Here is a 48,590-nt window from a genome sequence, read left to right on the forward strand (position 1 = left end):
ACTCAATCATATAATCCGCAATCTGCCTTCTCAGCTCCTTGGTATTGACCAAATCAGCCTTGGTCCAACGCTTCAAGCCCATCAACATCACCTTCTGTTCATCACCCTTTGCAAAAGCAGCGATGGCCTCCTTGGCAGCAGTCTGAATTTTTTCCACCGCTTCAAACAAGTACACCTGTGTCATGGCAATCTGATGCTTGCAGGCTTCCTCACCCCTCATACTGACCAGTTTCTCGGTTCTCAGAATGGCAGATTCTGCCGCATAGATTTCAATCATCACATCCGCCAAATTCATCATCACTTCCTGCTCTGACTCAATCTTATCCTGTAAAGCCATGGCCGCCTTGCCACCTACCATCAGGAATACTTTCTTCAGTTTCTTGATTACATCTTTCTCAGAGGCAAACAATTCTGAGGTATCAATGCTCTCAAAGCTCGGTACGGAGGTCAACTCATTGCCTACAGCCATGGCCGGCTCAAACAAATTGATCTCTCCCTTCATGGCCCGCTTCAACAACATGCCCACCATCAACATCCTGTTGATCTCATTGGTGCCTTCATAAATCCTGGAAATCCTCGCATCTCTATAAGCCCTTTCCATTGGCGCATCCGCAGAATAACCCATACCACCATAAACCTGCACGCCCTGATCCACCACATAATCCAATACCTCAGAACCGTGCACCTTGGCAATGGCCGCCTCAATGGCAAACTGCTCCAAAGCTTTCAATTTGGCCTCGGCATCTTCCATTCCTTCCGCAGCCAAAGCAGCCATCCTGTCTTCAATGTCCTGACCGGCACGGTAACACAAGGCTTCACAGGCATAGGTCCTCACGGCCATCTCTGCCAGCTTTTGTTTGACCGCTCCAAAAGTATTGATGGATACGCCAAACTGCTTTCTTTCTCCAGCATACTTGATGGCATAGGAAGCTACCGTCCTGCAGCCACCCAATACACCAGCTCCCAATTTGATCCTACCAATGTTCAGGATATTTACCGCAATCTTGAAACCGTTCTGACGCTCAGAAAGTAAGTTCTCTACCGGTACCTTGCAATCATTGAAGAATACCTGACGGGTGGAAGAACCCTTGATCCCCATCTTCTTCTCTTCTTCGTTCATCGTGATACCACCAAACCCCTTTTCCACAATAAAAGCAGACAGGTTCTTGTCGTCATCAATCTTGGCAAAAACGATGAAGAGATCAGCAAAACCCGCATTGGAAATCCACATCTTCTGTCCATTGATGATGTAATGCTTCCCATCCTCAGTCAACACTGCCTTGGTCTTACCACTGTTGGCATCTGAACCAGCATCTGGCTCTGTCAAACAGTAGCAGGCTGCCCACTCACCGGTAGCCAATTTGGGTAAATACTTGGCCTTTTGCGCTTCATTGCCATAATACAAAATCGGCAAGGTACCGATTCCGGTATGGGCACCATAGGTAGTGGAGAAGGAACCGGCACCACCAATGATATCAGCGATCAACATGGAGGTATTGAAACTCATCCCCATTCCACCGAATTCCTCCGGCACAGAAATACCCAATAAACCCAATTCCCCTGCCTTTTTGAAAATGGAAGGTACCAATTCCGGATGCTTCATGCTGTCGATTTCCTCGATATTGGGATGGATCTCCGTATCGATAAAATCCTGACAGGCCTGCGCCATCATTTTTTGCTCTTCTGTGAACTCTTCAAAGATGAAGATGTCCTGGGCTTCTGTTTCCTTGATCAGGAACTCCCCGCCGTTGATTGATTTTTTTGCTACAGTTGACATATGGTATAATGTTTATTTTTTTAGAATCTAGAATCAAGAATCAAGAGTCAAGACGGTCTTGTCTCTTGGTTCTTGGTTCTTGTCTCTACTTTAACAGTTCAAATACTCCCGCAACGCCCTGTCCTCCGCCGACGCAGGCCGTAACCATGCCGTACCTCTTGTTCTGTCTGCGGAGCTCATTGAAGAGTTGGACGGAAAGTTTAGCGCCTGTACAACCCAGCGGATGGCCGAGTGCTACTGCACCACCGTTGACATTGACCTTGTCTATATCCATGTCCAAGGATTTGATGACCGCCAGTCCTTGGGCAGCGAAGGCCTCATTCAGTTCAATCAGGTCGATTTTATCCAAGGTCAGCCCCGCCTGCTTCAAAGCTTTTGGCACAGCCTCCTTAGGACCTATACCCATGATGCGCGGTTCTACACCTGCCACGGAATAGGACATCATTCTCGCGATAGGTTCCAGGTTCAATTGCTTTACCATTCTTTCTGACATTACCAGGACGAATGCAGCACCATCAGAAGTCTGAGAAGAGTTACCCGCTGTCACCTGACCGCCCATTTTAAAGGCTGGCTTCAGATTGGAAAGCCCTTCAATCGAGGTACCAGGTCTTGGCCCTTCATCTGTATCCACAATATATTTCCTGGTTTTTCTTTTGCCTTTTTCGTCGAGGTAAGTTTCTTCCACTTCTACAGGAACGATCTCATCCTTGAACTTGCCTTCTGCTATGGCTTTCAAGGCTCGGTCATGGGAACGCACCGAAAACTCATCCGCTTGCTCACGGGTGATTTCGTAGTCTTTGGCCAGTTCTTCTGCCGTCAATCCCATGCTTAGATAATAATCGGGGGTTTGGGAAGCAATTTTCCAGTTGAGGGCAGTCTTGTAACCCATCATAGGGAGCAATGACATGGATTCTGTACCACCGGCTATGATACAATCTGCCATTCCTGCTTTGATTTTTCCGACAGCCAGGGCGATAGCCTCCAGACCGGAACCACAGTAGCGGTTGATGATAAAGCCCGGGTTATCAATTCCCAAAGCCAATAGGGAAATCATTCTTCCCATCTGCATGCCCTGCTCCGCTTCGGGAATGGCATTGCCCACAATCAGGTCATCTACCAATTTTGCTTCCAGGCCAGGCGTACTTGCTACTAAGTGTTTGATGACATCTGCTGCCAGGTCATCCGGGCGGTAGAAGCGAAAGCCTCCTTTTTTGGCCTTTCCCACCGCTGATCTATATCCGTTTATGATGTATGCTTCCATTTCGTCTATGTTCTAATGCGTTTATTGTTAATATTGGTTTTTTCTATACTCCGAATGTATAAGAATCAAGAATCAAGAGCCAAGAATCAAGACTTGTAGCTAGTAAGGATTGGATTCAAGTGTTTGCATGAAACCGTGGATCATCCTTTGGACTTCAGAGAGATCTACCCCCAATTCATCAAAAGTTTTTTGATCCAAAAGACCAACCCTGTGAGCAATGATCGCTTGGGTTTCGAGTTCGAAGCTTTCACCTAAACTAATATCCAATGAGTTTAAAACAGCTTTAGAAGTATTTCTTGCTGTTCCTTCAGCAATATTGGAAGGAATAGAAACACTAGATCTTCTCATTTGAGAAGTCATGCCAAATTTTTCTTCATTCGGAAACTCATTCGTGACCTGGTAAACCTTTACAGCCAAATCCACGGACTTTTCCCAAACTTTCAAATTTTTAAAATTATGCTTCCTTCTCATCTCTTTTAATTTTTAGGTTAAACATCTTCTGTACTCAAATCCATCTTGATTCTTGCTTCTTGTCTCTTGTCTCTTGTCTCTAGTTTCTCGCTTCTCGTCTCTCGCTTCTAATTCCTCAACGGTTTTCCCTTAAACAAAATACTATGTATGCGCTCCAGCGTCTTTTTCTCACCGGTCAAGCTCAAGAAGGCCTCACGCTCAAGGTCGAGTAAGTACTGCTCACTTACTTCTGTAGGAGAAGAAAGGTCACCACCGGACATCACCCAGGCCAGTTTTCTGGCAATCTTGGCATCATGCTCTGAAATATACTTTCCATACAACATGCCGGTAATCCCTGCTTCAAACAAGGCCAGGGAAGATTTACCTAGGACTTTGACATCGGTCTGCTGTACCGGTTGTGTATAACCTGACTCATACAATGCAAGTACCTTGGCTTTGGCATCGGCCAAGACCCGCTTCCTATTCAAAGTGATGCTATCCTTAGCCTGTAAGTACCCCAAACCTCTGGCCTCAGCAGCAGACATGGACACTTTGGCCGTAGCAATGTTCATGAAATATTCCTGTAAGCGGTTCAATTCCACATCTCCGGATTTGATCTCATTGGAAAATCTCAGAGTCATTTCCTTGGTACCTCCTCCTGCTGGAATCAAGCCTACGCCAAATTCAACCAGCCCCATATACAGTTCTGCATGCGCTTGTATAGCATCGGCATGTAAAGAAAGTTCACAACCTCCTCCCAGAGCCATATTATGAGGTGCGACTACTACTGGAATGGAAGAGTACCTGGCACGCATCATGGTATTTTGGAAACCTGCAATCATCAGGTTGATCTCATCAAATTCCTGGTCACCGGCAAACATAAAGAGCATGGCAAGGTTGGCACCTGCCGAGAAATTGGCACCTTCGTTACCGATTACAAGGCCTTTGTAGGATTTTTCTGCCATGTTGATGGCGGTATTGATACCTTCGATCACTTCCTGGCCCAAAGCATTCATCTTGGTGTGGAATTCCAACCCAATGACATCATCGCCCATGTCATAAATACTGGCACCGGCATTGCCCCATATTTTCTTATCGGCTCCTTTAAGCGTATCCAATAGAATAAATTCATCTGTTCCAGGAATGGCCTTGTAGGATTTGGAGGGGATGTCATAATATTTTCTAACCCCACCATCGACTTTATAGAAGGAGCTATGGCCTGCTGCCAGCATTTCATGAACCCAAGCTGCTGCTTTTTCACCGGCAGCTTCCATTTTCTCGACGGTCTCTTTTACGCCGAGCACATCCCATGTTTCAAATGGACCTAATTCCCAGCCAAAGCCTGCGGATACTGCCTGATCAATTCTGTACAATTCGTCAGCAATTTCAGGTATGCGGTGGGATACATATTTAAATAAGTCATAGAAAGATGCCCTATAAAATTCTCCGGCTCGGTCATCAAAGTTCACCAGGAACTTGATCCGCTTTTTCAGATCATCAATTTCCTTGGAAGCTTCCAAAGCTTTGAATTTTGGCTTTTCAGCATCCTTGTATTCAAAAGTTTTAAGGTCCAATTCCTTTAATTCTTTGGAGCCATCCTTATGACGGATCATTTTGAAGTAACCCTGGCCGGTTTTGTCTCCCCACCATTTGTTGTCGTAAAGTACTTTGACAATATTGGGCAACTGGAATTTATCCCTTGATTCATCATGGGTAAGGGTCTTATACAAGTTATTAGCTACATTGACCGTGGTATCTAAACCCACCACATCCATGGTTCTAAAAGTGGCCGATTTGGCACGGCCAATCACTGTTCCGGTCAGTTTATCTACTTCGGAAACGCCCATGCCCATTTTCTCAATGGCATGCATACCTGAGATAATGGCATAGACCCCAATCCGGTTGGCGATAAAGGCAGGAGTATCTTTACACAATACTGTTTCTTTGCCCAAGTACCTGTCTCCATAATCCATCAGGAAATCCACAATTTCAGGCTTGGTTTTTGGACCTGGGATGATTTCAAGCAAGCGGAGGTATCTTGGTGGGTTGAAAAAGTGTGTACCTGCAAAATACGCTTGAAAATCTTCGGATCTGCCTTCACACATCAATTGCATGGGAATACCTGAAGTATTGGAAGTGATCAATGAACCTGGTTTTCGGTATTGTTCTACTTTATCAAAAAGGGATTTTTTAATATCCAATTTCTCCACGACCACTTCAATGACCCAATCATAATCTTTGATTTTTGGAAGATCATCATCAAAATTTCCTGTAGTTATCCTGGATACATGGGACGCATCATAAAGGGAAGCAGGCTTTGACTTCAAGGTATTCTGAAGGGCTGTATTCACCAATCTGTTACGTACCGATTTGTCCGAAAGGCTTAACCCTTTCTTTTGCTCGTCTTCATTCAGTTCGAAAGGAACGATATCAAGCAATAAAACCTGCACACCTATATTGGCAAAGTGGCAGGCAATTCTTGATCCCATTACACCCGAACCTAAAATGGCAACTTTCTTAATGGTTCTTTTCATATTTTTTTGGTTTTAGAGTCCGTACAATTGATTATCGTACGCATTGGGGTTTATAGTTTCTGATTGAAAATTTTCAATTACTTGATTGATCTTGTAAAAAACACCAAAAAAGGTTTCCAGCTCCTCCTCTGATACCAATTCTCTCACCGCCAAATTGAATTCTTTGATGGTCTGAACCGATATTTCTTTTTTCCTTTTTCCTTCCGGCGTCAGAAAAATCCGGACAGAGCGTTTGTCTACCGGATCCGGTTTTTTAAAGATCAAACCTTTCTCCTCCATATTCTTGAGCATCCTTGTCAAGCTTCTTGCTTCCAGTCCCATCAGAGGTGCAATCTTGGTGGCCGGGGTTCCTTCTTTAGAATTGATATTTATCAGTACGAATCCTATAGAAGTGGTAAAATCTTCCTGTGCCGCTTTCTGATTGTACATCCTGGAAATGGCATGCCAAGCGCTTTTGATATGGTAATCAACTGTGTCTTCACGCTTCATAGGCTTATCTTTCATACGTCCAAGTTACAAAAAAGATTGTATGCATGCATACTATTTTTAAAAAAAGTTATGCATGCATAAGAAATATTAAACAATCAAAGATGAAATAAAAAAAACTATATTCTGATTTTAATCAAAATATAGTTTTTAAAGATGTATAAGTATTGAAAATACCTATTTTATCAAAATAAGTTTCTAGATATATTAGCTATACAAGGCCTCAATTTCTTTGGAAAATTTACTGTGTATGACTTTACGTTTGAGCTTCATGGTTGGTGTCAATTCACCTGTTTCTACGCCCCATTGGCTATTAAGTACTTTAAACCGTTTGACCTGCTCCCATTTACCAAAATACTTGTTCAGATTATCAACTTCTTTTTGAAACTTTTCAATGATTTCTGGCTTCTCCAACATTTCTTCATCTGTAGTATAAGGAATATCTTTATGCTTACACCAATCCTGTAAACCGAGAATACTGGGAACAATCAAAGCTGCAGGATAATTTTTATTTTCACCTACAATAATGATCTGTTCTATTACGGGAGACTCTTTAAATTTATTCTCCATAGGTTGTGGAGCAATATACTTACCACCAGAGGTTTTAAACATCTCCTTCTTCCTATCTGTAATTTTAAGGTATTCTACCTCATGTAATTCACCAATATCACCAGTATGAAACCAGCCATCATTATCAATTACTTCAGCTGTTAGTTCAGGTTGTTTATAGTATCCCTGCATGACATTAGGACCTTTAACGAGAATTTCTCCATCTGCCGCTATTTTGACTTGGACATCTTTGACGATTTTTCCCACCATACCAATTCTGATATCATCTAAATTGCAAATGGAAGCAGAAACCACGGGAGAGGTTTCAGTCAAACCATACCCTTCACAAACTGGAATACCAGCAGACCAAAATACCCTGGCCAACCTGGGCTGTAAAGCAGAGGCTCCTGAATTAATTTGCATGATATTACCACCCAAAGCTTCTCTCCACTTACTGAATATGATTTTATTGGCCAATTTCAATTGGAAGTTGTACCATCCTCCTTGATCCTTGTTGGGTTCATATTTCAAACCTAAGTTGAGCGCCCAAAAAAACAGAGATTTTTTTACTCCGGTCAATTCATAGCCTTTGGATACAATTTTATCATAAACTTTTTCCAGAAGCCTAGGTACAGTATTGAATACATGGGGTTGTATTTCCTTCAGATTATCACCAATGGTCTCCATACTTTCAGCATAGTAAATGGATATGCCCATATAAAGAAAAGCAAAAGATCCTGTACGCTCATATATATGGCAGAGTGGTAAAAAACTCAATGCTTTTCCTTCTCCTGGAGGAGCTACTATCCTATCTTCAACGGCAAATAAATTGTGTATCACATTGGCATGGGTGAGCATAACTCCTTTTGGTCTACCTGTAGTACCAGAGGTATAAATGATGGTAAAAAGATCATTTGATTTGACAGCCTCCTTTTTGGCATCTAACTCTGCCAAATTACCCGCCTCTCCTTTCGCCATGAAGTCTTCCCAATATTCGCATCCATCTAGCTTATCAAAAGAAATAATTCGCACATCCATTTCTTTGGAGCCTTCACGGGCTTTCTCCATAATTTCTGCATCTCCAACAAAAATCTGTTTAACTTCAGCATGGTTGAAAATGTAATTATAATCCTCAGCAGAAATTGTTGGATACATGGGTACAGAAATCGCTCCTATTTGTTGCAAAGCCAAATCAATAAAATTCCATTCAGGCCTGTTATTAGATATAATGGCTACTTTGTCATCTTTTTTAATGCCAGTGGCTAAAAATGCCAAACTTAGGTTGTCTACAATTTTTTTTAGATCCCTGGAAGAATATGTTTTCCACTGTCCATCTAATTTTTGAGCTAATGCAACTTTCTTATCATAAGTCGCAATCTGATGATTGATGAGGTCAAATAGTCTGGTGATTTGCATATTATTTTGGGTTACACTTTTTGAAAATATGAAAAACCTTTCATTAAAACAAAATCGTTAGATTTTAGAATCCACAGACTTATATATATATTATTTTATTTATTTAAATAAAAACTATTAAAGTTATTATGCTGTGGATTTGTTGATAAAATAAATCCAAATTTTAACCCACAGCTTATTTCTAATTTAATCAATTGCTATCCACTATTTATTCACAATAATTGTGATCGCTTAGTATCTGTTTTTCTATGCTTTAAATATTTTTTGTATGAAGATGTTGGTAACATTTGATTTTCTAATTGTATACAATTATGCGTTGAAAAAATTGTTTGTCATTGTTGATAAATGGGTAGTTATTTTACACTGGTCAATAAAAATCCCAAGACCTTATGAGGTCTTGGGATAAGTTCTAAGTTATGCTCAAGTTATTGACAGATTTCCACAAAAAAATCATAGGTTATCGACATTATTTTTTTCCTGAATGGCTGTATTTTCCTTATTTATTCCCTGTGGTAAATATGGTTCTATGGTCAAATCCAATGACCAACCTCCTCTGATTGTTACATCTCTTGGGTTATCTGCTCCTTCATTTTCCATATAATATACAGGTTCAGCATACCTGTTTTGATGCATGTTTGAAGTATCCCATCTTCTGTTTTTGTTCCGATCTACGATAGCCCGTATGTAGTAAGTTCCAGGTTCAACATGGTTTAGAGTCACCTCATTCTTCTCTTCTAAATATCTTTCTTCTAATATTTCATCTCTTTTTGTAAGTATTTGGATGATTATTGGTAATTCATCTGTATTAACCTTTATATTAATTTGATCAGATAAGGATTCTTTATTTAATTTTCTAAATGATGTTTCGACTTTCTCTTTATTAAATATGCCTTCTACATCGGAAAATGTTGAATCTCCTACATATAATATAAAGGTCTCTTTACTAATGGTATCTGGTACTGTCCATGCAATATTTAAAACTGTTCTGTCTATACTGTCTTTAAAATAGATCCATTCTTTTTCTATTGGTATTATTGAAGCTGTATCATATCTTATATATAATGAATCATAATTGATGGCTTTAATGGGCTTGTTGAATGTTAGTTCTGCAATAAGTGCATCCAAAAAGTTCTTTTTCCCCCCTACTTTAAGTTCTAGTTCTTCTTTTCTCCTATCACTCTCTTCAAATTTTGCGTATATGACTGTATCCAGTGAGATTCCCGTTGAATCTTTTAAATTGAGGTTTATTGCGGTACTGTCATTTGTAAGTCTTGTATGGTAAAAACGAATGGTTTTATCATTTCTTCTGTAAAATATATTTTCGTTTAGTGCTTCATGGCCTATTTTGATATCCACTGGAAATTTACTCAGAACGACGTCATAATTTGTTCCTATTGTCGAAGCCCTATTAATTTTAAATTCTGATAAATCCGCTTTGTTTAAATAGAATTGTGCTCCCGATAAGTTTTCGTTGATATTTAACGTATCAATGATGAATGAATAAGCTTCTTGTTTTTCTTCTGCCTTTAATGAATTATTGGGGTCATGCCAGGCATATGCTTTGTATTTTCCTGCCTTGATGTTTGTCAATGTAAATCGACCTATCGAATCAGTTGATCCTATATAATAAGGAGGGGCTGTTAAAACATCTGTTGTATCGTTGAGTTCGTATAACCCCACGTAGATATCTTTTAATTTTGGGTCTCTTTGGTGGAACATATAATCTACCTTACCCGAAAATGTCAGGCTATCAATGTCTGGGCCTGTGGAAAATACCAACCTTAAATCAGGTGGTACATTACCTTCTGTGATATCCTTAATACTGTTCTGAAAGTTGAATACATAAGTGGTACTGTCTTCTAGATCTTGATTCATTTTTATGGTTACACGGTTTTTATTAGCCGTTACTTCCATTTCTTCTTTCTTAATCCTTGGTGTAATGATGATTTGCTTATTGGGATTCTCTAGCGCTATGTATTCATTGAATTCAATTTCAATGATATTGGTACGTACATCTGTTGATTCGTTATTGGGATTAATTGAAAGTAAGATAGGTGGTTCCTCGTCCTTTGGGCCACCCATAGGTGTACTCTGTTTTGCACAGGAATACAATGAAATAATTAAAATAAAGCTTAATATTTGTATTAAATATTTCATACTTTCTTTAAAATAAACAATATACTTGAATAATTGTCTTGGTTATTTTTAGCCCAAAGATTTGATTTTAGTCCTGTAATTAACCCATGGCTATATTGTTGGATTATATTTGATTTGACTTTTTGATATTTTTCTGATAATAAGGATACATAATAACTGTCAAATTTCATGGGAATGATTGCCTGTATTTTTAACCCAACTAGTTCAGCAAATTGTTGTATTGTTTCTGGGGTAAAATGATAAAGATGTCTTGGTACATCTAATCCTGCCCAATATGGTCCGTAATATTTGGCATCATAGGAATTAATATTTGGAACTGCTATCATTAAAGTTCCCCCATTTTTGAGCATTTTAGACAGCTGTTTACCAGTTTTCCTAAGCTCATGTATATGTTCTAAGACATGATATAGGCTGATACATTGGTATTGATCTTTTTTAAATAACTCGGAAATTGATTTTTTAACTTTGATTTTTTTATTCTTGGCTAATTTTCTGGCGGTCTGATCTGGTTCTATACCAGATACTGACCAACCATTTTTAGCCGCCGCTTCCAAAAAGTAACCTGTTCCGCATCCTATATCCAGTAAATTTCCTTTTTTTTCATTGTATTGATTTAGCCAAGATACTTTTTGCTTAATTGTTATTTTTCGTACTTGCTTATAAATAAAATTTGTGAGGTTATTTGATTGATCTTGGTGTGATATGTAATCTGTTGATTGATAATATTGTGCTATATGCTCTATATCCGGTCTTGGATTTGTAAAAATCAATTGGCAATTACTGCACTGGCAAAGCATAAATTTTTCTCCTGATATGGAATGGTCTACGACCTCCTGAAGATTAAGAAAAAGCCCACTTTTACAGAGTGGGCATTTGTTCAATCTTTCCATTGTATTCATTATCTTCCTAGATATACTGTCAATATGGACAAATCTGCTGGAGAAACGCCACTGATGCGTGAAGCTTGTCCTAATGTTTCTGGCTTTATCTTGTGAAGTTTCTGTTTTCCTTCTGCTGATAGTGCCGGAACAGACAAATAATCAAATGTGGTAGGTATTTTGAAGTTCTCCATACTGTTTAACTTTTCCACCATTTGTTGCTCCTTATCTATGTAGCTTTCGTATTTGATTTGTATTTCTGCTTGTTCTAGTACCTCTTTTGGGTATTTGGTTAAATAGGTTTTGATTTCTGAATCTAGGTTCATTATCTCTTTTAAGCCTAATTGTGGTCTTTTGAGTAGTTTTTCAATGGTGACTTTTTCCCTAATGGTAGCAGTCTCAAACTCCTCTAGTCCCATATTGATGTTTTCGGGAGATAATTTCTTTTGTTTTAGATCATTAATCAACTTGGATGTATCTGATTTCTTATCCAACATCTTCTCCATCCTTACATCATCTGCAAGCCCTATTTGATGTCCTAATTGCGTCAATCTCAAATCTGCATTGTCTTGTCTTAAAAGAAGACGGAATTCAGCTCTTGATGTAAACATCCTATAGGGTTCTTCTGTACCTTTATTGATCAAATCATCTATAAGAACACCTATATATGCATCTGATCTTTTTAAGATGAATGGCTCTGCTTCTTTAATTTTCAAAGCGGCATTGATGCCTGCCACAAGGCCCTGTGATGCTGCCTCTTCATATCCTGTAGTACCATTGATTTGACCAGCGAAGTAGAGGTTTCCAACCAAATGTGTTTCTAAGGTCAATTTCAATTGAGTGGGTGGAAAGAAATCATACTCTATAGCATACCCTGGACGGAACATTTTAGCATTTTCAAACCCAGGTATCTTGCGCATGGCTTTGTGTTGTACATCTTCTGGTAAGGAAGTAGAAAAGCCATTGACATAAATTTCAACAGTATTCCAGCCTTCTGGCTCGACAAAGATCTGATGTCTTTCCCTTTCAGCAAAACGGTTGATTTTATCTTCTATTGATGGGCAGTATCGAGGACCTAATCCCTGAATTCGCCCATTGAACATAGGTGATCTGTCAAATCCTGTCTCTAATGTTTCGTGAACACTTTTATTGGTATAAGTGATCCAGCAATTCCTCTGTTCTTGTAAGGGGCTTGTTTCATCTGAATAAGAGAATTTTTCCGGTTGGCTGTCTCCTTCTTGAACTTCCATTTTACTGTAGTCTAAGGAGCGTCCATCGACCCTTGGAGGAGTTCCAGTCTTCATTCTTCCTGCTTCAAAACCTAGGGATACCAATTGTTCTGTAATTCCTTTTGCTGCTGATTCTCCAGTTCTTCCCCCTCCGAATTGTTTTTCTCCTATATGTATAATACCGTTTAGAAATGTACCATTTGTAAGCACCACAGATTTTGCTTTAATTTCAAGTCCAATTCCTGTTTTTACGCCCACTACCCTATTTTCCTTTACTACAATCCCATTTACCATTTCTTGCCAGAAATCAACATTAGGTGTCCTTTCTAAAGCTAATCTCCATTCTTCAGCGAATCGCATCCTGTCATTTTGTGTTCTTGGTGACCACATAGCAGGACCTTTTGATCTATTGAGCATGCGAAACTGTATCATGGATTTATCAGAAATAATTCCTGACATACCTCCTAGTGCATCAATTTCTCTTACTATCTGTCCTTTAGCTACGCCTCCCATAGCTGGATTGCAGGACATTTGGGCAATCGTGTTCATGTTCATGGTGCATAAAAGGACTTTAGCACCCATTTTGGCAGCAGCATTGGCCGCCTCACAGCCAGCGTGACCTGCCCCTACTACGATTACATCATATTCTGGAAACATTCTTTTTCCTTTTAATAGGTGTTCCACGTGGAACACTTGATGATTAAATAAATGATTTGTTTTTGATTCTTGAGATGTTCCACGTGGAACATCAGGAAGAAAAGAGTCCAATGGACTTGTTTTCCATTTTTCTCATTTCAATTTGATCTTCTTGATTTTTATCCTTGTAGCCCATGAGATGTAGTAATCCATGGCTCATGACCCTGAGTAGTTCTTTTTCAAAATCAATTTTTTCTATCTCCGCATTTTCCCTTACGCGTTCTATACTGATGAAAATATCCCCTTCTATAGTTTTGCTATCTTCAGTATTATCAAATGTTATGATGTCAGTATATGTTTTATGGTTCAGGTATTCTACATTGATTTGATATAGGTATTCATCCGAACAGAATATGTAATTCAATTCTTTGATTTTCCTATTTTGGTCTGATGCAATTTTCCTCAACCAATTTTTGTATTTGTTTTTTCCCTTCAAAGGAAAGCGAATGTCTTCTTCAAAAAAGAGGATGGCCATATTACACGTAAAATGTTAATATTGCTTTTCTACCCTCATCTTCAAATTTGACGTCATCTGAAAGGTGTTTCATGATAAATATTCCCCTACCTCCTGCTTTTTCTAAATTTTCTGGTGCTGTAGGGTCATCTAAGTGGACATAATCAAACCCCTTGCCTTCATCGGTAATGATAAACTGAATTTCCTCATCATTAAGGTGTAATTCTAAGTTTACCTTTTTGCTACCATCCAATTTGTTACCGTGCACGATGGCATTGGTCACGCATTCTGTAACAGAAATCATAATATTTCCATAAATGTCATCATTGATGGCATATTTTTCCCTGGCATTATCAATGAAACTCTCTATGATTTTGATATTCTCAATTATAGAAGGGATTGAAATTTTAATAGAATTCATCAAGGTTTTATGGATAAATTAATGTTTGTATTTTCTTTTAATTATCTATTTCTATGAGAATAGGGCAATGATCTGAATGTTGTGCATCCGGTAAAATCACTGAATTGTTAATCCTATCTTTCATGCCTGATGTGGTCATATGATAGTCAATACGCCAACCTAAGTTTTTTCCTCTTGATCCTGCCCTATAGCTCCACCAAGTATAATGATGCGGATCTTGATTGAACATCCTAAAGCTGTCATCAAAGCCTGAACTGGTAAACTTATCCATCCATGCCCTTTCTTCCGGAAGAAATCCAGAAGAATTCTTATTGGATACTGGATTATGGATATCAATGTGTTTATGACAGATGTTATAATCCCCGCTGAGAATCAAATTAGGGTAGCCCTGAATCAAGTCCTGTGTATACCCGTAGATATCATCAAGAAATTGGTATTTAAAATCCTGTCTCACATCTCCGGTAGTTCCTGAAGGAAAATAAGCAGATACAAATGAAAAATCTTCATAGTCTGCCCTGATCATTCTACCTTCATCATCATATACGGATAAACCCATGCCATAGGCTATGTTTTTCGGTTTTACCTTACTCAATATCGCTACACCACTGTATCCTTTCTTAACAGCGGGAAACCAATAAATATGATATCCCATATCTTCAAATATGCGCGTATCAAATTGATTTTCCAAAGCTTTAACTTCCTGTAAACCAATAATATCAGGGTCCTCCTGCTTGAGCCATTCGGCAAAACCTTTGTTTAGTGCAGCCCTTATACCATTGACATTATAGGATACGATTTTCATTTAATTTTAGTGGTTTTATGCTACAATTTACTGATCCTTACTTAATTTCTACGTCAAATTCTTTCTCAAAATACTCCAATACCTGAATTTTGAGGAGTTTTTCTTGTTCTAAAATGTCAAAATGCGGAAGTTTTTTCATGAGTTTCCAATGGGGCCAGCCGTCCTGATCTATATAATCCAATTCATAAAAACCTGCATAGCTCAATACCTTACAAATCGCTATATGCATCAGGTCTTGTTTCTGCTCTTTGGAAAAGGTTTTGTTTCCTTGACCCAGTTCCTGCACGCCGATTAAAAACAGAACCCCATTCAGGTCACTGGGTTTTTTTCCGACCAATTCAGCAAGTCCCTGAAGTAACTTACTCCAGCGTTTCTCCAGGTCAAGATCTTTTTTATACATCCTGTCTTCCTTCTTTTTCCAATAATTCCCAATACTCTACAGCCCTTCTCAAATGGGGTATTACAATAGAACCCCCTATGATTGTTGCTATAGAAAATACTTCAAATACCTCTTCCTTGTTCAAACCTGCTTCATAAGATTTGCCCAAATGATATTTGATACAATCGTCACAACGCAGTACCATAGAACATGCCAAACCGATCATTTCCTTTGTTTTGACATCTACAGCGCCATCAGCATAGGTATTGGTGTCTAGGTTGAAAAACCTTTTGATCACTTTATTGTCAGAAGCCATGATTTTTTCATTCATTTCGCTCCTATAGGCATTGAATTCTTCTATTAAATTCATTAAATTTTAAGTTCTTAATTTAACCTGCAAATATAACAGGTATTTTACTGTCATTCAGTTCTAACAAGCCTTTTTGGAAATGCGTTTCCCTATTTTTGAAGATTTTTTATCCCTTGTTTTCCCAAAGACCTGCTGTCTTTGTAAAAGGAGCCTTTATGACTTCGAAATACAACTTTGTAAATGGTGCATTGCTTCCCTTCCCATTACCCATTACCACCTGCAGCCCCATCAAAATGATTTGCAAGTCAAGCTGATGGGCCTAACCCAAACGGGAAGGGTAATGGCTTTTCTAAGGTTTACCAAAAAAGGAGATAGCCAAAAGCTATTGCATCAGCTCAAATACAAAAACAAACCTGAAATAGGAGTTGAGCTTGGGAGAATTTATGGTTACTTACTGAAGGAACATGGGTTTCAACCTTTTTGGGACCAAATCACTCCTGTACCTCTGCACCCTTTGAAACAAAAACGTCGGGGATATAACCAAAGTGAACAATTTGCATTGGGTCTTAGTGAAGCCTTGGAAATTCCCGTAAGCATGGACTTAGAAAGGATACAGTTTACAGAAACACAAACCAAAAAATCCCGCCTGCAGCGCTTGGCCAATGTAGCTGATGTATTTCAAATCAAAAATGGTAAGCAAGTGCTAGGGAAAAAAATTCTATTGGTAGATGATGTGATGACCACCGGAGCCACTTTAGCCACTTGCGCCAATGTGCTTTGGTCAGCTCATGCCAGCAGTATAGATTTGGCCGTATTGGCTGCTGGAAGAAACTAATTTAGGGTTTAACCTGCTTGACTTTTTTTCACCTGAAATGCATAAAGGAAGGAAGAATCCACTTGAATTTCTTGCTTACCAGCTTCCACCAGCACCTCCTCCTCCAAAGGAACCCCCTCCAAATCCACCGAAACCACCTCCTCCAAATCCACCACCAAAGGATCCTTTTCCGGTTCGGAAATCCCCGTATTTTCCTTTACTCCCACCTTTGAGCATATTGGCCAACATGATGGTTGTCCAAATGTCAATTGATCCCCCTCTTCCTCCCATATGGTTATTGTTGTCCTTTTTGTTTTTGATCAAAGGAAGAATGATGAAAAGGAAGATAAACAAGAGAAAGAAAACCAATGCACCTCCATGATCCCCTGTATTCGTTACTTGTTTGGCTTTGTACTCCCCGGATGCCAATTTGAATATCATATCCGTGGATTTATCCAGACCGGTATAATAGTTTCCCATTTTGAAGTTGGGTACAATTAATTGGTCCACGATTCTTTTTGCCAATATATCCGGGATAACTCCCTCCATGCCATAGCCTGTGGCAATAAAAACCCTCCTGTCTTCCATGGCGGCAAGGATCAGAACGCCATTGTCCCTGTCTTTTTGGCCTATGCCCCAGCGGTCTCCCAATTGAAAAGCATAGTCACTGATTTCATAAGGCCCCAATGACCGGATCATTACAATCGTAACCTGAGAAGAAGTGGAGTCATTGTAGGCCACTAATTTCCTTTCCAACCGGTCCTTTTCACTGGCTGATAGCGTATTGGTGAAGTCATTGACCAATTTTGGCGGATTTGGTACTGGAGGAAAATCACCCTGCGCCCAAACAACTCCTGTCAATAAGAAAACGGATAAAAAGAGAATAATGGATTTGTTGTACATTTTATCAACCAAAAGAAATTTCATCAGGCAACTCGTTGGTATCGCCTTTTTCGTCATAAGGGAAATGGGATTGGAGCTGCTGCCCACAGAGATTTATACCTTTGCACAATCCTGTCGTGAATTTGGATTCTTTGAAATCTGCTATCATTTGATGCTTAATATTTTCCCAAAAACCCTCAGCAACAACAGCGTTGATACCACAGTCTCCTAAAACGGCGAATTGATGGTCTTCTACAGCCAAGTAAAACAGAACGGCGTTTCTTTCCCTGGTTTTATGCATTTTGAGGGTTTCAAAAACTTCAGCAGCCCTGTCCATCACATTCTGTCCGCAGTGGTTTTCTATGTGTACCTGTATTTCCCCGGAAGTAGCTTTTTCAGCTTCCTGAATGGCAGAAATGATTTTTTCCCGGTCTTGATCTGAAAACAATCGCTCTGGCATAGGCTTAAAATTGTACGGTGGGTGCAGTCTCTGCGCCTTGGGCTGCTTCGAAGTAGCCTTTCCTTTCAAATCCATACCAACCTGCAAAAACATTATTGGGGAAAGTTCTTATGTTGGCATTGTAAGACTGTACAGTTTGGTTAAAATTTCTCCTTGCCACTGCAATTCTATTTTCAGTCCCCTCCAATTGTGCTTGAAGTTCCAGGAAGCTTTGGTTGGCTTTCAGATCAGGATACCTTTCTACGGTAACAAGCAACCTGCTTAAGGCTCCGCTCAATTGGTCCTGAGCTTGTTGGTATTGGGAAAGTTTTTCTGGAGTCAATTCATCAACATTTAAATTGATAGAAGTGGCTTTGGCTCTTGCTTCTACAACTCCGGTTAATGTTTCTTGTTCAAAGTCAGCATAACCCCTTACCGTGTTGACCAAATTGGGAATTAGATCAGCCCTTCTTTGATATTGTGTTTCTACTTCTGCCCAAGTTCCGTTGATACTTTCTTCATTTTGGACGAGCATATTGTAAACGCCTACAGCTTTGACATAGACAAATAATCCAATCAATCCTATGACGAGAATGGGAATAAAAGCTTTTTTCATGTGTTTTAGGTTTTACTAAATTAAATTTTGCCAAATTTATCAACCTCAAAGGTAATCTTGATTGCCCAATTCCGGAGATTTTAGATTTTTCAGGTAAATTTTGAAAGTTGTGCCTTTTCCAACGCTACTTTCCACTTTGAGGTTGCCATCATGTGCCCTGATTTGTTCACGGACGAGGTAAAGCCCCAAACCTTTGCCTTCCACATGCGAATGAAACCTTTGATACAGTCCAAAAAGCCTATCACCATAGCGCTCTAAGTCTATTCCAATACCGTTATCTTCAAATTCCAAAACCACAAAATTATTTTTTAGGTAAGTGCTGATTTTGATTACCGGTGTCCTTTCGGGATGTTTGTATTTCAGCGCATTAGTGGTCAGGTTGATCAGAAAATTTTCCAAATGGGAATAAATATAATTTATGACAGGAACTTCTGAAAAATCCTGATGGATAATCGCTTTTGCATCCCTAAGTTGTTTGGATAGGCTTTTCTCCACATTTTTGGTAAGTTTTCCAAAATCAATTCGCTCTATTTTGGGTACTTTATTCTTTTTGATGGAAACGACTTCTATGAGGTCATCCAAAGTTCCGTTGAGAATCGAGGTAGAAATTTTTAAGTTCTCAATTACTTCTTTGTTCTCTGGATTTTGTGGGTTTTTATCATCATAAAGTTCCAATAAGGAGGTGATATTGACAATAGGTGCCCTTAAATTATGTGATGTGATATAGGCAAACCGCTGCAATTCTTCATTTTGGGATTTGAGATCACGAATGAGCTGCTCCCGTTCTTCCTCGGCCAGTTTGGTTTCTGTAATATTTTGTGTAACCAAAAGTATACGGTCAATTTCTCCGCTGTTATTTTCTAGAGGTACACCACTTTTAAGATAGTATTGTTCATTGATGAAAACTTCAAACATCACAGATTCTCCTAAGAGCACCTTGTCAAGGTATTTCCTCAATTCATTGGAAATGTAATCCCCATACTTGGAAAGATGAGGTGTACCGATGAGGTCTCTAGGATTGATCCCCATGTCTTTAAACTCTTTTCCTTCAGCGTATACATAGATCAGATTTTTGTCCAAAACCTCGACCGTGCCCTTTGGAAAATTCTCTGCGATACTTCTAAAGAGCATTTCTGAAGACACGAGTTTCTGTTCATAGTTGATCCGAACCATTTCAGCTCCAATTCTATCTGCTAGAATTTTGAGAAAACTTGATAGGTTCAGGTTATAAGGCCTTGCCTTTTCATCCATGAGGACAAGAATACCAAGTTTGACTTGGTTAATATCCGTAATGGGTACGCCCATATAGGTGGAAATATCCATTTTTTGTAAGCCTTCATCCTTGGGGTATAATGATTTGGCATTGGACAGGACGATATGTGGTTCGTTTTTTTCCAGGCAATCCAAACAAGGAGAGTTTTCCAGTTTATAGACGTAATTATCTCCCTTTTTCCCATTTTTATAGGAAGAAATGATTTTTGCTTGCTTTATTTTTGAATCAACTTCGGCAATAAAACAATGTGACATTTCCAGCTTATTGCTGAGAAATTTTGTCAGTTCATCAAAAAAAGCTTTCCCTCCAAGCCGTGAAGTTTTCTCGGTCAATTGGGAAATGATATTATGGATATATTGCTGATCACTGATATCCTCCAGAATGGCCTGGAATGTTTCTCCAGCATCAATGGTTTTGGAAGTCATTCTCAGGTGAAAAAGCTTATTGTTAAAATGGCTGACATAGGGTCCCTCATATCGTGCAAATCCTTCTTTTAGGCTTTGCTTGTAAGCCGACCTTATTGGGTTTTTTCCTAAAAAATCAAAAAGGTTTTTTCCTACTAGTAGGTTTTTGTCTTTAATATCAATTTTCTCTATAAAGCTTCTGTTGACTTCCAGAATTTTTCCTTCTTTATCGTATTGAAAAATGGGTAAAGGATTTTCTTCAAATAGTGTTTTATACCACTGCCAATTCTGTATGGATTCTAATTCTTTTTGCTTGGTGTATGTGAAATCTACAAAAATACCTGCCCAAATGGACTCATTATGATATTGTTTCAGCCGGTTGGAGGCACCATAAAGCCATTTCTCCTCTCCTTTGGGAGTAATAATCCTAAAGTAAGCTTCAAATTTTTTGTCTTCCAGGTAGGCTTCTCTATCAATCGTTAAAAGCCCATCTATATCTTCAGGATGTACCAAACTTGAAAAATTACTTTCATTGCTGATGATACTTTTTGGGTCCAATCCCAATAAGTTTTTGCAGCCTTCGCTGATATACAGAAAGTTGTGGCTCAAATCTGAATTGGTTTTCATCAAATACACCATACCGGGAACTACACCGGTCAGCTCGTCCAAAACAGACTTTTTTTGTAAGAGATCTTTTTCAATCTCTTTAAGGGCTGTGACATCTGAAATAACCCCTAACAGCAAGCCATTTTTCTCATCAGTCCGTCTAATTTCTTCTTCTAAAAATATATAATACCCACTTCTATGCAGAAACCGGTATGTAAATTTTCCCACCTTATTCAAATGGCTTTGATACAGATGTAAATCTTCCGGATGGACTAAATTCTCCCACTTTTTACCGCTTATGGTAGAAAAAAATGTATCGGGATAGCCGGTAATTTTTTCTGTAGCCCCACTCATAAGGAGTTTGTCATCCTTGGATTCGTATTCATAGAATATAAGATCAGGCAGTTCATCTACAAATTTGCTTTCGCCATGAACCGGAGAATAGGTCAATTCCAATAAGCAATACTGATCAGTTAAGGAGGTTTTTTGTAAGTATAAATGATTAGGAAAAATAGGTAGAGTTCCGGAGCCTTTCTTTTTGAAAAACTCCAGGAGAATATCTTCCTTTATAAATTCAAATTTTCTACAGATAAACTGAAGTACTTCTTGGCTGTTTTTTAACTCAGCCTCATGTTGGATTCCTGTATAAACCTCGTGTGAATGCTTATTTATCAACCAAGAAAATTTGATATTGCTATTCCATTCAATAGGAGATATCAACACATTGATAAGATAAGAGTGATCCTCCTGAGCTATCACATAACCTTCAATTTGGACACAGCGAAACAGGTTTCCATTCAAGATGATAGGACAAATGAACCGTTCTCCTGTTCCCAACGATGCAAAGAGGAATTCAAAAACTTTTTGGGGGAGGGTGGGGAACAAAGTATTGAAAAATGACTCTTCGTAGAATTTTTCGCCTTGTCCTATAAGATTCCGAACTTCAGAAGAAATATATAAGAGCTCAAAAGTTCCTTCTTGATATTTCTTCAGTGTTAAGAGTATATTTTGAAAACTAATGCTTGTATAACCTGGCATGAGTGGGGCATCCTAAATGAATAGATTTTTAAAAAACTTCTGATCTATTGACATCAAATATAACGATTCCTCCCTAATTTTTACCGATCCTATTGATAAGTTTGGTTCAATAGTCAATCCTCTTAAATCTGTCTTTTCAGTTCAAAATTGGTTTCGATGATTTCAAAATCCTCCGGGTCATCACTTCTGTATCTTCTCAGTTTAACCGATATTTTCCTTTCCTCCTCAGAACGGAAAAGTTTGATCATATCTGCCAATTCCCAAAAATCTACTGGAACCCTGTTGATTTCCAAAAATTCATCATTTTTTTGTATTCCTGCCAAGGCAGCCGGAGAGTCTTTTCTTAAGTTGCCCACAATAAACCTTTTCTCTTCTGTGGGTAGCATTTTTGGTGTTATACCACTCATATCGAATTCAAATGGATTATTAAAAGTATTGCCCCTTCTGAACATAAAGCGCTCCCTTTGGTAATCCAAAATGATTTTGGTTCTTCCTAAGAGTTCAGAGCCCAAACTTCCCTGTCTTCCGCTTTCTTTGATCACATAGCTGAATTCTGTTTCTTCTGGAAAAGAAGTAATGATGTTATTAAACTTCAGCCCACCAAACTTCAAAGACCTAACCCTTCCAACAAAACCAAATAAGTCACCGCCCAAAGATCGCCCTAAATCACTTTCTATGAACTGGGGAGGTAATTGTATTTTATCTGAGGTCTCCATATTCAGTAAAAGGCCATGATTGGCACCCAGATCTACTAATAATTTGGCATCTACATCCTCTCCAACCAACTGCCGTACTTTTCCATGAATATATGGCTTACTATTTTCAATTTTCATGGCAACTTTTCTGAAACCAATGGGTCGCCATTTTAATCTTCCTGATTCATAAAAAGTGATCAAGCTTTTATCGTAATCAATTCGGACAGGGTTGTATTTGAAAAACTCATAACCGATTACACCATAGACGGGTACACCAATTACCATCTCCAGTTCAAAAAAATCATCATCCAAAACCAAGATGGTTTGCAGTATGCCTTCAATATCCCCAAGGTCTAGATGATTGCTCGGAGAGACATTGGCCGTCAATACAGTGGTTCCATCAGCACCTACCAAATCCAATTTTCGGGTATAATTAAGTTCCAATTGATCCCCAATAGTTTTACTGAAAAGTATGTTGGTTTTTACCCCTGTATCTATTAGAAAATTAACAGGAGGACCTTCGTTGATGGAAACAGGTAAAATGATTAAATTATTGGAAGCGAGGAAGGGTATTTCAATTTTTTTTCCTGGTTCTTTCATATAAAAACCGGGTACCTGAGCCATGACTAATAGGCTTGGAAATAATATGAACAAACAGCTTAAGAGCAGTGAATTTTTGATCATGAAAGGTGAATAAGTCTGGTTTTGAGTATAATATAAGAATATTACGCTTCTTTTTCATCTTGTTATACCAGTAAGAAGGCTTTCTTGTTGGTCTTTTTCAGAAAAAAATTTAATTCTGTTAAAAATTTTCGTCTTTTAGATACTGTCCCTCGTACATATTTTTGAAAACTTGTAAAAATCCTGCATATTTAATTTTCGATAAGTGTAATTATGGCAGAAAAATCAGTTGTAGATAAAGCTAAAAAAATTTTTGAAAACTACCTTGCCCGCCAAGGAAGCCGAAAAACCCCAGAAAGGTTTTCGGTGATCGATGAACTGTACGCACTTCCCCAGGATGAACATATTGATGTTGAAGGTTTATTTTTACTGATGAGAAATAAAGGATATTCCATAAGCAGGGCCACCATTTATAATACATTGGACTTACTGGTGGAATGTGGATTGGCTGTGAAACATCAGTTTAAGGACAAAGTGGCTTTATACGAACAGGCTTTGACCTATAAGCATCACGATCACCATGTCTGTAACCAATGCAGAAAAATTAGAGAGTTTTCAGATGAAAGGTTAAATTTGATCAAAGAAGCGATGGGACGGGAGTTTCAGTCTGCCATCACCAGCCACTCTCTGGTCTTATATGGTGACTGTAAGATCCCCGACTGTGATAATTTCCGAATCATTTGATTCGGAATATTTTTTTATAGATAGGCTTGCGGTACAGGAACTGAAGGTAAAGCACAGGGTAGAGTAACAAGGTCAGCAACCTTAAAGGTGCTTCAAATTCAATTTCATCTACAATGATACTGTATTTACCTGCATTTACGATACGGTGCTTATGTTTCCAGGACTTAAGAAAGAAAGGTAGCTTAATGCCTTCATCAATGAAATAAAACTCATGTGCATCTGTCCGGTCTTCCGTGATGTCAGAAATCCATTGTTGTTTGAACAAAAGGAAATTCAATTCCAAAATTACCTGATCACCTTTAGAGGAACCATCGAAACGAAGGAGCTTGACAGGAGGAAAAGGTGGATTGAGCTTCAAAAATAGGGATTCATTGAAACCTGATTTGACAGTTAAATAATCTTGCTCTACCGGAGTTGAAATGGAGATACGCATAACTGATGATATAAAGCAATTCGTTCTATTTTTGTTTACAAAAAAGGCATATTCATCTATGAAAACTCAGTGAGGCAGGCACATAAATGCTTCTGCTTACTTATCCATGAAGTTACGGATATCCTTAACCAATTTTTCAAAATCCGGTCGGTGGTTGTACATCATATGCCCTCCCTCATAATAGGTCATTTTAACCCTTTCCATGGGAATATCATGACGGGCAAAGGTATATTCTGCATCAAGAAACGGTGTAATCAGATCATAATATCCATTGGCTACCATCACTTTTAGGTCTTTGTTTCTACGCATAGACTCCCCAAGAGTTCTGGCTACATTCACATAGGAAGGCTCCCAATAAGCACCTTCAGGCAGGGGTCTCCAGTTCCACTTAGCGCCTATGGCCCTATTGGAGGTCAAATATGGTCTGTCAACTTTCACTTTTAGGTTTCTGGTAAAATAATCGTTTAATGCTGCTGTGTATGCCGCATCAATACCGTAGCTGGAAGGATCTCCTAAAGTTGGCCGGTCAGCTGTCTGATCTCCTTCTTCCCCTAGGTATCTGCTATCTAAAGTCCCAATGGTTTTTCCTGCATCACGCAATAGTTCTTTTTTGAAACGTGAAGTCAGAATGCGGTTGTCTGACTTTAGGATGTAGGTCTTATCCAGACCGGTGAAGTAAGCAATTTTATCAGCCAAAGTATTTTTATCAGTCGTAGATAACTGATTGCCCATATAAAGCGCAGGTAAGTAACTTTGATAGGCAAATACCCTTGCCTCTTGTACAAAATCCTCTAAACTTTTGCCTTGTCCTGCTTTCCCATGGTACCATGCCGTGGCCGCCATGGTCGGAAAATAGGTAAAATAGGAAGCAATGTTATCATGAACAGAGGTACTGCCTTGATAATCCAAGGCTTGGGAAATCAAAATAAGTCCATTGAGCGCCATGGTCTGTCCCCCACCTTCAAGCGCTGCAGTTACGGCCGCCGCACGTGTGGTTCCGAAACTTTCACCGGCAATGTATTTAGGTGACTGCCAGCGTTGATTTTGAGTTATCCACAACCTTATAAACTGTGCAATTGACTTTGCATCTTCATTCAGACCCCAGAAATCCTCATTTTTACCTTTTCCAACTATAGTTGAAAAACCAGTTCCGATAGGATCTACGAACACCAGGTCTGTGATGTCCAGCAAGGCCAGTTCATTATCGACCATATCAAAAGGAGCAGCGCCATCATCTTCATTGGCTTCTGAATCTACTTTGACAATTTTTGGACCGAAAACCCCCATGTGTAACCAGACAGAGGCAGAGCCCGGGCCACCGTTGAAAATAAACATTACTGGCCTTTTGGCGGAATTAGGTTCTTCTTTAAGGTAAGCAGTAGACCATAATGCGGCAACGGTTTCTCCATCACCATTCTTAAGGTGGGTTTCTCCTGCTATTGCTTTGTATTTAATGCTTTTTCCATGGAAAACACCATCATGTAAAGTTTCAAAAACCAAAGGATCTTTGATTGGCTTTTTCTCTTCTTGTGCCAGAATACTTGTTGCCGTAACAAGCAATGCCAGTAAAGTTATCCAGGTATTTCTCATAATTTCTCCTTTAAACGTGGTCATATGTTATTGATTAAGCTTGAATTCGGTGTGTTAAAGATTTGCCTCTGCTTCAATTTCTACTAAATATCCCTTTCCTACCAGCTTTGCCTCTACCAAAGTATTAACAGGTTGAATTTCAGCAAATTTTTTTCCATGTGCTTTGGCCACTGCTTCCCAATCCTCAATACGGTGGACAAATATTCTTGTCCTTGTGACATCTTCCAATGTGCCGCCCAAAGAAACAATGGCAGCTTCTATTTTATCCAGTACAAAGTAAGCCTGAGCACCTGCATCATCTCCCCCGATCAGTTTATCCTTATGGGTAGCTGTGGTTCCGGATACGGAAATCCGATCACCCTTGCGAAGGGCACGGCAATAACCCGCCATAGGTTCCCAGGGTGTGCCACTGAATATTTTGGTACTGCCTTTAGGTCCATCAACGGCCTCATAGGGTTTGGGCATACTTTCCAAATGATGGCTTAAATCACCCGAGGCTGTCAAGAAAGGTGGTTTCCTGTATTCATCTCCACAATCACCCGGAATAGGACTCAATTCTTGCTGTGCATTGTGGATAACATTTTTGTCTTCCTCATCTAATTCAAAATCAAAAAGCTTCATGGTTTCTTCTACATGGGCACTTTCTCCTAATCTTGCACCAATGATGATGCCTCCGACATAATCTTGATCCAGAATATATTTTGTCGCCACATTGGCGATGGAGATATTGTGTTTTTTGGACACTTGATGGATCATTTCCAATAAATTTTGGAATTTATCCCAACCCCCAGCTGCATCAATAAAGCGTTTATATTTCATTTGGGACCAAGTAGCTTCGGTGGAAACTTGTGGTGCTACTTTTCCCAACCATTTATCAGAAAGAAATCCACCACATAGGGTGCCGAAGGCCAATACTTTCACCCCAAACTCCTGACAAACTGCAGCCATTTCTCCGCTTGCCCTTTGGTCAATCACAGAATGACAGACCTGATTGGAGACAATGGGAATGCCAGATGCACAGGCGATGCGCAAATGGGCAGCATCAAAATTGGTCAGGCCCAGATGCTGGATCAAACCTTCTTCTCTCAACTCATTCAACCAAAACAGCTGATCCAGCCAAGTCGGATCAAGATAATTCCAAGCATGATATTGCAATAGGTCGATTCGCTCTGCCTGTAAACGTGCTAAAGAAAGTTCTACCGCTGCCCTTGTTTCCGCCTTACTAGATTTTCCTGGCTTAGGGACCCATTTGGTTAGCATTTGGGCCTTCGGACCAAGCGCATGTTTTGTAGAGAATGTTCCTGCTATGACTTCTGCCGAACCGTAATGGTCTGCCATGTCAAATGTGCTGAGACCAGCTTCTACGTATGAAGCCATGTGTTGGGATGTTGCCACAGGGTCAAGGTTATTGCCATTTTTTTCCATATCGGCAATTTGCCATAGGCCAGTCAAAACGCGGGAAATCTTTAAACCAGGTGCCAGTTCTGTGTAAAGTTGTGTCATGCTTAAGGTAGTTTTTTGAAAAGAGACTCTGTATCAATGCCCGATTGCTTCATCTGTCGGTATTTGTAAAAAAAGATTAAAGATGCCAAGGCCATTACAATCAGCCAGATTGGGGTAGAGTGAAAGTACCAGGCACCTGTTTCTGATTGAAGGTCTTTCCAGGTGTGGATAAGTAGGAATGTAAGTAGTACCAAAGTACCTGTCCAACCAACCAAATTCCTACCTAAAGATGAAGGGAAAACCTTAATTTCTTTGGATAGTAGAGGGTTTACCTTAGAAATACTTAATAAGGTGACACACATCAAAAGAAAGTTGACCATCATTGACGTCACCATGATGTCTATGCCCAAAAAGAAGTCTCCGGCAAAATGACTGCCTAAAATCCCCAAACTCGCCATAACCCCACTCAACACAACTGCTAAATAAGGCGTTTGGTATTTGCTATGGATTTTTGTAATACTTTTTGGGAAAATGCCATCTTCTGCCCAGGCAAACATGAGCCTGGATACCGATAAAAGCATGGCGGGCAAATCATTGATCAAGGCGATAGCCGCTCCTGCCACTATGATGACTGTTAACCAAGACGGTAACAAGTAGCCTAAAAGTCCTGGAGCTGTGATGTCTTTACTCATTGCTTCTTCTGCGACAAATGACCATGGGACTGTACTGTAAACGGCAGCCGTGAAAAACAGGTAATACCCGCCAACAATCAATATCGTAAGGCCAATAGCCAACGGTAGTTTTCTGATAGGGTCTTTGGCTTCTCCTCCTGCTTGAGCTATGCTGTCAAACCCGATAAAACTGGCAAATAATAGAGCTCCTGCTGAAAGGAAAGTAGGTAGATGAAATGCAAGAGGTCCATCGGTTTGTATCAAGCGACCTGTTTTTTCCTGAAATGATTGAACAAAATCATTTTGTGTAAAATAAAAACCAGTCACAATGACCACTGAGCCCATTAAAAACATAAGTATCATCAGTGGGATGATGGTTTTTTCGTAAGATTTGGCGCCTTTTACATTGACCCAAACAAAAACCCAAACCATTAGCAATGCCAATCCAACCCTTATCGCTCCTATTTCTAAAAATGCAGCTAATTCAGCCAAGCCCATATTTTCCAGAATATCCCGAATGAATGGAACAGTTACATAGGCTACTACGCCTATGACTATGGAAAGGCCAAACCATTGGGAAAAGCTCGCCACAAAACCCAAATAAGAATTTAAACCCCTGCTGGCATAAATATAACTCCCACCAGCCCTAGGCATGGCAGTGGCCAACATGCTATAGGCAAAGGCTGCTAATATAGCCGGTATGGCAGCAAAAACAAATGCGTGAATTACATATGGGCCTATGCCCGGGACATGCCTTTGGATCATAAATGGTACCACATTGATGGATGCTCCTAACATGGAACATACCCCTGTAGCTATCAGTCCTATTAATCCAAGCTGTCTGCTAAGTGAAGAATTGCTCATCTGATCTCTATTTGCAGATAAGCAAAATCTAACTTATTTCAATCAATTCAAAACAGTAATTGCGTAGTGTACTGAATTAAAGGAACAATGGCCCTGATGCAGCATGATTATAAGTGCATGCCGACTTTTTTGACATGCTGCTTGTTCACTTTGTATTTTCTTTGGTAATAAATAATTAGCGGGGTGAAGACCACGGTCGGTAATAACCAAGCTATAAATACAGGATCAGTCTGCCAGTTTTGTACCAGGAATGCGGTGACTGTGGCAATAAAAGCACCCATCATTCTACTTATATGCATTTGTAAGAACCAAGCGCTGGGGTATGTGGATAACTTTTTTCCGATGCTCAGGTCTCCAAATAGCATTCCCGTTAATATCAAACCAAAAACACCGAATACTACCGCAAAACCGCCGATCTTTACCCATCCAATCTGAGTGAAGTAAATGCTTGGAATGATCAAGGTGGTAAAGCCAATCATAATTAAGGAATAATCCCAAAACCCAAAACACAAAGACTTATTTCTCCTGAATTGCAAAAACCGATAGCCAGTCAGTGTCATGTAGGTACTGAATCCACCAATCATCAGTAGAAACATGTTTCCTTTAGGAATGGCGATAGCAAAAGCTGTTAACCCTATCCCGATCATGGCCGAATAATATATCTTTCCGCTGATGTTATGTCCCTTTTTGCCTTTGGGAAAAACAATGGCGGCAATTCCTGACAATAAGGCAAAGACCCCTGCTGCAATGTGGATAAATAATAAAATCTGCAAAATCTTTTCCATGGCGTTTTTTATTTCAAAAGTAGCCGATCCATTGGCACCATGCTTGAATTAGGGATTTGCAGCAAGGTTTAGGGATAAATGTCAAATTTGCTTTTTAAGCCAGGCTTTAACCTGAGGGGCATATTTCCTGGAAACAGGGACGGCTTGTTCAAATCCTTTGAAAAAAAGCTGATAACCTTGGGCATTTCCCTTAATATGAATAACCTGGTTTAAATTAACCATGTAAGACCGGTGTGTCCGTAATATTCCTTTTGTTGATAAACTTTCCTCCAATTCCGATAGCGTTGTTCTGACCAAAGATTTTTTAACTTTCCCATCTCGGACACCAACTACCTCAGCATAATTGTCGGCTGAACTTATCCACAGTAGTTCTGACAAAGGCAGGGACAAATCTTCCTGTTGATATTTTGAGCTGATACTTACAATAGCCGCTTCAGTGGTCAATGGTCTTTTTTGGATAGCCATTTCCATTTTTTGGGCTTCCATCAAATTGCTCTTTAGCACCTTGGCGTAGCTGAGGAAAACCAAGACGGTTATTGGGAAAATTCCGACTGCCATGGTAGCCATTAGCAAAAAGATAAAATTTGAAAAGCTCCAAAAAGCGCCTCCGATGATCAGGGTATAGGAATAGTTACCCATACCTATTAAAAGTAGAATACCGAGGTTTTCTATCATCTCCTTCCCTGTGGTCCAGGATTCTTCCTTAAAAAATCCAGGAAAGATTTGTTTAACTCCCATCTGAAATAAAAGAATTGCGGTAAAAGTGATTCCACCATAGCCTAATATATAAAGCAGTCTAAACTGAGAAGGAATTTGTTCTAGTCCAAAAGGCTGGAAAATCATCAGGAAAACGGCAATAAATGCACCTATCCCCGTGGCTAGTCGGAGGCTTCTTCCCCAAGTGGGCGGGTCATAGGGATAAGGCTTTTTCAAAAAACGGATAACTTTCATGAATAGAAAACCGGCAAATGTGGAACAAAAATTAATGCTTGAATTAGAAGGTATTTTGGGAAACCATTATTTTTCGACTTTAATATCTGAATAAAATTTTATAATTTTCGAACTAGTTTGATGTCAAAAAAAGCGTCCAGGTATTGGATTGCTTTGATTGATAGGCCAGCACTATGAAAGTTTCCCCAGAACAACCCTTTCAGATTATCTATTCTTTATTCAGCCATGAATTCTTAGGGCTGCTCTTTGAATCCTTTGTGGTACAACTGGATGAGAAGGGAAGATTGTCTTTTGCCCATCAAAATATCTCATCCATCAATGCAAGGGAATTCTCCTCTGGTTTGGATGACACGGATTATAAGCTGATTAAGTGGATGGACGAAATGCAGCAGGAAAATGTGGTCAAGAACTTCAATACAAAAAAACTAAAACCTAAAGAATTTTTAAGGAAAATCTACGATCCCAAAACTGGAAACAGGGCCATTCAGGAAGTTATAGAACTCAAATTAGAAGGTTTGCGGGCTAAAATTTTGGAAAAACTTACGGGAAAGAGGTTTTTTGAAATGGGGAATGATGGTAATCCCATTTGGAGGGAAATAGAAATCATGCCTGATAAGGCTTCCGTACTTTTCCATTTTAGAAGAAATGAGGAGAATACCCATTATTTTCCTACCATAAAATATGGCGCTGACAAACTGGAATGGCAATATAAAAATGCTTACCTCATTTGTCATGAGCCCGCTTGGTTGGTGGTAGATTACATGTTGTACAATTTTAAAAAAGGGGTTGACGGCAATAAGCTGAAGCCTTTTCTGAATAAGAAGTTTATTGTTATTCCAAAAAAGGTGGAAGAACAATACTATAAAAAGTTTGTGACCCAATTGGTGGCTTCCTTTGATGTCTATGCAGTGGGTTTCGATATCAAAGTGGAGAGAAGTGAACCACAAGCCATTCTTTCTTTAAGCGACCTGCCTTCCAGTCCCAAAACCGATCTTTTTGGCCATGCCGTGGAGGAGGAAGAGGACGACAAAATTGTATTTGACTTGCATTTCCAATATGGGCCATATGTTTTTCGTTCGGAAAATAGGCAGGATAATAATGTTGAGTTGGAAAAAATCGGGGACAATTACACTTTTTACAAAGTAGTTAGACGTCCTGAAGAGGAAAAGAATTTTGGCGATTTCCTTAAAAACTTAGGCTTGCCCGTGAAGCTGGGGAGGTTTTCCATGGAAAAATCCAAAGCATTTGGTTGGATCAATACACACCGTGAAGCCTTGGAAGAAAGGCAGATTAGCATACAACAAGCCCTTAACCAAAAAGGAAAGAGATATTTTATTGGCAGTGCACAGATATCTGTAGAAATCAAAGAAAATATTGATTGGTTTGACGTCTATGCCATCATCAAGTTTGGTCCTTATGAAATACCTTTTCATAAGCTGCGTAAATTGTTGTTACAAGGAAAATCTGAATTTGAATTGCCCAACGGAGAGTTGGCAGTGATCCCCAATTCCTGGTTTGTCAATTATTCGGAGATGTTTGCTTTCATGGAAGAGCAGGAAGAGGAGCAGCATACTGCCAATTTGGTGTTGAAAAAACACCACCTCGCCCTGGCCCAAGAGCTGCAACAGGGGAACTTGCTCCAATTGACTTTGAGCAGGAAGCTGGAAAAACTGAGAGATTTCAGCCAGATTGAGGATTATGATTTGCCTGCTACCTTCAAAGGAAAACTCCGGCCTTACCAGAAGGCTGGTTATAATTGGTTGAGGTTTCTCAACGAATACCGTTTTGGTGGTTGTCTGGCGGATGATATGGGGTTGGGTAAGACCGTTCAGACGTTGGCCATGCTGGCCTATGAAAAAGAGGCCAACCCAGATGCTACCTCCCTTTTGGTCATGCCCACCTCTTTGATTTATAACTGGGAATTAGAGGCCAAAAAGTTTACACCAAAATTAAAGATTTTGACTTATACCGGTACTCAGCGAATCAAAGATAACCGGAGATTTGCCAAGTATGATCTTGTTTTAACTTCTTATGGCATTACCCGGATGGATGTGGATATCTTAAAGGACTTTTATTTTAATTATGTCATATTGGATGAATCCCAGGCCATCAAAAATCCTGGTAGCATCATTTCAAAAGCAGTCAACGAGCTCAACTGTAGACAAAGGTTGATTTTGACGGGAACCCCTGTGGAAAACGGTACCATGGATCTCTGGTCACAAATGAACTTTATCAACAAGGGATTGCTGGGGACACAGGGAATGTTTAAAAAACAATTTCTTCAGCCCATTGAAAAGAAAAATGACATGGATAAAGCGGCCAAGCTGCATGCCATGATCAAACCATTTATATTGAGGAGGCTGAAAACTCAAGTAGCGACTGATCTACCGGAAAAAGTCATCAATGTGAAGTATTCTACCATGACTCCGGAGCAAGAGAAGGCATATGAAGAAGTGAAAGGCTATTATAGGGAAAAGATTGTCAATGAGATGACCATTCCTGGATTGCGTAACCAACAGTTTACGCTTTTAAGAGGATTGACCCAACTCCGGCAGATAGCCAATCATCCGCGATTGACAGATAAATCGTACAAGGGTGATTCCGGAAAGCTGGAAGATGTTATCCACATGTTAGAAGCTACGGCAAGTGAAGGGCATAAGGTTTTGGTATTTAGCCAATTTGTAAGGCATCTGGGTATTGTTAGGGAATATTTGGATGAACAGGGCATCAAATATGCTTATTTGGACGGGGCAACCAAAGACCGTCAGGGGCAGGTGAGGGAGTTTCAGGAAAATCAGGAGATGAAGATCTTCTTGATATCCTTAAAAGCTGGTGGTGTAGGTCTTAACCTTACCAAAGCAGAATACGTTTTTCTTTTAGACCCTTGGTGGAATCCAGCTGTGGAGGCTCAGGCCATTGATAGGGCACACCGGATCGGGCAAGAAAATAAGGTTATGATTTATAAATTCATTACCCATAACACGGTGGAGGAAAAAATCATGGCGCTTCAGGAAAGGAAAATGGCTTTAGCTGGAGAATTGATCAGTACAGAGGAAAGCTTTATGAAGAGCCTAAGTAAGGATGATATTGAAGCTTTATTGATTTGATTTTCAATCAGAACCAATTTTTATTCGGCGCTTTATGCATGTTGATAATTGAAAGCGATAAACCCAAAGATAGCCTTTCTAATTTATCGTATTTATCAAGAAATTGTGGATAACTTTTAAATTCAATCAGCTGTGGAAAAGTCAATTTTAATCATTCAATGCAAAGACCAAAAAGGCATAGTAGCCAGTGTATCTGACTTTCTTTTCAAGTATAATGGGAATATTCTGGAAGTAGATCAGCATGTAGATGAAGAGATTGGTGTGTTTTTTATGCGTGCTGCTTGGGAACAGGAAAGTTTTGGGTTGGAAAAAGAGGACATCAGGCCTGTCTTTGAAAATGAGGTGGCCAACAAGTTTCAAATGAAATTCGATCTCTATTTCAATTTTCCCAAACCGAGGATGGCCATTTTTGTATCAAAATTATCCCATTGTCTATTCGATATTTTAAGTAGGTATTATGCAGGACAATTTGATGTGGAAATTCCTTTGGTTATTTCTAACCATTTGGATTTAAAAAGGGTGGTCACCGCTTTTCGGATTCCTTTTTACCACCTCCCTGTGGATAAGTTCAATAAAGCAGCTGTCGAAAATGAGCAAATTGCCCTTCTGAAGGAGTATAAGGTTGATTTTGTGGTCTTAGCCAGGTATATGCAAATTTTATCTGGTAGCTTCATTCAGGAATTTCCCAATCAAGTGATTAACATTCACCATTCCTTCCTTCCAGCATTTGTGGGAGCAAAACCTTATCATGCTGCATACGAAAGAGGGGTAAAAATCATCGGTGCCACAGCACACTACGTAACAGAAGAATTGGATGCAGGCCCCATTATTGAGCAAGAAGTAGCCAGGGTAAGGCACCACAATTCACCCTCAGATTTGGTTCAGATCGGTCAGGATGTGGAAAAGGTTGTTTTATCTAAGGCAATCAAATATCATTTGGAAAGAAAAGTTTTGGCCTACGGTAATAAAACAGTCATTTTTTATTAAGCGTTGTCCTATGACTTATCAAATAGGTAGTATTTTATTGTTTGGCCTTCAAATATAAAAATACAGGAAAGCTTACTTAGATATAATTTAGTTGAATTTTTGTAGTTTGAAGATAAAATTTTTCACTTTGTAATAAAATATTTTGCATATTCCCATTTTTTATTAAAAAAGTTTTGAGTTAATCAAAATATTGCCAATTTTGTACTTAATTCTTTGTGAATAACTGCTTGACAAAAGGTTAAGCCGTTGTGTTAATGCCAGATTTAGGTACTGCGCTATTGTTGTCATGAAGGCGTAGTAACAAATCAATGGTTGTTTAGTTATCCACATTTTTGGATTTGATAATTATACAACTCTCATAGCGCTATACTGATAAGCGTTTTTACTATTGAGCATTTGTGCATGTATTTTACTATTGAAAAATTAAGACTGTTTTAATATAGATCACCATCATGTTCAGATTTTTAAAATCATTGATGCTATTTCCAATAAGAAAAGTATTTCTAATACTTTTCTCGCTTTTTTGTTTCCTATTTTTTCAAATCGGTACCCAAGCGCAGCAGGCCATTTTAAGATATGCGGATACCCAATATAATTTGGAAAATTATTATCAGGCCGCAAAAGCTTACAAAAAAGCTTATAATAAGGATGCTAAATATGAAACTGCTGTCAAATTAGCCAATACATTGGAAAAGTTTGGTTCTTATGATGAGGCCTATGAATGGTGGACAATAGTAATTGGCCACTCTGAATCTACTAAGCATAACTATTTACATTATCTGAACGCTGCACTTAAGATCCATAATTGGGAGGAAATAGATAAACTGTTGGAAAAAGGCGGTTATGCCTCCTCTGATTTCCCCGAATTGAATATTGATGGAATAAGAAAATTAGCTGAAAAATCACGCAACTTCAAATTGCTTCCTGTTGGAGAAATCAATTCTGATGCTTCTGAATTGGGAGTATCCTTTGACAAAAATGGAAATTTGCTTTTTTCAAGCGACAGGGGTGCAGTAGGTAATGGTAAGTCTATTCCATCTCTGAGATTAGATGCCAAAAATGACATTTTTAGTAAAGACAAGAGCGAGTATAATGAGCGTGAATTTTATAAAATGTACAAGAAAAATTCAAAAGGGGAAGTTGCAGAGCTGACATCAGATTTGCAGAATGCTTTTCATGTCACTGATCCACATTATTTTCCTGAAAAGGAGCTTATTTTTTACACTGCTTTTGTAGCGAAAACAAAGGTCAGAAGAAGAAAAAATTTAGTGAATCATGCTGGAGTTTATTTTGGAAAAATAGATGAATTAGGAAAAATTAGGGATAGTAAACCTTTTCCATTTAATGACCACCTGGCTTTTGGTGTGATGAATCCCTATGTGGATAAGTCTACCAATAGGCTATATTTTGCCTCAGATATGCCTGGTGGACAAGGTGGTTTTGATATCTATTACTCTGAATTTGACGACAATTTGAATTTTTCAAAGCCAGTTAACCTTGGCCCAAAAATCAATACCCCGCAAAATGAAAGCCATCCCTCAATTTTTGGAGATAAACTCTATTTTGCCTCCCGCGGTCATATTGGTTTTGGAGGGATCGATCTTTTTGAAGCTGACTTTATTGAAGGAAATGTGGATAATGTCCAAAATATGGGACTTCCTTACAATAGCAGTAGAGATGATTTCTTTTTTGTCATCGCTGAAAATGGGAATAAATATTTTACTTCTGATAGACTAGGTGGACAGGGATTGGATGATATATACACTATTGAAGAGTTAAATAAATTTCTGAAAGTTATTGTCGAAGATTGCAATGGGGAACCTATAAAGAATTATGAGGCACTTCTTGTGGATAACTCAGGAAACCCCGTCTCGACCTCCCAAAACAAAAAGGGAGATTTGATAGCAGAATTAGAACTGGAAAGTGAGTATTTACTATCTCTTGGAAAAAAAGGTTACTTCAGCCTTAGCGACAGTACTTTGTCTACTCTTGGCTTTGAGGGAGATACTTTAGTTAGAAAGTACACCTTGACTGCCATACCTTATAAGTCCAAATTGTTTGCAGATAATATTTATTATGATTTTGATAAATCAGATATAAGAGATTCCGAAAAATCAACCCTTGAAAATATTGGAAAACTGTTGATAGAAAATCCGCATACCGTATTGTATGTTAGTTCACATACCGATTCCAGAGGATCTAATGCTTATAATGATGCTTTGAGTGAGCGTAGGGCACAAGCTGTCTATCAATATTTGGGAGAAAAAGGTATTGCCAGTGATAGAATCAAGCTGGAATGGTTTGGTGAAGCAAACTTGGCAAATAATTGTACAGATGGAGTTCCGTGTGCTGAAATAAATCATCAATTGAACAGAAGAAGTGAACTTGTCCTTTCAGCTTTTGCGGATGAAGACATGTCATATGAGCTTCCTGAGGTTGTGGATAATCCATGTGATTTCATGGCACAATATGATACGCCTTCTTATCAGAAAGAAGAGGAAAAAAATGTTGATAACTTAACTAAAAAGGAAACGGTTCAAGATTTACCTACTGTTTATTTTGATTTTGACCGGAGCGATCTAAAGTCTGTCCATCAAAAAGAATTGGATCAAGTCATTAATCAAATGAAAAGTAATCTTTCCCTTAATTTGATTGTTGAGGGACATACCGATCAGAGAGGAAGTGATGTGTATAACGAATATTTATCAGAGAAGCGGGCAAGATCAGTTGTGGATTACCTGATCCAAAATGGTATTGATCGCAATAGGATTGAATATTCCTTTTATGGAGAACACCTTCCTACTAATGATTGCAGCATTAGGGGTTGTCCTGAGGTGTTGCATCAGGCAAACCGGCGCACAACATTAAAATGGAATAAAAATACCTACTAGTACCAATGGTTTCTTTCGCTCGGAATCTGCAACCTAAACTTCAGTATGCGATTGGAGGGGGCGCTACTATTGATGGCAACAACCTGCTATGGGGTCTCAAAATGAGCAATGAGCTTAACTACAGATTAGGAAAGAGAACCTCTCTGAATGCCGGACTCTCCTTTTATCAATCTCTTGGAAATCTTGAAAATAGAGCCGTCAATGTTTTTGCAGAAAGTATTGATCAATCTTCAGGTATTTTTTATCTGAGATATTCAATTTTTAACATGATTTAATCATCAGGATATTTATCCACATTCTGAATGTTGATTCAAGTAATTGAATATTGAGTTACATCCTTTCCAAAGTTTAATCCCACCAATCAAAATCAATCCAAAGCCCTTGAGGAAATTAGGAATAGGAAATATTTGTAATCTTATCTAAATTCAGCTGATGAGCATTTAGTTTCTCAAAACCTATTTCAACCCATTAACCTATGAAAAAGTATTTTCTGATTGGGCTTATCTTTTGTTTGAGTGTATATCAAGCAAAGGCCCAAATTGGTACCAAGGAACGCATCAAAGTCTACAGTGCAGCCTTAGAAGGCAACCTGATCGGTGACCCGGCTGAAAGGGAAGTAACGGTCTATCTTCCTCCTTCCTATCAAAAAAACCCTGAAAACCGCTTTCCTGTCCTGTACATGCTTCATGGATTTACAGATACCGACTCCCAATGGTTTGGCTGGGAGGAACACTGGATCAACCTTCAAACCGTCATTGAACAATCTCTGGCTGAAGGGCTTTCCAAAGAAATGATCGTCGTGATGCCCAATGCCTATAACCGTTTCAAAGGCAGTATGTATGCAAGTTCGGCTACGATAGGTGACTGGGAAACCTTCGTTACCAAGGAACTGGTGCAATTTATTGATGCCAATTACCGCACCTTGGCCCATAAGAACAGTCGCGGGTTGGCCGGGCATTCTATGGGAGGGTATGGCACTTTACGCTTGGGTATGAAATATCCGGAAGTCTATGCCGCTATTTATGTCCTTAGCCCCTGCTGCATGGATGGAGGGGCCAACACAAATGCAGAATTAATGGCCAAGTTGGAGGCATTTACACCTGAGCAATTGGAAGGAGCCAATTTCTTTGAAATTGCGACATTGGCTACTTCTGCTGCTTTTGCACCAAACCCACAAAACCCACCTTTTTACCTTGACCTTCCGGCAAAAAATGGTGAACCACGACAGGAGGTGATCAACAAGATCATCGCCAACCGGACCTTGAACTTTGTGGATCAATACATCCTAAACCTTAAAAAGCTTAAGGCCATCGCTTTGGATGCAGGATTACAGGATAGGGGAATCAGTGAAGCCACCAAATCCCTTCATGAAATATTGGAATCATACCAAATCCCACATTTCTATGAAAGTTATGAAGGGGATCACCTCAATCGTATTGCAGAAAGGATTCAAACGCTGACGCTTCCCTTTTTCTCCAAGAACCTGGTATTCCAAAGTACCCTTTCCGAAATCATCGAAAATGGTGGCACCGGAGATTACCCTGCTATCATGGCGACCGAAGCTTCTCTCCCCACGCATACTGTGTTTAAGCCTCAGGATCTGACTCAATTTGGTCAAAAAATCAAGCTCCCCATCATCGCATGGGGAAATGGAGCCTGCTTCGATTCGCCATTTGAGCATGTCAATTTCCTTAATGAAGTTGCCTCTCATGGATTTTTAGTGGTAGCTATTGGTAACATGCCCAAGCAAACTGATGTCCGGTCCAAATCCCAAAAATTATTGGATGCGATAGATTGGGCAATGGCACAGAACGCTGACCCAAACAGTCCTTACTACCAAAAACTGGACACGGGAAAAATTGCCGTCAGCGGTATGTCCTGCGGAGGACTTCAGACGCTTGAGGTGGCAGGAGACCCGAGAATTACTACCATTGGCGTCTTCAACAGCGGGGTACTGCCCAATCCAGGTGCCGGGATGCCAGGCATGCCACAGGTGACCAAAGATCAGCTGAATAGCATCAAAGTTCCTACACTTTATCTTTTGGGAGGAGAGTCGGATATTGCCTATGGCAATGGGATGGATGACTTTAATCGGATCAACCATGTCCCGGTTTTTGTTGGTAACCTTGATGTTGGTCATGGCGGGACTTATGCACAACCTTTTGGAGGAGATTATGCCATTGTTGCTACCCAATGGTACAATTGGCAGCTCAAAGGGGATAAGGAAGCAGGGAAGCTATTCACAGGCAAAAAACCGGGAATATCTAAGTTAGAGGGTTGGAACTGGGACAAGAAGAATATGGATTAATATTTCCACTTATTCGCCAGACTCACCAGGTGCAGCATCACCGGCACTTCTACCAAAACACCCACTACCGTGACCAATGCAGCTGGACTGTCCAAACCAAAAAGGGCGATTGCAACCGCCACGGCCAGTTCAAAGAAATTGCTGGCCCCGATCATGGATGCCGGTGCACAGACCGCATGCCTGAGGTTTAATTTCCTTCCTCCATACCATGCCAAAAAGAAGATAAAATAAGTTTGGATGATCAGGGGTATGGCGATCAAAATAATGATCAGTGGATTATTCAGGATATTGGGCCCTTGAAATGCGAAAAGCAAGATCAAAGTCAGTAACAAAGCAACGACACTCACCGGTTTGAATTTTGGCAGGAATTCAGATTTGAACCATTCCTCCCCTTTTTTGGCAATCAGGCTTTTATTGGTTATCACACCTGCTACCAAGGGTATGACAACAAAGATGACCACGGAAGCCACTAAAGTTTCATAAGGAACAGTCACATTGGTAATTCCTAGAAGCAAACCCACCAAAGGGACAAAGGCCACCAATATGATCAGATCATTGACAGATACCTGCACCAGGGTATAGTTAGGGTCCCCATCGGTAAGGTAGGACCATACAAATACCATGGCCGTACAAGGGGCGACGCCCAGTAATATCGCACCAGCAATATATTCCCCGGCCATGTCCGGTTCAATGTAGGCCGAATAGAGTTGGTCAAAGAAAATCCAAGCGAAAAAAGCCATGGTGAATGGTTTGATCAGCCAGTTGATCACTAAAGTCCAGACAATACCCTTTGGAGCTTTACCAATACCTTTGATGCTTCCAAAATCGATCTGCAACATCATCGGATAGATCATCAGCCAGATCAATATAGCAATGGGCAAATTGACATTGTAAATTTCTAAATCAGACAGTACCGAGATATCATCCCCAGCCAAATGACCGATTAGGATTCCAACTCCAATACATAAAGCAACCCATAAGGTCAGGTATTTTTCGAAGAAGGCTATTTTTTTGGTTTCTGACATTTTATTCCAATTGATATATTTTAGAAATAAGGTTGATATAAAATTGAAATATGGTAGAAATAGGATAGAAATGAGATTGATGTATCTCGGAAATAAAGTAGAAATATGATTGAAATACTGTAGAAATATGGTTTATCCCTATTTCGGCGAACTTGTTTTCTGATGGGTGGAGCCATATCTCTATTTATTTCGCCGAAGGCATATTTCAATTGTATTTCAATCAGTATATTTCACTTTTTAATTTTTGAAAAGACATATAGCATCTCCGACGCTATCTGCAAAGATCGTGTATCATACATCTCAGCCTCCTTTTCCGTATCATCAAAGGCTTTTGGATCTTCATAGCGCACAGGGATTCTGGCTTCCGCACCGGGAATAAATGGGCAGTTTTCATCTGCATGGGAACAGGTCATTACTGCTGCGAACCCTTTCGGAGCATTGGCAGGATCGTCATAGACTTTGCTGAAAGTAACAATGGGATCCTCATCATCTGAAAAGAAAACAAAGTATTTGGGATTTCCATTTCCTTCTTTGCTTACCTTGAATCCAAACCTTTGGATAGAGGCCACGGCCCTTTCATTGAAGGCAGTTACTTCCACTCCACCAGAATAGGAGTTGATGTCTATGCCATGGTAAGCCGCTGCTACCTTTCCCCAAATCTGAGAGAATTGGCTCCTGCGGGAATTGTGGGTACAAATAAAATTCAGGTTGATTTCCCGATTCTGATCGACTTTTTGCTGGACATAGTCAATAAGCACTTGAAGAACATCTTTGCGTTCTTCAGCTATCGGCAGCGCCTGCGCTTGCTCGATGTAGGATTGGAGGGTTGGGTATAGATTCATTTCTTTAGAGTCAAGAGGCAAGAAGCAAGAATCAAGACGCAAGTAATGCGACGCTTGAGTCGAGACTTATCTCATCCTGAAATAACCTGATTTTTTTTAAGAATAATTTTCTTATTTACACGCACCTAATATATCGCTAAGGTATATTTCAACTTTATTTCGCGCTAGCATATTTCATCTATTTCCTTTCGCTTCTAGTCCCTGTCTTGTATCTTATGTCTTGATTCTTGCATCTTTATCAACAGCAGCCCGATCCAGGTTCACAGCTATTCGCTGCCTGAAGGGAGGCAAGTGAAACACGGATTTTTGGTTTTTCCGAAACAGGTCCACAGCAAGCAGCTGCTTTTTCCTCGGGTGTGGTAGCTCTGTCCTTGGCTTTGCAGGTGGTCTGATCAGGCGTGAGTTGTACGATCAGGGCATTACCTGTATCCTTGATGTTATGAACAGGTAATATGGCTGTCGGGAATACTGAATTTCCATATTCAAATTTGATATCAGTATTAGGATAGGTTTCCCTCACACGATTGACCACTTCAAAGATTTTCAGTGCCTTAGTGGTGTCTACGGCGTGATCAGGCTCGGGAATTTCATTTTCCCACAACTGCACATGCACTTCTGACCATTGGTTGCGGATACCTCCACAGTCTACGGTGTCAAAGTTCACGTTTTTGATTTCGGTAATATGGTAATCTGTTCGGACATATTGCCCAGCCTGGTATTCGAAGAAAAGCGCCTTTTCTGGGTTTTCTTGAAGGATGTTGGTGAATTCTTTTGTTTTCATTTGTTTGTGGTTTAAACCTTTGAGGTCTTTTTTTGACCTCGAAGGTTTTCAAGATTGGATAAAGATTTTAGTCTTTTCTGATTTAAATAATCTTTGTCGAAATTAAACCTTCGAGGTTTTAAAAACCTCAAAGGTTTAGCAGCATCCCGAAATCTTCGGAAAACCACTGAATAAATCTTGGAATAAATTCTGAACTTCAGCCCAACGGATAGGGTCAATACAATAGTTGACAGAAACTCCTTCTATACTGCCTTTAATCAGGCCGATTTCCTTGAGTTCACGTAGATGCTGGGAGATGGTGGCTTGGGCCAGTCCGAGTTCCTGCACCAAATCCCCATTGATACAAGAGTTGGCCTGGATCAAATATTCAAGAATGGCGATGCGCGCAGGATGAGCAAAGACTTTGGCGATTTTCGCCAGTTCGTTTTGCTGGTCGGTGAAGAGATCTGTTTTGGTAACACCCATGTGGAGACAGTTAGAGATTAGAAGCGAGAAGCGAGCCCTTCGACAGGCTCAGGGACCGAGATTTGAATTTAGATACAAGAATCAAGAGGCAAGAGACAAGATGGAAATAGTAAGTTGCCCATATCCCACCTATTTATGAAAGGCTGATGAAAGCCATATTTCAACCGTGTTTCGGCCTAGGCGTATTTCTACCTTATTTCAATTTCACTTTGCGAAGCTTGTCTCGGCAAAGCCATATTTCATTCATTATTACATCGCAATATTACGATAAATTGGCGTTAGAAACCAAGTCCATCCAATCATTTTTTCATCTATTTTTTTATTACCACATTTCTTTTCATATTTGCAATAAAGTTGCAAATAAGGCGGGGTTTGATATGAATGAAACTAAATTAATGATCAAGCTCTGTTTATGCAGTTTTGTTAATCAATTGATTCCCTACTTTTCTTGCCAATCAAATCATGGAAAAGAAATTACCCGTAACCGTACTCAGTGGCTTTCTTGGAGCCGGAAAAACAACCTTATTGAACCATATTCTCCATAACAAGGAGGGGCTCAAAGTAGCCGTGATTGTGAATGATATGAGTGAAGTCAATGTGGATGCACAATTGGTGAGAAGTGAAAACACACTTTCCAGAACAGAGGAAAAGTTGGTGGAAATGAGTAATGGTTGTATTTGCTGTACACTCAGGGAAGATTTGATGCTGGAAGTAGAGCGTTTGGCCAAGGAAAATCGTTTTGATTATTTATTGATAGAAAGTACGGGTATTTCAGAACCACTGCCTGTTGCCCAAACATTCAGTTTCGTAGATGAAGAAAAGGGTATAGACCTTTCCAAGTTCAGTCGTTTGGATACCTTGGTGACCGTAGTAGATGCTTTTAACTTTTACAAAGATTTTGGTTCGGCGGATACCGTGTACTCCAAAATGCTCAACGATGACCCTGAAGATCAGCGATCTATTGTAAATCTATTGACAGATCAGATTGAATTTGCCAATGTGATTATCATCAATAAGGCAGACCTTGTTTCGAAAGAAACCGTGGAAGAATTGGCTGCGATCATTCACAAGTTAAACCCAGGAGCGAAGATCATCAGCACTTCCAATAGTAAAGTGGATCCTAAAGAAATCCTCAATACAGGCTATTTTGATTTTGAAGAGGCTTCCAATTCTGCAGGTTGGCAAGAAGAACTCCAAAAAGACCATCATACGCCAGAAACGGAGGAGTACGGGATATCTTCCTTTGTTTTCCGAAATAAGAAACCGTTTCATCCCCAACGTTTTTGGAAGTACATTTCAGAAAACTGGCCTGCCGGAATTATCAGAAGTAAGGGGCTTTTCTACATTGCTTCCAGAAAAGACCAGGCACTTTCCTGGTCACAGGCAGGAGGTTCATTGAAAGCAGAACCTATAGGGGTTTGGTGGGCCAGCATGCCTTTCAAAGAACGAACAAGCTATACTTCCTACATCGAAAATCAAGCATACATTGAATCTAAATGGGATAAGATCTTTGGAGACCGGATGAATGAGCTTGTCTTGATCGGACAGGACTTAGATCAGGAGCAGATTACCAAGGAACTAGAAGGATGTCTGCTCAACAATTTAGAATTGGCAGAATACCTCAATGGTAAAAAGTTTACGGATAATTGGCCGATTTAAGTAGCACTCGATGATGTGTTCATTTCCAAGGAAAGTTGAATTTTGGATACAATCAGTTTGCCCGCGCTTGATTAAAGGTATACCATGGCCAATAATAGCCATGGTATTGTTTTTTTAAAAAATGTAAGACACAACGTATTTTTTTAGAAATCAATTTGAGGAATTTCAGGAACGCAATTCGATTATTTGAGTGTTGAATAATGAGTCTTTGAATTTACAGGCAGAGATTCCCATTCCCAATCAACCTGAAACCCCCAAGGGTTTTAAAATGGCCACTCATGGAAATTTCTTGTTTGTTGCAGCACTGGGCTATAACCAAATTCGGGTATTGCAATTATCAACGCTGAATTTCCTAGGACAATTCAACTCGGAAGTGGCTTTGAGTGACTTTAAAGTTTTCTAATACTTCAAATTTGTGATCAAAACTATGGAGAAAATCAAGATTGGTATGCTTACTTGTTCTGATAGGGCTGCGGCCAATATTTATGAGGATATTTCAGGCAAAGAAATCATGAGCTTTTTTGAAGAGGTGCTTCAAAACCCCTGGAAGCCAATTTATCGGGTGATACCAGATGAAAAGGAACATATAGTATCAACCTTGAAATCTATGGCCGAAGAGCAATGTGCCTTGATCGTCACCACAGGTGGAACCGGTCCTGCTCCAAGAGATGTAACTCCTGAGGCCACGGAAGAAGTCTGTGATAAACTATTACCGGGATTTGGGGAACTGATGAGGCAAGTGAGCTTGCAATATGTCCCCACAGCCATTTTATCACGACAGACAGCAGGGATATATAAACAAAGTCTGATTGTCAATCTTCCTGGTAAGCCCTCTGCTATCCGTCAATGTCTGGACGCCGTTTTCCCGGCGATTCCCTATTGCCTGGATTTGATCGGAGGGCCCTATTTGGTCTGCGATGAAATGAAGGTAAAGGTTTTTAGGCCTAAAAGATAGCATAATAGATGAAAATGAATTTAAAATGAAACTTCAGTCCTAACCCTCCAATTCCAAAAAAGAGTAGGGATACTTCCTTTGCCCGCGCAAGAGTATAGCTCTGGCAGATCCTTATGTTGGCTTCTGTCAATCAGGAGGCATTTGAATACAACATTAAACAACGATTAGCCGCATTCTGCGGAACCTCCCGAAAAGAACTATGTGTAAAAGAGGAATCATCTGGGAACACATTAGGAAAAGATAAAATCTTACTATTGGCAATCTCTACAATATCCCTCAAGGGCAATGGATTCCAAACTATAATTTCGTCCTTCTAATTGGTTCAAATATCCATCAGGTAATTCGGGAAGTTCTTCCACTTTTTGACAGGTTTTGCACCTAAAACTTGGACTATGTAATTTGGATTGGGTTACATTTTTCAATGCAAAAAGTAAATTGCCATCCGAACATGGGATTTTCTTAAGAATCCCATTATCAGTGAATAAAACCAAGATTCGGTAAACAGTTGTCCTGTCCATTTGACCCTTGAGTATTTCATAGAGTGTACAAAGCGAATGGGCTTTATGGTCATCTATAAAGTATTTGATCACCAAGCTTCGGTTGGTGTTGGGTTTTATTCCATGACTTTTAAGGACTTCATTTAGTCTTTCCATCGCATTTGCATTTTTTGGGTACTGGGTCATATCCGAAAGTTCCCCAGGGATGGCATTTGGATAGTCTTTTGATACCCAGCCATAGTCCACCAAAACTTCCATGTTCTTGGATAGCCTGTATCATATAATTAGAGCAACTGGGTTCATGTCTGCAAGATGCAGGAAATAAAGGACTGATCAACCATTGGTACATTCTAACGGGCAATATGAACATCCACCGGAGTCTCATTCAAAGTCTTTATAGAGCATACTTGCCTGAATGCCTGTATTATTTTGGTATTTTCCCGACCGGTAAGTATCAAACGGCCTGGAAATATCATGGTAGTAAATCTGACAGATTTCTACGCCTGCATAAATTCGTATAGGTTGTACGCAGAAAATTTCCAGCGTCCAGTACCCTCTAAAACCCACATCTCCGAAACCGGCTGTGATATGGACAAACAAACCTAACCTGCCTATAGATGATCTTCCTTCAAGCATGGGTACAATGTTTTCAGTATGGGTATATTCGATCGTCTTTCCTAGATACAAGCGGTTAGGTTCTAGGACCAAACCTGCTTCAGGTATGGTCAGTTCCTCAGTTTCATGTGCGGTTTTCATATCCAGAAGAGATGACTTGTAGACCAAAAGCTTTTCATCCAATCTTAAATTGTAGCTGTTGGGATTGAGCCTGCTTTCATCAAAAGGATCTATAAAGATATCCCTGTTCAGTCTGTTTTTAATTTCAATGCCACTCAGAATCATATCAAGAGGAAATGGTTTCGTTTATCAAAGCTTTATTAATGAGTCTTTCCAGTCCTTGACGCTCGATATCTCTACCAATAAAAACCATCACCAATTCGGGAATTTTCTCTCCTTCAGGTAGTGGAGTAATGGTAAGCTTATTTCCTGTTGACTGAACCAATACAGGATTTTCTTCTCCTAATAACCTCACAAAACCTTTGATTCGGTAGATTTGGTGATAGTGTAAAAAAATGGACATCGAAAACGTAACATAGAGTTGGGTACGGTCAAATTCGTAAGGAACTTCTATGGCTATACTTTTCATGCGATGTCCCTCTTTCTTTGCCTGTTTAGAAAGCTCAATTTGATCTGATAGATTTTCAATCGGTGCATTTTGCATCAATAAAGGGGAGTCTAACTTTCCAAATTCAGTTGTTATGATTTTGGCTAATGGATTAATGCTCGAAATGCTGGTTTGGATGGATCCGATATAGGAGGCTTGTACCAGATCACACTTGTTGATCAATATCAAATCTGATGCAACAATTTGTCTGTACATTTCAGGAACTTCTTCGATTCTATCTTCAAAATTTTCTGCATCAATCAGGCAAATGACCTGCTTTAGATCAAAATATTGCATCACATCATCTCTCTTGAAAATGGATGCCAATTGTCCTGCATCCGCTACCCCCGAGGCTTCAATAAATAAATTGTCCGGTAATTTATCTGCTTGGATCAACTGTGCAAGAACGGTAACCAACTCTCCATCAAGAGAACAGCAAATGCACCCATTATTCAATTCAAAAAGCTCTTGGTAGTTTTTTGAAACCAAATTGCCATCCACTGATACCTTTCCAAACTCATTTTCAATTACGTAGTTTAATTTATCTTTTTTGTTTTCCAACAGGTTGTTCAGAAGGGTGGTTTTCCCAGCACCTAGAAAGCCTGTAAGCAAATAAACAGTAATTTTTTTTTGCATTATTTTCATTGTTTAAGGCTAAGATATGAGATAAAAAATTTAAACGCAACAAAGTTGCATTAACTAGAGTCCTGTAAAGTTTGGGTGTAAAGAATTTGTGTGAATCAAAATCAATCATTTATTAAAATTATCGTATTTTTAAGGGAAACATAAAATCCAAAGTCAATGAAAAAGCTCTATTTCTTAACCGCTATCTTATTTCTCTGTGTTTTCTCGGTTGTCAATGCCAAAGACAATGACAAGCTTATCGGTACTTGGGATGTAACCGTTCAGGATACTCCTCAGGGAACGGTGAATGTCCACTTGACGATTGAGAAAGAAGATGGTAAAATGAAGGCTAAATTCAAGCAAGTAGGTTCTGACCAAGTAACCAATGCTACTGTCAATGAACAGGAAAATGGAATAATGCTTTATTTTTATGCAGAAGGATATGACTTATATATGACCGTAAGGCCCGATGGAGATGATGCTGTTTCGGGCTATTTGGTGGATCAGTTTCCCGTAAAGGGAAAAAGAATCAATTAATCGGTTTTAGAAAAACCAAAAA

The 48,590-nt window shown here is 39.5% G+C and carries 42 protein-coding genes; 9 read left to right on the forward strand and 33 right to left on the reverse strand.

Features of this window, described 5'->3' with window-relative positions; translation table 11 throughout:
• From B879_RS10535 to B879_RS10600, 14 genes are all read right to left on the reverse strand, one after another.
• Nucleotides 1-1,777, reverse strand: a 1,777-nt coding sequence (locus tag B879_RS10535) for an acyl-CoA dehydrogenase FadE (protein ID WP_040400457.1), incomplete at its 3' end; no start/stop codon positions are given.
• A gap of 85 nt (nucleotides 1,778-1,862) precedes the next feature.
• Nucleotides 1,863-3,038 (reverse strand): thiolase family protein, encoded by a 1,176-nt coding sequence (locus B879_RS10540; RefSeq protein WP_009185164.1) that lies wholly within the window; start codon nucleotides 3,036-3,038, stop codon nucleotides 1,863-1,865.
• 99 nt (nucleotides 3,039-3,137) lie between these two features.
• Nucleotides 3,138-3,509 (reverse strand): four helix bundle protein, encoded by a 372-nt coding sequence (locus tag B879_RS10545; protein WP_009185165.1) that lies wholly within the window; start codon nucleotides 3,507-3,509, stop codon nucleotides 3,138-3,140.
• Between the two features lie 107 nt (nucleotides 3,510-3,616).
• Nucleotides 3,617-6,022: a 3-hydroxyacyl-CoA dehydrogenase/enoyl-CoA hydratase family protein gene (locus B879_RS10550; RefSeq protein WP_009185166.1), complete on the reverse strand. Its 2,406-nt coding sequence runs from the start codon at nucleotides 6,020-6,022 to the stop codon at nucleotides 3,617-3,619.
• A gap of 12 nt (nucleotides 6,023-6,034) precedes the next feature.
• A complete protein-coding gene (locus B879_RS10555) occupies nucleotides 6,035-6,511 on the reverse strand; it encodes a MarR family winged helix-turn-helix transcriptional regulator (protein ID WP_040400467.1) in 477 nt (158 codons plus the stop codon).
• 204 nt (nucleotides 6,512-6,715) lie between these two features.
• Entirely contained in the window at nucleotides 6,716-8,473 is a 1,758-nt protein-coding gene (locus B879_RS10560; protein ID WP_009185168.1) for an AMP-dependent synthetase/ligase, read from the reverse strand.
• Nucleotides 8,474-8,923: 450 nt separating this feature from the next.
• Nucleotides 8,924-10,630 carry an Ig-like domain-containing domain gene (locus B879_RS10565; protein WP_009185170.1) on the reverse strand — a complete coding sequence of 569 codons (1,707 nt, stop codon included), beginning with the start codon at nucleotides 10,628-10,630 and terminating at the stop codon, nucleotides 8,924-8,926.
• Nucleotides 10,627-11,529 carry a class I SAM-dependent methyltransferase gene (locus tag B879_RS10570; RefSeq protein ID WP_040400459.1) on the reverse strand — a complete coding sequence of 301 codons (903 nt, stop codon included), beginning with the start codon at nucleotides 11,527-11,529 and terminating at the stop codon, nucleotides 10,627-10,629. The genes B879_RS10565 and B879_RS10570 overlap by 4 nt, the downstream gene beginning before the upstream one ends.
• On the reverse strand, nucleotides 11,529-13,394 hold the full coding sequence (gene mnmG / locus B879_RS10575) for a tRNA uridine-5-carboxymethylaminomethyl(34) synthesis enzyme MnmG (RefSeq protein WP_009185172.1): 1,866 nt from the start codon (nucleotides 13,392-13,394) through the stop codon (nucleotides 11,529-11,531). Before mnmG ends, B879_RS10570 begins: the two co-directional genes overlap by 1 nt.
• Before the next feature lie 91 nt (nucleotides 13,395-13,485).
• Nucleotides 13,486-13,908, reverse strand: coding sequence for an rRNA maturation RNase YbeY (gene ybeY, locus B879_RS10580; protein ID WP_009185173.1), 423 nt, complete (start codon nucleotides 13,906-13,908; stop codon nucleotides 13,486-13,488).
• Between the two features lies 1 nt (nucleotide 13,909).
• A complete protein-coding gene (locus B879_RS10585) occupies nucleotides 13,910-14,308 on the reverse strand; it encodes an ATP-binding protein (RefSeq protein ID WP_009185174.1) in 399 nt (132 codons plus the stop codon).
• A 37-nt stretch (nucleotides 14,309-14,345) separates the two neighbouring features.
• Nucleotides 14,346-15,110: an exodeoxyribonuclease III gene (locus B879_RS10590; RefSeq protein WP_009185175.1), complete on the reverse strand. Its 765-nt coding sequence runs from the start codon at nucleotides 15,108-15,110 to the stop codon at nucleotides 14,346-14,348.
• A gap of 37 nt (nucleotides 15,111-15,147) precedes the next feature.
• Nucleotides 15,148-15,510, reverse strand: coding sequence for a hypothetical protein (locus B879_RS10595; RefSeq protein WP_009185176.1), 363 nt, complete (start codon nucleotides 15,508-15,510; stop codon nucleotides 15,148-15,150).
• Nucleotides 15,503-15,859, reverse strand: coding sequence for a carboxymuconolactone decarboxylase family protein (locus B879_RS10600; RefSeq protein ID WP_009185177.1), 357 nt, complete (start codon nucleotides 15,857-15,859; stop codon nucleotides 15,503-15,505). The genes B879_RS10595 and B879_RS10600 overlap by 8 nt, the downstream gene beginning before the upstream one ends.
• A 79-nt stretch (nucleotides 15,860-15,938) precedes the next feature.
• On the opposite strand from B879_RS10600, the gene B879_RS10605 reads away from it, so the two are divergent.
• Entirely contained in the window at nucleotides 15,939-16,634 is a 696-nt protein-coding gene (locus B879_RS10605; RefSeq protein WP_009185178.1) for a ComF family protein, read from the forward strand.
• Nucleotides 16,635-16,709: 75 nt separating this feature from the next.
• Here B879_RS10605 and B879_RS10610 read toward each other — a convergent pair whose 3' ends face one another.
• From B879_RS10610 to B879_RS10630, 5 genes are all read right to left on the reverse strand, one after another.
• Nucleotides 16,710-17,540 carry a TPM domain-containing protein gene (locus B879_RS10610; RefSeq protein ID WP_009185179.1) on the reverse strand — a complete coding sequence of 277 codons (831 nt, stop codon included), beginning with the start codon at nucleotides 17,538-17,540 and terminating at the stop codon, nucleotides 16,710-16,712.
• Entirely contained in the window at nucleotides 17,521-17,955 is a 435-nt protein-coding gene (locus tag B879_RS10615) for a TPM domain-containing protein (protein ID WP_009185180.1), read from the reverse strand. Before B879_RS10615 ends, B879_RS10610 begins: the two co-directional genes overlap by 20 nt.
• A 4-nt stretch (nucleotides 17,956-17,959) precedes the next feature.
• Entirely contained in the window at nucleotides 17,960-18,550 is a 591-nt protein-coding gene (locus tag B879_RS10620; RefSeq protein ID WP_009185181.1) for a LemA family protein, read from the reverse strand.
• Between the two features lie 45 nt (nucleotides 18,551-18,595).
• The gene (locus tag B879_RS10625) at nucleotides 18,596-21,871 is read right to left on the reverse strand and encodes a PAS domain S-box protein (protein ID WP_009185182.1); all 3,276 of its coding nucleotides are present in this window, start codon (nucleotides 21,869-21,871) and stop codon (nucleotides 18,596-18,598) included.
• A gap of 122 nt (nucleotides 21,872-21,993) precedes the next feature.
• Nucleotides 21,994-23,250: an aspartyl protease family protein gene (locus B879_RS10630; protein WP_009185183.1), complete on the reverse strand. Its 1,257-nt coding sequence runs from the start codon at nucleotides 23,248-23,250 to the stop codon at nucleotides 21,994-21,996.
• A 210-nt stretch (nucleotides 23,251-23,460) separates the two neighbouring features.
• Between B879_RS10630 and B879_RS10635 the strand changes: the two genes are divergently transcribed.
• Nucleotides 23,461-23,931 (forward strand): Fur family transcriptional regulator, encoded by a 471-nt coding sequence (locus tag B879_RS10635; protein ID WP_009185184.1) that lies wholly within the window; start codon nucleotides 23,461-23,463, stop codon nucleotides 23,929-23,931.
• On the opposite strand, the gene B879_RS10640 is transcribed toward B879_RS10635, so the two are convergent.
• The 6 genes from B879_RS10640 to B879_RS10665 form a co-directional block, all read right to left on the reverse strand.
• Nucleotides 23,924-24,364 (reverse strand): SRPBCC family protein, encoded by a 441-nt coding sequence (locus B879_RS10640; protein WP_009185185.1) that lies wholly within the window; start codon nucleotides 24,362-24,364, stop codon nucleotides 23,924-23,926. The genes B879_RS10635 and B879_RS10640 overlap by 8 nt on opposite strands.
• A 96-nt stretch (nucleotides 24,365-24,460) precedes the next feature.
• Complete coding sequence (locus tag B879_RS10645; RefSeq protein WP_009185186.1) at nucleotides 24,461-25,978, reverse strand: S10 family peptidase; 1,518 nt, start codon at nucleotides 25,976-25,978, stop codon at nucleotides 24,461-24,463.
• Between the two features lie 30 nt (nucleotides 25,979-26,008).
• Nucleotides 26,009-27,457 carry an aldo/keto reductase gene (locus tag B879_RS10650; RefSeq protein ID WP_009185187.1) on the reverse strand — a complete coding sequence of 483 codons (1,449 nt, stop codon included), beginning with the start codon at nucleotides 27,455-27,457 and terminating at the stop codon, nucleotides 26,009-26,011.
• 2 nt (nucleotides 27,458-27,459) lie between these two features.
• Nucleotides 27,460-28,932 carry an APC family permease gene (locus tag B879_RS10655; RefSeq protein ID WP_009185188.1) on the reverse strand — a complete coding sequence of 491 codons (1,473 nt, stop codon included), beginning with the start codon at nucleotides 28,930-28,932 and terminating at the stop codon, nucleotides 27,460-27,462.
• A gap of 107 nt (nucleotides 28,933-29,039) precedes the next feature.
• Nucleotides 29,040-29,717 (reverse strand): DUF2306 domain-containing protein, encoded by a 678-nt coding sequence (locus B879_RS10660; RefSeq protein ID WP_009185189.1) that lies wholly within the window; start codon nucleotides 29,715-29,717, stop codon nucleotides 29,040-29,042.
• An 81-nt stretch (nucleotides 29,718-29,798) separates the two neighbouring features.
• Nucleotides 29,799-30,668, reverse strand: a complete 870-nt coding sequence (locus B879_RS10665; RefSeq protein ID WP_009185190.1) for a LytTR family DNA-binding domain-containing protein — start codon at nucleotides 30,666-30,668, stop codon at nucleotides 29,799-29,801.
• Nucleotides 30,669-30,841: 173 nt separating this feature from the next.
• Here B879_RS10665 and B879_RS10670 point away from each other — a divergent pair, with 173 nt between their 5' ends.
• The 4 genes from B879_RS10670 (at nucleotide 30,842) to B879_RS10690 (ending at nucleotide 39,961) form a co-directional block, all read left to right on the forward strand.
• Nucleotides 30,842-33,775, forward strand: coding sequence for a DEAD/DEAH box helicase (locus B879_RS10670; protein WP_009185191.1), 2,934 nt, complete (start codon nucleotides 30,842-30,844; stop codon nucleotides 33,773-33,775).
• Nucleotides 33,776-33,907: 132 nt separating this feature from the next.
• Complete coding sequence (purU, locus tag B879_RS10675) at nucleotides 33,908-34,762, forward strand: formyltetrahydrofolate deformylase (protein ID WP_009185192.1); 855 nt, start codon at nucleotides 33,908-33,910, stop codon at nucleotides 34,760-34,762.
• Nucleotides 34,763-35,214: 452 nt separating this feature from the next.
• A complete protein-coding gene (locus B879_RS23510; protein ID WP_009185193.1) occupies nucleotides 35,215-37,653 on the forward strand; it encodes an OmpA family protein in 2,439 nt (812 codons plus the stop codon).
• A 475-nt stretch (nucleotides 37,654-38,128) separates the two neighbouring features.
• The gene (locus B879_RS10690) at nucleotides 38,129-39,961 is read left to right on the forward strand and encodes an alpha/beta hydrolase-fold protein (protein ID WP_009185195.1); all 1,833 of its coding nucleotides are present in this window, start codon (nucleotides 38,129-38,131) and stop codon (nucleotides 39,959-39,961) included.
• Here B879_RS10690 and arsB read toward each other — a convergent pair.
• The 4 genes from arsB to B879_RS10710 all read right to left on the reverse strand — a co-directional run bounded on the left by arsB (nucleotide 39,958) and on the right by B879_RS10710 (nucleotide 43,074).
• On the reverse strand, nucleotides 39,958-40,986 hold the full coding sequence (gene arsB, locus B879_RS10695; RefSeq protein ID WP_009185196.1) for an ACR3 family arsenite efflux transporter: 1,029 nt from the start codon (nucleotides 40,984-40,986) through the stop codon (nucleotides 39,958-39,960). The two genes, B879_RS10690 and arsB, sit on opposite strands and share 4 nt — an antisense overlap.
• A gap of 230 nt (nucleotides 40,987-41,216) precedes the next feature.
• Nucleotides 41,217-41,828, reverse strand: a complete 612-nt coding sequence (locus B879_RS10700) for a low molecular weight phosphatase family protein (protein ID WP_009185197.1) — start codon at nucleotides 41,826-41,828, stop codon at nucleotides 41,217-41,219.
• Between the two features lie 238 nt (nucleotides 41,829-42,066).
• Nucleotides 42,067-42,609, reverse strand: coding sequence for a DUF6428 family protein (locus B879_RS10705; protein ID WP_009185198.1), 543 nt, complete (start codon nucleotides 42,607-42,609; stop codon nucleotides 42,067-42,069).
• 135 nt (nucleotides 42,610-42,744) lie between these two features.
• A complete protein-coding gene (locus B879_RS10710) occupies nucleotides 42,745-43,074 on the reverse strand; it encodes an ArsR/SmtB family transcription factor (protein WP_009185199.1) in 330 nt (109 codons plus the stop codon).
• 462 nt (nucleotides 43,075-43,536) lie between these two features.
• Between B879_RS10710 and B879_RS10715 the strand changes: the two genes are divergently transcribed.
• Both B879_RS10715 and mog read left to right on the forward strand, forming a co-directional pair.
• Nucleotides 43,537-44,733 (forward strand): GTP-binding protein, encoded by a 1,197-nt coding sequence (locus B879_RS10715; protein WP_009185200.1) that lies wholly within the window; start codon nucleotides 43,537-43,539, stop codon nucleotides 44,731-44,733.
• A gap of 427 nt (nucleotides 44,734-45,160) precedes the next feature.
• Nucleotides 45,161-45,688: a molybdopterin adenylyltransferase gene (mog, locus tag B879_RS10725; protein ID WP_040400465.1), complete on the forward strand. Its 528-nt coding sequence runs from the start codon at nucleotides 45,161-45,163 to the stop codon at nucleotides 45,686-45,688.
• 251 nt (nucleotides 45,689-45,939) lie between these two features.
• Here mog and B879_RS21790 read toward each other — a convergent pair whose 3' ends face one another.
• Genes B879_RS21790 through B879_RS21795 form a run of 4 tightly spaced genes read right to left on the reverse strand, consistent with a single transcriptional unit; the run spans nucleotide 45,940 to nucleotide 48,043 of the window.
• Nucleotides 45,940-46,443, reverse strand: coding sequence for a Fur family transcriptional regulator (locus B879_RS21790; RefSeq protein ID WP_009185202.1), 504 nt, complete (start codon nucleotides 46,441-46,443; stop codon nucleotides 45,940-45,942).
• Nucleotides 46,325-46,570 (reverse strand): membrane protein insertion efficiency factor YidD, encoded by a 246-nt coding sequence (yidD, locus tag B879_RS22130; protein ID WP_083847942.1) that lies wholly within the window; start codon nucleotides 46,568-46,570, stop codon nucleotides 46,325-46,327. The genes B879_RS21790 and yidD overlap by 119 nt, the downstream gene beginning before the upstream one ends.
• Nucleotides 46,567-47,085 carry a dCTP deaminase gene (dcd, locus tag B879_RS10735; RefSeq protein WP_009185203.1) on the reverse strand — a complete coding sequence of 173 codons (519 nt, stop codon included), beginning with the start codon at nucleotides 47,083-47,085 and terminating at the stop codon, nucleotides 46,567-46,569. Before dcd ends, yidD begins: the two co-directional genes overlap by 4 nt.
• 1 nt (nucleotide 47,086) lies before the next feature.
• Complete coding sequence (locus B879_RS21795; RefSeq protein WP_009185204.1) at nucleotides 47,087-48,043, reverse strand: CobW family GTP-binding protein; 957 nt, start codon at nucleotides 48,041-48,043, stop codon at nucleotides 47,087-47,089.
• A 165-nt stretch (nucleotides 48,044-48,208) separates the two neighbouring features.
• On the opposite strand from B879_RS21795, the gene B879_RS10745 reads away from it, so the two are divergent.
• Nucleotides 48,209-48,568: a hypothetical protein gene (locus tag B879_RS10745; RefSeq protein WP_009185205.1), complete on the forward strand. Its 360-nt coding sequence runs from the start codon at nucleotides 48,209-48,211 to the stop codon at nucleotides 48,566-48,568.
• Nucleotides 48,569-48,590: the final 22 nt, after the last annotated feature.

The sequence above is a fragment of the Cecembia lonarensis LW9 genome (assembly GCF_000298295.1).
Lineage (GTDB): Bacteria > Bacteroidota > Bacteroidia > Cytophagales > Cyclobacteriaceae > Cecembia > Cecembia lonarensis.

Excerpts from the sequence above, each read along its gene's own strand:
- B879_RS10540 (WP_009185164.1), bottom strand. The coding sequence starts at position 3,038 with ATGGAAGCATACATCATAAACGGATATAGATCAGCGGTGGGAAAGGCC.
- B879_RS10545 (WP_009185165.1), bottom strand. The coding sequence starts at position 3,509 with ATGAGAAGGAAGCATAATTTTAAAAATTTGAAAGTTTGGGAAAAGTCC.
- B879_RS10550 (WP_009185166.1), bottom strand. The coding sequence starts at position 6,022 with ATGAAAAGAACCATTAAGAAAGTTGCCATTTTAGGTTCGGGTGTAATG.
- B879_RS10555 (WP_040400467.1), bottom strand. The coding sequence starts at position 6,511 with ATGAAGCGTGAAGACACAGTTGATTACCATATCAAAAGCGCTTGGCAT.
- B879_RS10560 (WP_009185168.1), bottom strand. The coding sequence starts at position 8,473 with ATGCAAATCACCAGACTATTTGACCTCATCAATCATCAGATTGCGACT.
- B879_RS10565 (WP_009185170.1), bottom strand. The coding sequence starts at position 10,630 with ATGAAATATTTAATACAAATATTAAGCTTTATTTTAATTATTTCATTG.
- B879_RS10570 (WP_040400459.1), bottom strand. The coding sequence starts at position 11,529 with ATGAATACAATGGAAAGATTGAACAAATGCCCACTCTGTAAAAGTGGG.
- mnmG (WP_009185172.1), bottom strand. The coding sequence starts at position 13,394 with ATGTTTCCAGAATATGATGTAATCGTAGTAGGGGCAGGTCACGCTGGC.
- ybeY (WP_009185173.1), bottom strand. The coding sequence starts at position 13,908 with ATGGCCATCCTCTTTTTTGAAGAAGACATTCGCTTTCCTTTGAAGGGA.
- B879_RS10585 (WP_009185174.1), bottom strand. The coding sequence starts at position 14,308 with ATGAATTCTATTAAAATTTCAATCCCTTCTATAATTGAGAATATCAAA.
- B879_RS10590 (WP_009185175.1), bottom strand. The coding sequence starts at position 15,110 with ATGAAAATCGTATCCTATAATGTCAATGGTATAAGGGCTGCACTAAAC.
- B879_RS10595 (WP_009185176.1), bottom strand. The coding sequence starts at position 15,510 with ATGTATAAAAAAGATCTTGACCTGGAGAAACGCTGGAGTAAGTTACTT.
- B879_RS10600 (WP_009185177.1), bottom strand. The coding sequence starts at position 15,859 with ATGAATTTAATAGAAGAATTCAATGCCTATAGGAGCGAAATGAATGAA.
- B879_RS10605 (WP_009185178.1), top strand. The coding sequence starts at position 15,939 with ATGCGTTTCCCTATTTTTGAAGATTTTTTATCCCTTGTTTTCCCAAAG.
- B879_RS10610 (WP_009185179.1), bottom strand. The coding sequence starts at position 17,540 with ATGAAATTTCTTTTGGTTGATAAAATGTACAACAAATCCATTATTCTC.
- B879_RS10615 (WP_009185180.1), bottom strand. The coding sequence starts at position 17,955 with ATGCCAGAGCGATTGTTTTCAGATCAAGACCGGGAAAAAATCATTTCT.
- B879_RS10620 (WP_009185181.1), bottom strand. The coding sequence starts at position 18,550 with ATGAAAAAAGCTTTTATTCCCATTCTCGTCATAGGATTGATTGGATTA.
- B879_RS10625 (WP_009185182.1), bottom strand. The coding sequence starts at position 21,871 with ATGCCAGGTTATACAAGCATTAGTTTTCAAAATATACTCTTAACACTG.
- B879_RS10630 (WP_009185183.1), bottom strand. The coding sequence starts at position 23,250 with ATGATCAAAAATTCACTGCTCTTAAGCTGTTTGTTCATATTATTTCCA.
- B879_RS10635 (WP_009185184.1), top strand. The coding sequence starts at position 23,461 with ATGGCAGAAAAATCAGTTGTAGATAAAGCTAAAAAAATTTTTGAAAAC.
- B879_RS10640 (WP_009185185.1), bottom strand. The coding sequence starts at position 24,364 with ATGCGTATCTCCATTTCAACTCCGGTAGAGCAAGATTATTTAACTGTC.
- B879_RS10645 (WP_009185186.1), bottom strand. The coding sequence starts at position 25,978 with ATGACCACGTTTAAAGGAGAAATTATGAGAAATACCTGGATAACTTTA.
- B879_RS10650 (WP_009185187.1), bottom strand. The coding sequence starts at position 27,457 with ATGACACAACTTTACACAGAACTGGCACCTGGTTTAAAGATTTCCCGC.
- B879_RS10655 (WP_009185188.1), bottom strand. The coding sequence starts at position 28,932 with ATGAGCAATTCTTCACTTAGCAGACAGCTTGGATTAATAGGACTGATA.
- B879_RS10660 (WP_009185189.1), bottom strand. The coding sequence starts at position 29,717 with ATGGAAAAGATTTTGCAGATTTTATTATTTATCCACATTGCAGCAGGG.
- B879_RS10665 (WP_009185190.1), bottom strand. The coding sequence starts at position 30,668 with ATGAAAGTTATCCGTTTTTTGAAAAAGCCTTATCCCTATGACCCGCCC.
- B879_RS10670 (WP_009185191.1), top strand. The coding sequence starts at position 30,842 with ATGAAAGTTTCCCCAGAACAACCCTTTCAGATTATCTATTCTTTATTC.
- B879_RS23510 (WP_009185193.1), top strand. The coding sequence starts at position 35,215 with ATGTTCAGATTTTTAAAATCATTGATGCTATTTCCAATAAGAAAAGTA.
- B879_RS10690 (WP_009185195.1), top strand. The coding sequence starts at position 38,129 with ATGAAAAAGTATTTTCTGATTGGGCTTATCTTTTGTTTGAGTGTATAT.
- arsB (WP_009185196.1), bottom strand. The coding sequence starts at position 40,986 with ATGTCAGAAACCAAAAAAATAGCCTTCTTCGAAAAATACCTGACCTTA.
- B879_RS10700 (WP_009185197.1), bottom strand. The coding sequence starts at position 41,828 with ATGAATCTATACCCAACCCTCCAATCCTACATCGAGCAAGCGCAGGCG.
- B879_RS10705 (WP_009185198.1), bottom strand. The coding sequence starts at position 42,609 with ATGAAAACAAAAGAATTCACCAACATCCTTCAAGAAAACCCAGAAAAG.
- B879_RS10710 (WP_009185199.1), bottom strand. The coding sequence starts at position 43,074 with ATGGGTGTTACCAAAACAGATCTCTTCACCGACCAGCAAAACGAACTG.
- B879_RS10715 (WP_009185200.1), top strand. The coding sequence starts at position 43,537 with ATGGAAAAGAAATTACCCGTAACCGTACTCAGTGGCTTTCTTGGAGCC.
- mog (WP_040400465.1), top strand. The coding sequence starts at position 45,161 with ATGGAGAAAATCAAGATTGGTATGCTTACTTGTTCTGATAGGGCTGCG.
- B879_RS21790 (WP_009185202.1), bottom strand. The coding sequence starts at position 46,443 with ATGGAAGTTTTGGTGGACTATGGCTGGGTATCAAAAGACTATCCAAAT.
- yidD (WP_083847942.1), bottom strand. The coding sequence starts at position 46,570 with ATGAGACTCCGGTGGATGTTCATATTGCCCGTTAGAATGTACCAATGG.
- dcd (WP_009185203.1), bottom strand. The coding sequence starts at position 47,085 with ATGATTCTGAGTGGCATTGAAATTAAAAACAGACTGAACAGGGATATC.
- B879_RS21795 (WP_009185204.1), bottom strand. The coding sequence starts at position 48,043 with ATGCAAAAAAAAATTACTGTTTATTTGCTTACAGGCTTTCTAGGTGCT.
- B879_RS10745 (WP_009185205.1), top strand. The coding sequence starts at position 48,209 with ATGAAAAAGCTCTATTTCTTAACCGCTATCTTATTTCTCTGTGTTTTC.